This is a genomic window from Winogradskyella ouciana, from assembly GCF_965284585.1.
GTDB classification, from domain to species: domain Bacteria; phylum Bacteroidota; class Bacteroidia; order Flavobacteriales; family Flavobacteriaceae; genus Winogradskyella; species Winogradskyella ouciana.
In genome coordinates this window covers 2,710,557-2,768,227 of the sequence record NZ_OZ260095.1, presented here as the reverse complement: position 1 = coordinate 2,768,227, position 57,671 = coordinate 2,710,557, and the positions used below count along the sequence as shown (strand labels likewise).

Sequence of the window (57,671 nt, the reverse complement as noted above, 5' to 3'; positions counted from 1 at the left end):
CCACCAGATGCTATAAGTTTTATGGATTGAGCTCCACTACTATTACTACATTCTGATATTATAGTCTTGTACAAATTAAGAGAAGGACCTTCTAACATTCCATCTTTTGAAATATCTGTACATATTACGTACTTAATACGTTTTCTCTGATAATCTTTTATAAATGAAACAACTTCCTCTTTACTATTATCTTGCCAACCATTAATGGCAATTTTACCGTCATTACTATCTGCACCCAAAATTATTTTTTGCGGTCCGTATTTAGACAACCAGCCTTCAAAAGTTTCTCTATCATTTACAGCAATACTGCCACCTGTAATCTGTCTAGCACCACAATTAAAAGCTATATTTAAGTCTTCATTAGATTTTAAACCACCGCCAAAATCAATCTTTAGTGTTGTTTTAGAAGCAATTTGTTCTAGAACCTTATAGTTTACTATATGCTTAGCTTTAGCTCCATCTAAATCAACTAGATGCAAATACTCAATACCCGAAGCTTCAAAAGCCTTGGCCGCTTCTAGAGGGTTTTCATTGTATATTTTCTTTGTGTCGAAATCTCCTTTGGTAAGACGAACACATTTGCCATCTATGATATCTATTGCTGGTATTATTCTCATGTCTACTTCCTGCGCAGGCAGGAATCTTATTTTAGTTAATATTTCTTTTTATTTTCTAAACACCCTTAAACTCCCCTTAAGGAGATAATCTTAAAATTAAAGATTCAGGAAATTTTTAAGCAATTGCTCTCCTGCTTTAGAGGATTTCTCTGGATGAAACTGTACTCCAAAAAAATTGTCATTCTCTAATGCTGAAGCATATTCCAATTCATAATCTGAAGTTGCTATTGATTCGTCGCAATTCTCAGCATAATAACTATGTACTAAATACATATAATCCCCTTCACTTATGTTTTTAAACAAATCTGACTTTAGATTCTTAACGGTATTCCAACCCATTTGGGGAACCTTAACATTATTTGAAAAGCGTTTTACATTTGTATTGAAAATACCAAGTCCTTTAGTATCACCTTCTTCTGTATAATTACACATCAATTGCATACCCAAGCAAATCCCCAAAACTGGTTGTTTTAATTGTGGAATTAGTTCATCCAAACCACTTTCCTTAAGCATTTTCATTGCTGAACTAGCCTCACCAACACCAGGAAAAATGACTTTATCTGCTTTTATTATTTCATCTGGATTATGAGATAATATGGCATCTATACCCAAACGCTGAAAAGCGAATTGAATACTCTTGATGTTTCCTGCACCGTAATTGATAATTATAATGTTCAAAATGTGTATTTCTCTTTAAATTTTAATTATTTGAAATTTGTTATTTACAAAAGGTGTTTTTACAATACACCTTTTGTTGATGGTAAAATCATTTTTTCTACATCGCGTTTTACCGCCATTTTTATTGCTTTTGCAAAGGCTTTAAAAATTGCTTCAATTTTATGATGTTCATTTGTGCCTTCAGCTTTGATGTTTAGGTTGCATTTTGCGCCATCCGTAAAGGATTTAAAGAAGTGAAAAAACATTTCCGTTGGCATTTTACCAATCATTTCGCGTTTAAAATCTGCTTCCCAAACCAACCAGTTTCTCCCACCAAAATCAATTGCTACCTGTGCCAAGCAATCATCCATTGGTAAACAGAAACCGTAGCGCTCTATACCCAACTTGTTTCCTAGTGTGGTTGCGAACACTTCACCTAAAGCTATAGCTGTATCTTCAATGGTGTGGTGTTCATCGACCTCTAAATCTCCATCAACTTTAATGTTTAAATCAATCTGCCCATGACGAGCGATTTGGTCTAGCATGTGATCGAAAAATGCAATTCCGGTATCGATTTTGCTTTTTCCAATGCCGTCTAGATTTAAATCAATTTTAATTTTGGTTTCGTTGGTGTTTCGTTCTATACTTCCAATGCGTTCAGTAGATTTTAAGAAATTATATATTTGTTCCCAGTCGTTGGTTTCTAAAGCAATATAGTTTTCTAATTCTGAATCACTAACAGTCACTTCGTCAGTGCCTAGATTGGTGTTATCATTTATGAATATCCCTTTTGCTCCTAAGTTTTTAGCCAACTCTACATCTGTAAGCCGATCACCAATAACAAATGAATTGGCTAAATCATAGTCCTCGGAAAAATATTTGGTCAACAACCCAGTATTAGGTTTGCGAGTTGGTGCATTATCTTTTGCGAATGTTCTGTCGATAAACTGCTCTTTAAAAACAACGCCTTCTTGTTCAAAGGTTTTTAAAATGAAATTATGAACTGGCCAAAAAGTATTTTCCGGATAAACCTCTGTACCCAAACCATCTTGGTTGGTAATCATTACGATTTCAAAATTCAATTCCTTTGCAATTTTACTTAAGTATTGAAATACTTTAGGGTAGAATTCCAGCTTTTCAAACGAATCGATTTGTTCGTCAGCTGGCTCTTTTATTAGAGTTCCGTCTCTGTCTATGAATAATACAGGCTTCATGATAGTTGGTTTAATGCCTTAATTAATGTTTTGTTTTCTTCTTCAGTTCCAATAGTAAATCTTAAACAGTTCTCACACAAAGGCTGTGTTGTTCTATTTCTTACTACAATGCCTTTTTCAATCAATTGATTATAACGCAAGTTAGCATTATCTACTTTGACTAAAATGAAATTTGCATCTGAAGGATATATATTTTTAATGACTGATATTTTTGATAATTGTGATACAAGTAGTTCCCGTTCATTCAATATAGAATTTACTTCTTTATTTACTTCATCTAAACTTATTAATCGATCTAAAGCCTTATCCTGAGTTAATTGATTAACGTTATACGGTGGTTTTATTTTATTTAAAACTGAAATAATTTCTACTGAAGCGTAGCAGATTCCTAATCGTATACCAGCCAAACCATAGGCTTTTGACAAGGTTTGTGTTATAATTAAATTTGGAAATTCGTCAAGCCTACTTAACCAGCTTTCTTGGGATGAAAAATCAATATAGGCTTCATCTATAACTACTAATCCATTAAATCCTTCAATTAATTCTTCAACCTTACTAGCATTAAAACTATTAGCTGTAGGATTATTAGGCGAGCATAAAAATAGAAGTTTTGAATTGCTGTTTTGAACAGATAAAATTTCTGATACTTTGGGTTCAAAATTGTCATCTAATTCTATAGAAATAACATCCACAGCATTTAAATCCGCCAATACAGGATACATTCCATAGGTTGGTGGCAATGTGATAACGTTGTCTTGCTTTGGTTCACAAAACGCTCTAAACAATAAATCCAATACTTCATCGCTTCCATTTCCTAATAATATTTGAGATGGATTTACCCCTTTAATTTCTGCTAAACGCTTCTTAACTTTTGATTGTTGTGGGTCTGGATACCTGTTGACATTTGTCTGAAATGGATTCTCATTGGCATCAATAAAAACCATATCTGCAGTTGCTTCCTTATATTCATCGCGAGCGGATGAATAAGGTTTAATGTTTTTTATATTTTCTCTAATGAGATTATTTAAGTTAAAATCTTTCATTTTATAAATTCTCGATACAATTTCTCTACTAAAGCTTTCGTTTTCGAAATCACTCGAAATGAAGTTTATTTATTCTTTAAATCATTCAGTCTTAAGGTTACGGCATTCTTGTGTGCATGCAATCCTTCGGCTTCAGCCATTAATTCTATTGCTTCTCCAATATTCTGAATCCCTGCCTTTGATATTCTTTGAAAGGTCATACTCTTTTGAAAACTATCCAAGTTGACACCTGAATAGGCTTTTGAGAACCCATTGGTTGGTAAGGTATGATTGGTACCTGACGCATAATCACCAGCACTTTCAGGTGTGTAATTACCTATAAATACAGAGCCTGCATTAATTATGTTATCAATAAAAAAATCATTATTCTTTGTTGCAAAGATCAAGTGTTCTGGCCCATACTCATTCACAAATTCTAAGGCAGTATCAACATCTTCAATTAAAAATGCTCTTGAATTTTGTAATGCCTCTTCAGCAATAGCTTTTCTTGGCAGCTGCTTAAGTTGTTCGGCAATTTCTCCGCTAATATCTTCTATTAATTTTTTTGAATCCGATACCAAAATAACCTGGCTATCAGATCCATGTTCGGCCTGACTCAATAAATCTGAAGCTACATAAGCAGGATTCGCAGAATCATCTGCCAAAACCAATAATTCGCTAGGACCAGCTGGCATATCTATCGCTACACCATATTTAGTCGCCAACTGCTTGGCGACAGTTACATATTGATTTCCTGGACCGAATATTTTATAGACTTGCGGAATACTTTCGGTTCCAAAAGTTAAACCAGCAATAGCTTGTATGCCACCAACCTTTATGATTTTTGTAACACCACAAAGTTGAGCAGCATATAAAATTTCATCAGCTAATTTCCCGTTTTTGTTCGGTGGAGAACATAACACAATCTCTTTACAACCTGCGATATTCGCTGGAATGGCCAACATTAAAACGGTTGAAAATAAAGGTGCCGTACCGCCAGGAATATACAAACCAACTTTTTGAATTGGTCGTTTTTCCTGCCAGCACTCCACTCCGTTCATAGTTTCAACACAAACCTTATCTGTTTTTTGTGCTTTGTGAAATTTCTCAATATTGGTTTTTGCTAATTGTATAGCTTCCTTTAAATTATTAGAAACTGATTTTACGGCTTCGTTAATTTCAGCTTTGCTAACGACTTGAGATTCCAATTTTACTCCATCAAATTTTGAGGTGAATTTACTTACAGCTTTATCACCATTTTTGCGGACAGTCGTAAAAACTTCATTCACCGTTTTTTCAATATCGTCAACAGTCTGTGTAGGACGCTTTAGAATCTCTGCCCAATTCTCTTTCTTTGGATTTTCTATTAACTTCATATTACAAGACCATATTCTCAATTGGACAAACTAAAATTCCCTCAGCGCCATTTGCTTTTAATTCATCAATAACATTCCAAAAATCATTTTTATTGATAACGGAGTGTACTGAGCTCCATCCTTCTGTAGCCAATGGTAATACTGTTGGGCTCTTCATGCCTGGTAGCAGATTTATAATGTCGTTTAACTTCTCGTTAGGCGCATTCAAAAGCACATATTTACTTTCTCTTCCCTTTATAACAGACTGTAATCTAAATTGAATTTTGTCTATTAAAGTTTGATTATCAGCAGATATTCTAGGAGACGTTGCCAAAACCGCTTCAGATTTTAATAGTACTTCAATCTCTTTAAGTCCGTTTTTGAATAAAGTACTTCCACTGGATACGATATCACAAATACCATCCGCCAGTCCAATATTGGGTGCAATCTCAACAGAGCCATTAATGATGTGTAGATTAGCCTTTACCCCATCTTTATCTAAAAATTGATTTACTGTATTTGGATACGACGTTGCAATACGCTTTCCGTCTAAATCCTTCAAACTTTTGGCATTTGAAGATTTAGGAACAGCAATGGATACTTTACATTTTGAAAACCCTAAACGTTCTATAATAGAAATATCATCACCTTTTTCTACCAAAACATTTTCTCCAATAATTGCTGCATCCACTACTCCATCTCTTAAGTATTGTGGTATATCACCATTTCTTAGATAAAAAATTTCCAAAGGAAAGTTACGTGCAGAAGCTTTTAGCTGATCTTTTCCATTATCAACGGAAATTCCTATTTCTTTTAAAATTTTCATGGAATCATCGTGAAGACGACCCGATTTTTGAACTGCAATTTTTAATTTATTCATTTTTAATTTTAGTATGGTCTAAGAATTCATGAGTATTTTAGAACTAAAAAACCCGCTTGAATTCTCAAACGGGTTATTAAAATATATGTTGATTTTATTCAATACATTTTCACCTCGCTTGAGCGATTATATGAAAATGATGATGTAATTGAATAAGTGTCATATTTCGTTTTGTTGCTACAAATATTGCTAAATAAAATTTATTAATCCTAATAAAAAACGATAGAAATTAAATTTTTAGCAAATATTTAATATTTCAAAAGGTAATTTATTGATTTCCCAAAATAATTGGCATTCCGCTTTCACCTGAGCCAATGATAACCACTTTACTATTTGGTGACTCTGCCAATCTGTTAGTAGCATCTATACCTTTATCTTGCAAAATCTTATCAGTTAATGAAGCGCTTAAAATTCTATTGGCATCAGCTTTACCCTGTGCTTCAATTCTAACTTTCTGAGCTTCTTTTTCTGCTGTAACAAGTCTAAATTCATACTCTAGCGACTCTTGCTCTTGCTTTAACTTGCGCTCAATAGCCTGTTTGATTGTAGGCGGTAGTGTTACATCTCTCACTAAAATTTCGTCTAAAACAATGTACTGTCCGTCAACAATTTTTTTGGTCTCCTCAAAAATTTCTTTTTGAATTGCATCACGTTTACTTGAATACAATTGTTCAGGTGTATAGCGACCGACCACACTTCTCGCTGCTGATCGAATTGTAGGTAGAATAATTCGCTGTAAATAATTTTCACCTATTTCCTGATGCAATCTTCCAAGATTTTTCTCATCTGGCTGGTACCAAGCCGAAGCATCTAATTGAATATCTAATCCATTTGACGATAGCACTTTCATTTTTTCAAAGATTTCCTGTCTTCTTGTTTCATAAACAAAAACCTTGTTCCAAGGTGCAACAATATGAAATCCCTCTCCCATTGGTGGCTCGTCTATTACAACACCTTCACCGAAAGTCCTAAAAAGCACTCCTGCTTCACCCGAGTCTATAGTGACTGCTGACTTAGCTATGACTATTATTATTACTATGATTCCGATTAAAATCGGTAATCCAATTTTTGGTAATTTTTCCATTATAGTTATTTTAAATTAATCCGTTATATTTTCTAATAAACCACTCAATAAACAAGCTCAATGCTATTAATGCGAGTAGATATTTCCAATCGATCAAAGGTACGATATTTTTAGTGCTTTTTTGAATGGTTGCATACCTATTATCTGAAAGTAAATCTGTTATCAAACCATTAATATCAGTACTGAAAAATGCTTTCCCGGAGCTGGCAGTTGCCAATGATTCAAGCTTATCAATATCTGCATTTAAGAACTGTTGCTCTACGTTATATTCCAAAACCTCAAAACTACCTGAAGCAGAAACAGATTCAGTATTGTGTTTTATGGTGAAATCGTAAGCGCCAGATTCAATACCGCTTAGGTCCACTCTATAATTTCCGTCATTTAATAATAGTGGCACTTCCCGAACGCTATCGTCAGTTTTATTCTTTATCACTATTGTTAGCGCTGCACTATTATCGAACTCAAAATTTTTATTAAAGTACTGTGCAGATATAATAACATCATCATTTCCGTTGTAAAATGATTTATAGTCAATATTGATTCGGTTACGCTTCTTATTTGAACCTAAGTACTGAATCAGTTTACCAATAAAATTATCAAAATCATTAAAGCTTTCGGAGTTTAAATAAGCTTGTGATCGCCACCTCCATAAACCTTCACCAGCCAATAAAGCATGTTTAGTGTTATCTGCTTCAAAAGTTGACAACATTGGTTGAGATGTATCTATACCATTGACTGATTTAGTGAGAATAACATCATGTGGTACCAAAAATTCGAGATTACCAAATTCTGATTTCAACGGTGGAAAGTCTATAAATGTTAGATTGTCAATGATAAATGTGTTATAATTTCTATTTAAGTTGGGCTGAAAATCTTCTGTTTGATTGGTAATGGTTTGTTTAAAAAAGGTTTGAGAATTATTTAATAAACTCCAATTGGTTGTTGTTCCTGTAACAATAAAAGAATTCAATTTTTGCTTAGTAATCTCACTTAAAACAGAATTAAAGCTATTATTTGGTTGATATAAAATAACTAGTTGAAAATCATTGATTGTACTCAGATAATCTTTTGGTTTTAAAATTGAAACACTGCGCTGTTCATTGCTTTCTATAGATTTTTTTAAGGTACCTAAGTCTGGATGTAGTCTATCGTAGACTAGAGCAATATTTGTTTTTTGATCAATGACTTCTACACCAAAATTCTTTGAGTTATTGATCGTGTTCTTTTCATTAGTAAGTGGAGTCAGCTCTACACGATATGTTTTTACTCCTACACTACTTGCATTTAAAGTTGTAGAAATAATTTCTGAAGTCTTAGATTCACTAAATTGAATGGCCTTTCTATAGACTACTGAATTATCTGACCATATTTTAAGTTCAGTGTTAACGGTTTCGGAGCCATTATAGTTTGCTATAACTTCAACAGGAAATTGATTTTTTAAATAGACATAACGGTTAACATTAAGCTGCTTAATATTTAAATCAGAATATACAGTTGAATCACCTAAAATCGTAGGATATATGGGCTGTTTTACGGATTTTGAAATGTAACTATAATCAGAACCAAAAGTTTGATTACCATCGCTTAATAAAACTATAGGAGCGGTCTGATTGGCATAAACTTCGCCAAATTGTTTTAAGGCGCCTGAAATATTGGACTGACGCTCATTAAAATTTAAACTATCCAAGCTATTGACCTCCTTTCCGAAGCTGTATTTTTGAATATTAAAACGCTCGTTTAATTCTGAATTATTATCAATCGTTTCTAATACTGAATTCACGTTATGAGTTTGTTCTAAATACGAAACGGATTCAGAATTATCCACAGCTACGACTAAAGTCGGTTTTTCATCATAATAGGTATTGGATTCAAACTTTGGGTTGATAAGTAATAGTAATATCCCAAAGATTGTTATAGCTCTAAGTGCAGTGAGACTATATTTTAAGTTAGATTTAACTTTCGATTTATACATATACTGAAACAGCGCTAATAAAAGCGCTGCTACTCCAGCAATAACGATATAAAATAATACAGTATTATTCAACTCTACTCGTCTCTAGTTTTTTTCGATTGATTCATTTAATGTTTCAAAATGCCTTTGTTTAAGTCTCAATGTTGAAGCTGCATTAGGAATGTAATGTCTATAGATAACCTTACCTGTTTTCGAATTTGTTATGCTAATGAATTTTTGCGCCCAACCCATTCTATAAAAGGTTAGATAATAAAACTCTTCTCCTTTAAGAATTTTTTCACTCAAAATATCATCGTCTATGATTTTATAATTATATCCGTATTTAGAAATCACTTCATCAAAGCTTTCAAATCGCTTTTCAGCTTTATCATAAATTTGCTTTCCTGAATGTTCAGTTTCTATATATTTAGGTACATAAAGTATGTTTTCTTTTAAAGCACTTAGTTCTTCAGAGTAATCAGTTTCATAAGCCCAATAAGTCTCATTATTTATTATTTTGTTATTTATAGTTTGAATGTAATTTTGAAAAAGACCTGAACTGAAATTGTGCATTGAATCATTATTGTACATATAGTTTAATATATCAGATTCATCAATTTTACCACTTGAATTCATTTCAGCGAGATTTAGAAAAAAATCATACGTCGGGAATAAATTTATTCTTGCAATACGCAATTTATTTTTCCTTAAAATCTTTTTTTTCTTTTTTTCACTAATCTTTTTCTCGCTAGATAATTCTGACGCTAGAGACTCATTGTAAGTATATATATCAATCGCAAATATTTGCCCTACGTTCTGAGTTGATTGATATAAGAGATGTGCAAATGAGTATTTACCCATATAATAATCTTCAATTTTAAAGTCTTCAGGCTTTACAATTTCAAAAGGCGTAACATCCCAATATTTAGATAAGATACTATTATAAGTATCCTGGTCAACTGTGTTTGGTAATACAAAAATTGTTGTAGTATTTTTAAAAACTTCGAGTTCATTATTTTCAAACTCTTTCTCTTTACCAAAATGCGTAGGACCTATACTTATTTGAGAATGACTAGAAACAAAAAATAGTAAGACTATAATAATTGATATTAAATACTTCATAAGTAATAAGTTTAAGTCAACATACCTCCATCAACGTTAAGCGTTTGTCCTGTAACATAAGCACTTAAATCACTCGCTAAATAAACACAAGCATTGGCGATGTCTTCTGGTGTACCTCCTCGTTTTAATGGAATGGTATTTCTCCAACCTTTTACAGTTTCTTCATCGAGTTTTGCAGTCATTTCGGTTTCAATAAAACCAGGAGCAATCACGTTGCTTCTAATATTTCTAGAACCAAGCTCTAGTGCCACGGATTTTGAAAAACCGATGATGCCAGCTTTTGATGCTGCATAATTAGTTTGGCCTGCATTACCTTTTACTCCGACAACAGAACTCATATTAATGATTGAACCTTTACGCTGTTTTAGCATCGTACGTTGTACCGCTTTGGTCATGTTGAACACAGACTTTAGGTTAACTTCAATCACCTTATCAAAATCTTCTTCTCCCATTCGCATCAACAAGTTATCTTTAGTGATACCAGCATTATTAACCAAAATATCAATGGAACCAAACTCCGCTAAAACATCTTCAGCCAATTGCTGAGCTTCATCAAAACTAGCTGCATTACTTTGGTAACCTTTAGCTTTAATACCTTTGTCGTTGAGTTCTTTTTCTAATTCGTTTGCCGCTTCTACAGATGAGCTGTACGTAAAGGCTACATTAGCTCCATGATCTGCAAAAACTTCAGCTATACCTTTTCCAATGCCACGACTGGCACCTGTTATGATTGCGGTTTTTCCTTCTAATAGTTTCATAATATTTTGGTTAGATTCTGTCATATTGAGCGTAGTCGAGATGTTTTAAAATTATATTTAAATAGGTTTCGACTGCGTTCAACCTGACATTGGATTTTCTTTTAATAATCTATATTCAAATATACCAAATACAAGTTGCAAGAAATAAAAAAACCTCACAAGATTTTGTAAGGTTTTTAACAGTTTTCTGAGATATTTAAACTTATATTTAAAACTCAACTATTGTCATGCTGAACTAGTTTCAGCATCTATTACCCTAATTGTAATTAGACTCTGAATCAAGTTCAGAGTGACAACAAATATATAATATTGTTAGCCCAATACTTCGGCAACTTTCTTTCCTATTTCAGCAGGTGAATCTACAACATGAATTCCGCATTCTCTCATAATTTTCTTTTTAGCCTGTGCTGTATCATCACTTCCGCCAACGATTGCACCAGCGTGTCCCATTGTACGACCAGCAGGAGCCGTTTCACCAGCGATAAATCCTACGATAGGCTTTTTACTTCCACTTTCCTTATACCAGTTTGCAGCATCAGCCTCTAACTGACCACCAATCTCACCGATCATAACTACAGCTTCAGTTTCAGAATCATTAATTAATAACTCCACAGCTTCTTTAGTTGTTGTTCCGATGATTGGGTCACCACCAATACCAATCGCTGTTGTAATCCCTAAGCCTTGCTTTACTACTTGGTCAGCAGCTTCATAAGTTAAGGTTCCGGATTTAGATACAATACCAACTTTACCCTGCTTAAACACAAAGCCTGGCATAATACCAACTTTAGCTTCACCTGGTGTAATAACACCTGGGCAGTTAGGTCCTACCAAACGGCAGTCCCTGCCTTTTATATAATCAGCAGCTTTAATCATGTCTGCAACAGGAATTCCTTCAGTAATAGTAATTATCACTTTGATTCCAGCATCAGCAGCTTCCATAATAGCATCTGCAGCAAATGCAGGTGGAACGAAAATAATCGTAGTGTCAGCACCAACTTTTTCTACAGCCTCTGCAACTGTATTAAATACGGGTTTGTCTAAATGGGTTTGCCCACCTTTTCCTGGTGTTACACCACCAACAACATTAGTACCATATTCAATCATTTGTTCGGCATGGAATGTACCTTCACTTCCTGTAAATCCTTGTACAATGATTTTAGAATTCTTGTTAACTAAAACGCTCATTAGATATTATTGTTTAAAGTTTTGAGTATTATTTGTTGTGCAAAAATAAGAGTTTTGATATTTAAACTCGTGCACTTTCTATATTTTTCTTTCTGAATAGGAAGCCATACTTTGAGCATTATCCTCATTTGCTAATTGGCTTATTTCGTAGGCTCTAAAAAGTTTTCCATCCTTAATTTCCCAAATTGTTGAAAAGCGCGCCAGTACAATTTCAGTATCAGGGTTTTCAATAGTATGGGCAAATAAGGTGTGTCTTGTAACTACTGTTGATTCTATTTCTAACACATGCGTAAATTCAAATCGAATACTGTTATAAGATTGTCTTGTACCTCCAAAAAAATCTAGAAGATCATCATATTTTAGCAGCATAAATCCTTGACTGCTGCTCCAATGCAGTTCACAGTCTTTGTGAAAAAATTTTGGAACAACGCTTGAATCGTTTGCCAAATCTGAATTGTAAAATGCTAAAACAATTTCTTTTGGTGACATTTATAAATCTTTTAATTTTTTAAGTATCTCTGGAATTTTTCTTATTGAGGCAATCTCTTTGTATTTTGATCTAAAGTCATCAGCAGGGATACCAAAATAACTTTTGTTACCTTCTAATGATTTGCTCACACCTGCCTTGGCAGATATAACCGCCTTTTTGCCGATAGTCACACCACTTGTTATCCCTACTTGTCCCCAAATCGTTACTTCGTCTTCAATAATTGTACATCCAGCAATCCCAACTTGAGAAGCAATTAGACATTTTTCACCAATTACTGTATCGTGTCCAATCTGTACTTGGTTATCAATTTTTGCTCCTTTTTTTATAGTTGTATCACCTGTTACACCTCTATCTATGGTGCATGCTGCACCAATATCTACATTATCCTCAATAATAACACGGCCACCAGATTTTAACTGATCATAACCTTCTGGTCTGTTTTTGTAATAAAATGCACTAGCACCCAAAACGGTTCCTGCATGAATTGTAACATTATTTCCTATGACGGTATCATCATAGATACTGACGTTAGAATGAATAACACAGTTCTTACCAATTACAACATTATTACCAATAAAACAGTTGGGTTGAATCACAGTGCCCTCACCAATTATTGCATCTGATGCAACAGCTATATTTGATGATTTAAAAGGTTTGAAATGTTCTGTTAATTTGTTGAAATCTCGGAAAGGATCATCGGAAATTAAAAGCGCTTTTCCTTCTGGGCAATCTACTTCTTTATTTATTAAAACTATAGTTGCCGCAGATTCAAGAGCTTTATCATAATATTTTGGATGGTCAACAAAAACAATATCTCCAGGTTCTACAACGTGAATCTCATTCATACCCAAAACAGGAAAATCATCAGCACCAACATATTTCGTGGAGATGAGATTTGCTATTTCTTTTAAGGTGTGTTGTTTTGGAAATTTCATAATAAAATGCTCATTTAGAGAGCCTCAATGACCATTATTATTCCTTTATACGCTCTTTGTAAGTGCCTTTTTCAGTTTCTATCTTAATCTTGTCTCCTTCGTTGATAAACAACGGCACATTTACTTCTGCACCAGTTTCAACCTTTGCAGGCTTGGTAGCGTTTGTAGCCGTATTACCTTTAACGCCAGGTTCAGTATGGGTTACTTCCAAAATTACCGTTGCTGGCATTTCTACAGACAAAGGCATGTTGTCTTCCGTGTTAATTTGAATGGTAACTATTTCTCCTTCTTTCATTAAATCTGGTCGGTCTAAAGCAGATTCCAATAATCGGATTTGTGTGTAATCAGCTTCATTCATAAAATGATAGAATTCTCCGTCGGTATATAAATACTGAAACTTGTGCGTTTCTACCCTTACATCATCAATCTTATGTCCTGCCGAAAAGGTATTGTCTAATACTTTCCCTGTTGTAACACTTTTTAGTTTCGTTCTTACAAACGCTGGCCCTTTGCCTGGTTTTACATGAAGAAATTCTATGATTTTATAAATATCGTTGTTATATCTAATGCATAATCCATTTCTGATATCTGATGTACTTGCCATAATGTTGTTTAGTCGTTCCCTCCTCAGCTGAAGCTTTGGAAGATTAAAATTAATTTGATTTAAAGTAGCCTTTCATTATACCTCTATGCGAATTCTTAATAAATTGAAGAATTTCATCGCGCTCCGGTGTGGCTTCCATTTCGGCTTCAATAATTTCTGAAGCCTGTGTATTGTTATAATTTTTTTGATATAGTATTCTGAATATATTCTGTATTTCCCTTATTTTTTCAGTAGTGAACCCTCTTCGGCGCAAACCAACAGAGTTAATACCTACGTAGGATAATGGTTCTCTTGCAGCTTTTACAAAAGGTGGCACATCTTTACGAACCAAAGAACCACCAGTTACAAAGGCATGGTTTCCTATTGAACAAAATTGGTGCACAGCAGTCATACCTGCCAACACCACATAATCACCTACAGTAATATGTCCTGCTAGCGTACTGTTGTTTGAAAAAATACAATTATCGCCAACAATACAATCGTGAGCAATATGGCAGTACGCCATAATTAGACAATTGCTGCCAATAACAGTTTTCATTTTATCCGTTGTACCTCTGTTTATGGTAACACATTCTCTGATGGTAACGTTGTCTCCTATTTCTACCGTAGTGTCCTCATCATTATATTTTAAATCCTGTGGTACTGCTGAGATCACTGATCCAGGAAAGATATTACAATTTTTACCTATACGCGCACCTTCCATAATGGTAACGTTGCTTCCTATCCATGTACCTTCACCAATTATTACATTGTTGTGAATTGTAGTAAAAGGCTCTATTACGACATTCTTAGCAATTTTTGCCCCAGGATGTACGTATGCTAGTGGTTGGTTCATTTTTACTTAACTTTTGAAATTTGAGCCATCAATTCGGCTTCTGCACACAATTTACCATTGGCATAAGCATAACCTTGCATATGACATATACCTCTTCTTATTGGTGTGATTAATGAGCATTTAAATATTAAGGTATCACCAGGAACAACTTTTTGCTTAAACTTAACGTTGTCCATTTTCATGAAAAAGGTTAAGTAATTTTCTGGGTCTGGCACTGTGCTAAGTACAAGAATACCTCCTGTTTGTGCCATCGCCTCAATAATTAAAACGCCTGGCATTACTGGTGCTCCTGGAAAATGTCCCTTGAAAAATTCTTCATTCATGGTGACATTTTTTAACCCTATTACGTGATTATCAGTCAACTCATAAACTTTATCCAATAATAAAAACGGCTGTCTGTGCGGCAACATATTCATAATTTGATTCACGTCCATTAAAGGAGGTGAATTCAAATCTACCTGAGGTACGTTGTTACGTCTTTCGTTCTTAATAATCTTTGACATTTTCTTTGCAAACTGAGTATTGACAAAATGCCCAGGTTTATTTGCAATGACCTTACCTCTAATACGTGTACCTATTAGTGCCAAATCGCCAACAACATCCAATAGTTTATGACGCGCAGCTTCATTAGGATGGTGCAAGGTTAAATTGTCTAAAATACCGTTTGGTTTAACAGCAATATTATCTTTATTGAACGCTACTCTTAGCTTTTCCATGGTTTCTGGAGATAACTCCTTGTCCACATAAACAATGGCATTATTAAGATCACCACCTTTTATTAAACCGTTTTCGAGAAGCATTTCAATTTCGTGCAAAAAACTAAATGTTCTAGCTTCTGCTATTTCTTCTTTAAAATCTGATACCGAATTCATCGTAGCATTCTGAGTACCCAATACTTTGGTCCCAAAATCTACCATAGTTGTAACTTGGTAGGAGTTTGAAGGCATTAGGATAATTTCGCTCCCAGAGTTTTCATCGGTATAGGAAATCACTTCCTTAACAACATATTCTTCCCTTACAGCATCTTGCTCAACAATTCCAGCTTTCTCTAATGCTTCAACAAAAAACTTTGAAGATCCATCCATGATTGGTGGCTCTGAGGCATTTAGTTCTATAACAGCATTGTCAATATCTTGACCTACTAGAGCCGCAAGGACATGCTCACATGTTTGAATAGTTACACCGTTTTTCTCTAAACATGTACCACGTTGGGTATTTGTAACATAATTAGCATCGGCTTCAATTTTAGGGTTACCTTCTAGGTCTACACGTTCAAATAGGAAACCTGTGTTTTCTGCTCCTGGTTTAAAAACCAATGTTACATCAGCACCTGTGTGAAGTCCTACTCCTTTTAGAGTAACTTCTTTTTCAATGGTCTTTTGCTTTGTTTCAGTTTTAATTATAGCCATCTACTTTCTTTTCAATCTCATTTATATTTTTAACAATCTTAGGTAGGTTTTTAAAGTATACATAAGACTTATTATAATCACCATAAGTCAATGCAGGCGAGCCCTGTAGTACTTCATTATCCTTAACATGTCGCCCTATCCCAGACTGTGCTTGTATCTTAACATTATTACCAATGGTAATATGACCAACTATACCTACTTGCCCACCAATTTGGCAGTTTTCACCAATTTTGGTAGAACCAGCAATACCTGTCTGGGCAGCAATAACCGTGTTTTTTCCAATTTCTACATTATGGGCAATCTGTATCTGGTTATCTAATTTTACACCTCGTCTAATAACAGTTGAGCCCAAAGTTGCTCTATCTATTGTAGTGCCTGCACCAATATCTACAAAATCCTCTAAAATTACATTACCAATTTGTGGTACTTTAGAATACTCTCCTTTTTCATTTGGTGCAAAACCAAAACCATCTGCTCCAATAATGGCACCAGAATTAATAACACAGTTGTTACCAATTACGCAATCGGAATAAATCTTACCACCAGAAAACACTATAGTATTATCACCAATACTTACATTATCGCCTACATAGGAATTTGGAAAAACCTTTACATTATCACCAATCTTCACATTATCACCTATGTAGGTAAATGCACCTATGTATATATCATTTCCTATTTTAGCAGAATCTGAAACAAAACTTGGTTGCTCCACTCCAGATTTATTGAGTTTAATCTGGTTATAATATTCTAGCAACTTAGTAAATGCACCATAAGCATCTTCTACCTTAATTAAGGTAGTACTTAATTCTTCCTCTGGTTCAAAATCTGAATTAACAATTGTAATAGACGCTTGGGTCGTATAGATATAAGATTTATACTTTGGATTTGCTAAAAAAGTCAATGAACCCTTACTTCCCTCTTCAATCTTGGCAAGTTTAGAAACTTCTATATTAGGATCACCTATAACTGTACCTTCTAAAATGCCTGCGATTTGTTCTGCTGTGAATTTCATGTGTTTAAATCTATTGTTTTTCAACGGTCACATGGAACATTCCACATTATTGTTAGCATTAATAATATTTTCTAAATACAAATGTTTCAACTAATTGGGTTTAAGGTTATGGTTGCTATCCGCAAAAATAGAAAAAATACATCACATTTTCTTCTTAGGATAACACATATAATATTTAGTCACAGGTTTACTCAAAGCTTTTAGGTTTAATTGGTCAGAAGCTTTTACAATATCCTTTATTTTCCCAGACTTTAGCAAAATATTGATATGCTGTTTTTTATTCTGATAAGCAATGTTGGTAATCTCGCCACTAAACACAAAATAATCTGCCTGAACTTTTGATATATTGTACTTCTCCATTAATGCGCTCGAATGTGCAACAAGATCCGAAGTTTTAATAGGGTTTTTCTTTATCTTAATCTTTAGCAAATCCCTGTTTATAATCATTTCGCACAAATTTCTAAGCACAAAATCTTCATTATATTGCCATTCTTTCATTGCAGCAACGATGTCATAGTCGTCTAGCTTAGCGAAAATATCGAGGGCTTCGGATTTAAAACTTTTAAAGTTTATTTCCGAGCTTAGAAAATAGAATAATGGGTCACTACAGTTTAGCTTAACTCCTTCTTGAACCAATTCCTTGGCGCGTTTTAAAATTCGAGTGAGTAATTGCTCCGCAACTAAGCCTGTTTTGTGTAGATAAACTTGCCAGTACATAAAACGTCTTGCCACAAGAAATTTCTCGACACTATAGATTCCTTTTTCCTCTACAACCAGACGATCTTCAACCACATTGAGCATGGTAATTAAACGCTCACTATTAATGTTACCTTCAGCAACACCAGTATAGAAACTATCGCGTTTTAAATAATCTGCCCTATCCATATCCAATTGGCTAGAGATGAGCTCACACATAAATTTTCTTGGATACTCACCCTTAAAGATTGAAATGGCTAACGTTAAACTTCCGTTAAACTCTTTATTGAGTTCTTCCATAAAACGCAGCGAAATTTCTTCATGAGAAATGTCATTTACAAGGCTATGTTCCATGGCATGTGAGAATGGACCATGACCAATATCATGCAACAAAATGGCAATTAACAAACCGTTTTCTTCGTCTTTAGAAATCGTAACTTCCTTAAAACGAAGCACATTGATAGCTTTTTGCATTAAGTGCATACTTCCCAGTGCATGGTGAAAACGTGTATGGTGAGCACCTGGATATACCAAATAAGACAAGCCCATTTGCGTAATTCTTCGCAGTCTTTGAAAATATTTATGCTGAATAAGGTCGAAAATTAACGAATTTGGAATGGTAATAAATCCGTAAATTGGATCGTTAAAGATTTTAAGTTTATTATTAGACTTCAAACTGAAAAATTCACTAATTAGAAAACAAATATACATGAACAACATAAATATTCTCTGGGTTGACGATGAAATTGATTTATTAAAACCACATATTCTCTTTTTAGAACAGAAACAATACAAGGTAACTCCCTGCCAAAGCGGTACTGAAGCACTAGAGATTATAAATGATACTAACTTTGATATCGTGTTCTTGGACGAAAATATGCCAGGCCTTACTGGTCTTGAAACATTGAATGAAATTAAAGAACGCCGTGCCAACCTTCCGGTGGTAATGATTACCAAAAGTGAAGAGGAATATATTATGGAGGAAGCTATTGGTAACAAGATTGCCGATTACTTGATAAAACCTGTAAACCCTAATCAGATTTTATTAAGCTTGAAGAAGAATCTGGACCACTCACGTTTGGTTTCAGAAAAAACCACTTCTAACTATCAACAGGAATTTAGAAAAATTGCCATGGATTTATCTATGGTAAATTCTTATGAAGAATGGGCAGATTTGTATCAAAAGCTTATTTATTGGGAACTTCAACTAGAAGATATCGAAGATGTTGGCATGACCGACATTCTGGAGTCCCAAAAAACAGAAGCCAATTTACAGTTTGGAAAATTTATAGAGAAAAATTATCAAGACTGGTTTCAACCCAATGCAGATGCACCAGTAATGTCGCACACGTTGTTTAAAGATAAAGTAGTGCCAGAACTCAGTGATAAGCAACCAACACTTTTAGTGGTAATAGATAATTTGCGTTATGATCAATGGAAGGCTTTTGAGCCGACTGTAAATAATTATTATAAAAAGGCTTCAGAGTTATCCTTCTACAGTATTCTACCAACAGCAACACAATATGCTCGAAATGCTATATTCTCTGGCTTGATGCCTGCAGATATGGAAAAGCTATTTCCTAAATATTGGAAAAACGATACCGACGAGGGCGGTAAAAATATGCATGAAGATGATTTTCTAAGAGAACAGTTAAAACGCTTGGGACTCAACCATATTAAATATGAGTATCATAAAATCACCAACCTAAAATCTGGTAAAAAACTAGTTGAGAATTTTAAAACTTTAAAAGATAATGACTTAAATGTTATTGTCTATAATTTTGTGGATATGCTCTCCCACTCAAAAACCGAAATGGAGGTAGTTAAGGAACTGGCTTCAAATGATAAGGCCTATAGATCCTTAACGCAAAGTTGGTTTAAGAATTCACCGTTATTGGAAATGATTCAATTATCACAACAGCTCGGTTTTAAATTGATATTAACGACAGATCATGGTACTATTAATGTAAAAGCACCTTCTAAAGTTATTGGAGATAGAGATACAAGTTTAAATTTGCGCTATAAAACTGGGCGAAGCCTAACCTACCAAGATAAAGATGTTTTGGCGGTAAAAGATCCAAAGTCTGTGCATTTACCAGCACTAACTATGAGTAGCTCTTTCATTTTTGCAAAAGGAGACTTGTTTTTGGCTTATCCAAATAATTTTAATCACTACGTAAGCTATTACAGAAACACCTATCAGCATGGTGGTGTTTCCTTAGAGGAAATGATTATTCCTTTTGTGGTTATGGATCCGAAATAAATCCGTTAAAGGCACAAAAATCCGACGAAATGCACTTTTTCCTAGGATTTCCAATTTTTTATTGCTAACATTGTAGTCTATAATATAATAGATTGTAGTGAATACCATTGAGCTTACATACCATTTAAAGGATATAGATGCCATTGCCGCTAGTATCTTGGAACATTTAAAATCCAAGACCATCTTGTTTGATGGTACAATGGGTTCTGGTAAGACTACGTTTATTAATGCCATGCTAAAAGCTATGGATAGTGATGATGTAGCCACAAGCCCTACATTTTCTATTATAAATGAATACAGCATACCAAATGATAAAGTTTATCATTTTGATTTTTACAGAATAGAATCTTTGGACGAAGCTTATAATTTTGGTATTGAAGACTATTTAGCTAGTGACCATTGGTTGTTTTTAGAATGGCCAGAGCGTATTGAAGAATTATTACCAGAAGATGCTCAAAACATTACTATAACTAGTATAGACGATAATATTAGATCCCTCAAATTAACTATAGATAATAAACTTTTAACCGAACATAATGCTATGACAGAAACAGAAATTTTAGACTAAAATTTCACCTACATTCTACCGAAAGAGTATTGCAGTTACGGAAAAACCGTAACTAAAAACTCAAGATTTATTGGATTTTAACATAATTTGATTTTTGCAGGCGATGTGTGCACTATACATTTGTAGTATTAATTAATTAAATCCCTTAAATTATGAAAGCTAAAAAACTAGTACTAGCAATTGCGATCTTCGGAGGAATGTTATTTACTGTACAGGCAACTAACATTATTGACTTAGATGGACAGACTACAACACAAGTTGACAAAAGAAAACTTAAAGTTCCGCCACACGGATAAAAAATCTTATAACAAAAAGATTCTTATAGGGAGTATTGTTGCATCTTTTGTTGCAGCGACTCCCTTTTTGTTTTATCTATATGAATATGTTCCAGACACAACCAACTGGGATACGATTTTTGGAACCTATGTTAGTATGGAATATGGAAGCGCTAACGTAGCCATGTGGGTATTTGCCATGAAAGTAATACCTTTATTATTATCACTTATTTGGTTCTTTACTTGCAGACATTGGTGGTATCATGCGTTATTAGTACCAATTGCAATGTTTTCTTTCCAGTGTATTAGTGCTTTAAATAATGACACTAGATATATGGATGAATTTGATATTGTCTGGCTTCTTCCATTAATGGCGATAATTTTTCCTTCGATATACTTAATTAGAGCCAAAATGTTTAACAAAATAAACGATGCCGATAAGACTATGGAAGAACTTGAGGAAGAGTTTATGATCAAACCTAAAGGTATTTGGGACAAGGTGAAACAATATTTTTAAACCACCTTATTTTATACATTAAGATATTATTCGTAATTTGAAGTTAGATTAATTTGTTACTGAGCTTGACGGTGTTTTTACTATCTTGCAGTAACTATATCAATTAACTGATTTAATGAGTAAATCTCTATCGCCATTTACCAAAGCCCAACTATTACCGCAAGAAGAAACTCTAGAGATTCTTAAACAAAAAGGTGAACTCTTTATTGGTATCCCAAAGGAAACCCATTTTCAAGAAAAACGTGTATGCCTAACACCAGATGCTGTGTCGGCATTGACCGCCAATGGACACAGAGTGCTATTTGAGTCTGGCGCAGGTAAAGGAGCCAATTTTAAGGACAAAGATTATAGCGAAGCAGGTGCTGAAGTCACCAAGGATAAAGCAAAGGTGTACTCCTGCCCTATTATTCTTAAGGTTGAACCGCCTTCATTGGATGAGATATCACTTATCAATCCACAAACAATATTAATTTCTGCCCTCCAGATAAAAACACAAGACAAAACTTATTTTGAAGCTTTGGCAAAAAAGCGCATTACTGCCTTGGCTTTTGAGTATATAAAGGATGAAGATGGTGCTTATCCAGCAGTACGCTCTCTAAGTGAAATTGCAGGTACAGCCTCAATTTTAATTGCTTCTGAGTTGCTCTCTAATGTTAATGGAGGTAACGGATTAATGATGGGCAACATCAATGGTGTACCTCCCACAGAAGTTTTAATCCTAGGTGCAGGAACTGTAGGTGAATTTGCAGCGCGCTCTGCCATTGGTCTTGGTGCCAACGTAAAAGTGTTTGATAGTTCCATCACCAAACTGCGATGTATTCAGAATAACTTAGGAAGAACGGTTTACACCTCAACCATGCAGCCCAAAAACTTAGTAAAAGCTTTAAAACGCTGCGATGTAGCTATTGGTGCTGTAAGAGGAAACAATAGAGCTCCGATTGTGGTTTCCGAAGATATGGTGAACCATATGAAGCGCGGCTCGGTAATTATAGACGTTAGTATAGATATGGGAGGTTGTTTTGAAACCAGTGAAGTTACCACTCACGATCATCCAACTTTTGATTATAACGGAGTAACACATTATTGTGTTCCAAATATTCCGGCTAGATACTCTAGAACCGCTTCTGTTTCCATCAGTAATATTTTTACACCTTACCTACTGGAAATTGGCGAACATGGTGGTATAGAAAATGCATTGCGTTTTGATAGAGGATTAAAAAATGGGTTGTATTTTTACCACGGCATTTTAACTAACAAATCCGTTGCAGAATGGTTTGGTTTAGATTATAACGATGCTAACCTATTGATCTTTTAATTACCTCTGAATATGAAATTTATACATCGCTTAGGCTATTACCTTGGCGGCTTTGCTATAGGCCTTATTATATTAATGTTTTTTCTAAACGGAAAAGATGCCTCTTGTGATTATGGACCAAATGCGAGAACAGTTAAGAATATAAGCTCTAAGCCAATGTCTTATTCCAATGAAGCCTCAAGTTTTATAGATGAAAATTCTTTAGATTCGATTACTGTGGTTAATTTAATTAAATACGGCAGTGTGGATTTTTCAAAAAGTAAGACAAAATTAGACTCTTGTAAGGTTTACCATATCGATAATAGTTATAAAGAGCAAGATTTAGAACTGACGGTGCAAAACTGTGATTCCCTCGCCAAAATTCTAAAAATCAATTACCTTAACGATTAATCTGTGATTTTATGGTTGAAAATTTAGAGGCTTCACCTAAAATCCACATCTTTGATGTCAAAATTATATTAGCAAATTCTAAAATATGAAAGTATTAGTTACTGGAGCTGCCGGTTTTATTGGTTTTTTCACTTCCAAAGTATTATTAGAGAAAGGTCATGAAGTTGTAGGTCTAGACAACATCAACGATTATTATGATGTTAATTTAAAGTTTTCCAGATTAAAGGAATTAGGTATAGTTAGAGATGATGCTGAAGAATTTAATAACATTTGTAAAAGTAGTACCAATTCTAATTTCACTTTTGTTAGAATGAATTTAGAAGACCGAGAAGCGCTACCGAAGTTATTTAAAGATGAAAAGTTTGATATTGTTTGTAACCTAGCTGCACAAGCTGGAGTAAGATATAGCCTAGAAAACCCAGAAACTTATATTGATTCTAACCTTGTTGGTTTTTTAAATATACTTGAATGTTGCAGGCATAACAATATTAAGCACCTAATATATGCTAGTAGCTCTAGTGTTTATGGTCTAAATAAGAAAATACCGTTTTCTACAGATGATAATGTAGACCATCCTATTAGCTTGTATGCAGCTACGAAAAAAAGCAACGAGTTGATGGGACATACGTATAGTCATTTGTTTAACATTCCAACAACTGGTTTACGGTTCTTTACGGTTTATGGACCTTGGGGAAGACCCGATATGGCTATGTTCTTATTTACAGATGCTATTGTAAATGACAGACCAATAAAGGTATTTAACTATGGTAAAATGGAACGTGATTTTACCTATATAGATGACATTGTAGAAGGTGTAGTTAGAATCATTGAAAAGCCAGTAACGAAAAGAGTCAATAATAATGAACTTTACAAGGTTTACAACATAGGTAATAATAACTCTGTAAAGCTTTTGGATTTTATTAAGGAAATTGAAGTCAATTTAGATAAGACTGCCGAAAAAAATATGCTACCTATACAGCCTGGAGATGTTGAACGCACCTGGGCCGATGTAGATCAGTTGATTGAGGACTATGATTACAGACCAAACACCTCAATAAAAGTAGGAGTAAAATCTTTTGTTGATTGGTACAAAGGCTATTACAGTTAAGGTACATTATATCGATAGTTTCTGTTCGTTATGAATAAGAAGAGGTGTTTATCGTTAAAAAAGGTCGTTGGTATATTAATTTAGAAGAATTAAAATTCTTCCTACAAATTTGTCATCCTAAAAGGATTTAACCCAAGTCAAATAAACTTAAAACTATGAAGATAAATAAGATATGTTGCATTGGTGCCGGATATGTTGGTGGTCCAACAATGGCAGTAATTGCAAAGAAAAATCCTAATATACAGGTAACTATTGTTGATATTAATGAAGAGCGTATTGCCGCTTGGAATGATGAAGACGTATCAAAGTTACCTATCTACGAACCTGGACTTGCGGAAATCGTTGCCGAAACCAGAGGCAAGAATTTATTTTTCTCAACTGAAATCGATAAAGCCATTAAAGAGTCTGAAATGATTTTTATTTCAGTCAACACTCCAACAAAAACTTATGGTAAAGGAAAAGGCATGGCAGCCGATTTAAAATATGTGGAGCTTTGTGCAAGAAACATTGCTGAAGTTGCCACTACAGATAAGATTGTGGTTGAAAAGTCTACGTTACCTGTAAGAACTGCACAAGCGATAAAAAGTATCTTACACAATACTGGTAGCGACGTTAAGTTTGAAATTCTTTCTAACCCAGAATTCTTAGCAGAAGGTACTGCAATACAAGATTTATTACACCCAGATCGAGTGTTGATTGGTGGAGAATCAGAATCAGCTATAGAAAGTTTGGCCAACATATATGCAAGTTGGGTACCACAAGAGAAAATCTTAAGAACCAATGTTTGGTCTTCAGAATTATCAAAACTTACAGCCAATGCATTTTTAGCTCAGCGTATTTCTTCCATTAATGCAATCTCAGAATTATGCGAACATACTGAAGCTAACGTTAATGAAGTGGCAAGAGCTATAGGTATGGATTCTAGAATTGGTCCAAAGTTTTTAAATGCTTCAATTGGTTTTGGTGGGTCTTGTTTTCAAAAAGATATACTCAATCTTGTCTATATTGCTAGAAGTTATGGTTTAAACGCTGTAGCAGATTACTGGGAGCAGGTTATTATTTTAAACGATCATCAAAAAAGACGTTTTTCAGATAATTTAATCAGTACATTATACAATACCGTTTCAGGTAAAAAAATAGCAATGCTTGGTTGGGCTTTTAAGAAAGATACCAATGATACACGTGAGTCTGCCGCTATCTACGTTGCTGACCATCTTTTGAGTGAGCAGGCTAATATTGCGGTTTATGACCCTAAAGTGCCTTCTAAAAAGGTATATTCTGATTTAAATTATTTAGAAACCCGTTCGGAAGAAGAAAACAAAAATCTTGTGGCTACTTTCAGCGATCCTTATGAAGCTGTTAAAGATGCGCATGCCATTGCTATTATGACAGAATGGGACGAGTTTAAAACCTACGATTGGGAAAAGATCTATTCAAGCATGAAGAAACCAGCATTCATTTTTGATGGTAGAAACATCTTGGATAAGGCTGAAATGAACACCATTGGTTTTGAATATTCTTCAATAGGACAGTAAAGAAAACAGTATTAAAAAATAACGGCGCTAAAATCTCATTTCAATTATGAGTTTAGCGCCGTTTCACTATAATAAAAACTAACTTTTATTTCTTTTTATCTTATTATCAATCTTTTTGTTATTTCCCTATCTATATCATTCATCTTAATAATATACATGCCTGGTCGCAACATGGTTACGTCTATTCTCGTTGTTGTTGACATACTCAAATTGTCATTTGAAATAATTTCTGAATGAATAAGCTTACCTGTAATATCATATAAATGAACCCTACTTAAAGCTACTGAGCCAGATAGTTTAACATTTACATAGTTTTTAGCTGGATTAGGAAACACATCAAAAGAAAAATTTTGAGGATCTTCAGGGACTTCTGTTTCGCCTCCTTCTTCATCACAATCATCATCAACAAAAACCATTACAGAGTCTTCGTCAAAATCTAAAGCATTAAATACCGTAACTGTATATTCTGTTGTAGTATTTGGTGACACCTGAATTGATTGTGTCGATTCACCAGTACTCCATTCGTACTCATCACCTCCCGTTGCTGTTAAGGTTACTGTTTCTCCTAGACAAATTTCTACATCCTCTCCAGCATCAGCTTCAACCTCAGGAATAACATTGACTACAACTTGTTTTTCGTCATAACAATCACCAATATAGCCTCGTACTTCGTAAGTTGTTGTTTGTGATGGACTTACTGCAATATTTGGCTGTGTTGCACCATTGTTCCATTGATAGGTATTAGCACCTGTTGCTGATAGGGTAACAAAATCACCATTCATAATATTAACGCTATTACCATTTACAATTACAACATTTGGATTTGGATCTACAAAAACCGTTACGTCATCAGTATCTTCTTGAGAGCCTTCCGTAACTGTTACCGTGTAAGTAGTAGTTGACAATGGGCTTACAGTTATGCTTTGAGTAGTTTCTCCCGTACTCCATAAATAACTGTCACCTGTATTAGCTGTTAAAACAACTTCATAAGTGTCATTTTCACAAACACGTCTGTCTTCACCAGCTGAAGCTTCAAAAGGCCCTTCAATGGTTACAGTTACTTGTGCTTCAGCAGAACATGTTCCTGTTGTCCCTGTAACTGTATAGGTAGTGGTTTGTGATGGACTTACGGTAATAGAACTTGAAACATCACCTGTATTCCATAAATATTCAGACGCACCATTTGCAACTAATTCTATAGTCTCACCTTCAATAATAGTTATATCATTAGTAACCGTAAGGTTAGGTGTTTGGTTTACAGTTACCGTTACACTGTCTGTATCAGTATAGCCATAAGCGTCTTCTACTGTTACTGTATAAGTTGTAGTAACAGTTGGGCTTACCGTTGGGTTAGCACCTGTTCCTCCTGTATTCCAAGTATAGGTAACACCACCTGATGCATCTAATGTTACACTCTCTCCACTACAAATTACCACATCTTCACCTGCATCTGCAATCACTTCTGGTACAACTGTTACTGTAACCTCTACAGTAGTTGAACAACCATTTACACCAAGTGATGTCACTGAATATGTAGTAGTGGCAGTTGGAGTTACATTAATGAAAGGAGTTGTCTCTCCAGTACTCCAAGTATAATTGTCTCCACCATTGGCTGCTAGTGTTGAAGATTCTCCTTCAACAATAACTATGTCATCACTAACAGTAATATCTGGTGCATTATAAACAAATACAGTAACATCATCCGTGCTTGTACAGTTATTGTTAGTAACCTCTACTGTATATGTAGTATCTGAAGTTGGGCTTACATCTATTGTAGCTGTAGTTTCACCTGTGCTCCATAAATATGTGGTTCCACCATTAGCTGTTAAAGTTGTTGTTTCACCTTCACAAATTGTTACATCTGCACCTGCATCTGCAACAGGAACAGGATTCACAGTAACGGTAACACTATCTTCATCAATATTCCCTTCGTTATCAAAAACTGAAACTGTATATGTTGTAGTTACTAATGGATTTACAACTATTGTAGCCGTAGTTTCACCATTGTCCCATAAAAAGTTTGGTCCGCCAGATGCTGTTAATGTTGCTGCATCTCCATCGCAAATCTCTTGGTCTGGTCCTGCATTTGCAACTGGTAGCGTACTAAAATAGAACGTTAGGGCAAAATTATCAACCGCTACGATGTTACCAGAGGCACCATCCTGACTATAATAAGTTACTGTAAAAGTATATGTGCCAGCTTCAACAACATAAGGTTCAAAATCAAAATCTACATGACCTCCAGGAAGACCAGCATATATTGGTCCACTTTCTACCCAAGTTCCGCTTGTAGGACCTGTCCAAACTACTTGTACACTTTCTACATCAGGGCTATCATCTCCTCCTTGAGGAATACTTCTAAAGTTTATTTCGTTAGATTCATTACCCAGATTAACATCAGCATCACCTACAATATTCTGAATCAATTGATCCGTTGTTGCATTGTAAAGTTCATAGGTTCCGTAAAATGTGTCAATAACTGTAATTGCTGAACTATCAGTCATACCTGAATCACTAGCAGTATAGGTTATAACTGCTTCTCCTTCACTTATTGCGGTTACAAGACCAGTATCGTCTACTGTTGCCACGGACTCATCACTACTCGTCCATGTCCCTAAAGTATCAGTTGTGTCTTCAGGCAATAGCTCTTTGGTTAATTGCACCGCTTCACCTACGTCTAAAGTTGCTGTATCTGGTGTAACCGTAATGGATTCTAATGGAATAACAATATTAGTAACAGTTATTGTAGATTGGTCTGTAAATCCCCCATCATTAGATGTAAATGTAATGATTGCCTCACCTTCGGCAACTGAAGAAACCAAACCGTTAGTATCTACCGTTGCAATTGAAGGATCACTAGACGTCCATACACCACTTTGATTAGTTGTATTTACTGGAGTGAAAGTCTTAGTTAAGCTAATGGTTTCAGGTATATTTATGGTAGCCGTTTCTGGGCTTACCTCTACCGCTACAGCAGGAATATCAGGGATTTGACCATTGGCGGTTTGATTTAAGAACTCTTCTAAATCGGTATAACCATCACCGTCCGTATCTATTACACCATCGCTATTTAAGTCTCCAAATTCCGCTATTTCCCAAGAGTCAGGCATACCGTCAATATCGTTATCTGGATAGGGTATACCATTAACTATAATTGGAAAAACATTATTAACTTTATTTTCTGTACTAATACCTAGATCAACATCATTAACTGCACGTGCATCTTCAGCGTCTCGTAATGGTAAGGAAGCGCCTACATGGTCTCTTAAATTATCCCAAATATCCATAGCATCCCAAAGAGCAACATTATCTGTAATTATTGGTGTATTATTTATTGTATAGCTTCTTAAGTTTTCAGGAATTAACACATCGTTATCTGCTTGTCCTCCACCGTTTTGGCCTATTTCCCATTGATCGTAACTGTCATTTGGTCTGTATGGTGTAATATTATCTTCAACATATATTTCCATGCCATTACCAACTGTAGATGCACGCAACCAACGTCTACTTGAAATATTGGTGTTAGCTACCGTAGGTGAAGGGTTACCATTTTCTTTGGCCCAATTCTTAATAACGTTTACATAGTAAATACCAGCATCCGTACTTGGGTCGTTATTGTTATAAGATGGTCCGTTAGTGTAATCGTAGTGGAAGTTGTTGACATGTTCATAGTAACAGTCCCACGTAGGTGCTTCGTTAACTGGTGTGGAAACAGAAGGATTACGAGTTGCCGTACTTAACCAAGCATTTCTAAACCAACTTATATTTGTTGGTCCTCTTGAAACTAGAAACGTTTTATTATTACCACCATAAGAGTTTGTAAAAATGGAATATTGAATTGTAATATTAGAACATTCAATTTGTGGAGGTCTTCCTGGCTGACCATCATAATTAGCAATATCTAAATTACCGTCAGAAGACCAGGCGAAAGAACAATGGTCAAAAATAATATTATTACCACTATTGACCCAGACATTGTCAGCATTGTTACCACTTCTATAAGATGTAGACCGTCTAAATCTCATATATCTAATAATAACCTCATCTGCATCAATCTCCAAAATAGGCCTATCAATTGTTTCTCTGGTAAGCATAATACCACCTCCCGGAGCGGTTTGACCTGCAATTGTTATGTTAGGATTGGTGATTTTAATTGTAGGTCCGGTAAGGTCTATCCTTCCACCTACTTTAAAAATTACAACTCTGGGACCAGAGGCTTCACATGCAGCTCTAAATGAACCAGGACCACTATCATTAAGGTTGGTAACCTCAATTACTTGGCCTCCCCTTCCTCCTACGGTATATTTACCATAGCCTTCAGCTCCGGGAAAAGCAGGTATTTGAGCGAACAAATTTAAAGAAGTTAAGCAAAAAAAGACAATACCCAGCAGGGTCTTAGTTAGGTTGTTTGGGGTACTCATAACTATTTTTTAGTTTTCATTAAGGGCAGGCAATATATATAAATAAATTACGTAGCCAAGTTTAAATACGTTATTATTCGATATAAAGCAATGTTTTGTAAGTATTTTAATACAATCATAATCGCTTTCGTTAAAATATGACTTATATACGGTGAAATACACCTTTTAGACGTTCAAAATTCAACTTTAACAACCTGAAGAAGATTATTACAAATAAAAACGAAAATCGTACGAAATTAGACACGAAATACTGAATGAGCATAAAAGTTAATAGCACATCATACGCTTTCATAGCCATTTAAACGTTTTTTGAAAAAAACATATTGGTATTAAATGAAAATTGTTTTGTTTTACAAAAAACTAAACTACATGTGTGGTATATATTTAACCAATATTCCTTTTGAAGACAATGTCGTAAAAGAAAAGCTTGAATCAATTTCTTTTAGAGGTCCCGATTTTACTGGTATAGACAAAGTCGGTGATATTACTTTTGGTCACCTTCGTTTAGCCATATTGGATTTAGATCCAAGATCTAATCAACCGATGTTTTATGAGGATCTTGCTCTTGTATTTAATGGTGAAATATATAACTATAAGGATATAAAAAATGAGCTTATAGAGTTAGGCTATGAGTTTAAAACAGAAAGTGATACCGAAGTCCTTTTAATTGGTTTTAAACATTGGGGAAAGTCTGTTTTAGATAAGACCAATGGCATGTTTGCATTTAGTATATACAACTCTACAACCAATACTCTATTTTCTGCCAGAGACAGAATGGGCGTTAAGCCCTTTTATTACTACTGGAATGGAAGTGAATTGGAAATATGCAGTCAGATACGTCCAATGTTAAAAGGAAAACAAATCAATGAAGAAGCCATATCCATGTTTTTGGATTGTATGTTCGTTCCAAGCCCGTATACTATAGCAAAAGACATTTACAAATTGCCTCCTGGCTGTTACATGGAGGTTAACTTTAACACCAATGAACTGAGGGTTGAAGAGTATTGGAATTTAAAACCGGTTAAGATCAAGGATATTCCTTATGAAGATGCCAAAAAAGAATTGCACGAACTGTTGAAGGATGCCGTTAAAATTCGATTACAGTCCGATGTCCCTATTGGATCATTTCTCTCAGGTGGTATAGATTCTGCATTGGTTTCTAGTATTGCTTCAAAAGTATCACCAACACAAATCAATACGTTTTCCATAGGTTTTAAAGATCCAAAATATGACGAAAGTAAAATCGCGGAGCAGTATGCTGAAATTATAAACTCTAATCATACGACTACGATTTGTAGTCCTGATGATATTTTAGAACTCATCCCAAAACTCACAGAAGTTTATGACGAGCCTTTCGCAGATAGTTCTGCCCTACCGTCCTTATTACTCAATAAAGTTACAAAGCAATATGTAACCGTTGCATTATCTGGTGATGGTGGTGATGAGAGTTTTATTGGCTATCCTTATTTTGATTCTTTGGTGAGAAACAAAAAAATCATTGATATTCCTTATCCAATTAGAAAGTTTTTGTCACATCCTACGTTGCTAAAGCTTTTTGGCATGAATTCACATAGAGTTAGAAATGCCCTGAGCACTAAAACCAGAAACGATTTTATCGAAAATATTTTTTCGAGAAAAGGTTTGCTTTTAAAGAAAAAGAACCAAGATTACATGAAGCATTACCAAGGCTATAAAAAATGGTCTGATATATTTCTTCAAAAGGCAGCTGACCTTAATATAAAACTGTGGCTGGAAAATGACAGTAATGTTAAGGTGGATAGAGCGAGCATGGCCTATTCGGTTGAAGTGCGTAGTCCTTTCTTGGATTATAGAGTTGTGGAATATGCCAGAACGCTTCCGATGCACTTTAGATATGAAAAAGGCCGTCAGAAAAAAATATTGAGGGATTTATTGAAAGACTATATTCCTGAAGAGGTTTTTAACCAACCCAAAAGAGGTTTCGCCGTACCAATTGGTAATTGGATGCGTAAGGAACTTAAAGATGAATTTCTTACCGCACTTAATGACGATTTCTTAAACAAGGTACCGAACCTTAATGTTGAAAAATTCAAGACGCTTTTAGATGAACACATGAGCGGTAAGGCCAAACACACACCTAATATTTGGAAGCTTTTTGTACTGAGTAGATGGTATGATGAGTTCGGATTTAACTAAGATTTGATTTAATGGTGATTAATCACCACCCTTTACCGTAAACTCAACATCAAAATTACTGTTCTTATTCGGGTCATATTTAATATATTCTATCAATTCCACAAGGTTCGGGCTTTTAACCGTAATATTTCCTGTTACATTTTTAACACCATTGAGCGTTCCCAAACTCGACCCTCTAATGGTGAAGAATAAAGATTTTGTATTAAAGCTTACATAAACATCTTCAAAAGAAAAACCACCTAGTGGACCTGAGGACTTATAATAATCCGGAACTTCCAAATAAATGACACTCATACCATCTTTTTGCAGACAAATATTCTTGGCGCTGAGATTTTTAAATGACACTTGGTAGGCCTTGCTTGGTTTTCTAGAATAAATCAATCCCCATTTGCTGCTATCCACAACTATATCTTTAAAAGTGACTTTTCCCCTCACAGGATTAAATGCATTTGAGGACACAATAATTTCAGCGGCAGGATAACGGTTGGATTCATCGTGATTCATGCTCAAATAGCAGTTGGTGAAATTTATACTTACAGGCTTGGATTGATCCGTTAAATTGTCCAGTCCCAAAACGATGCCAGAATGATTATTGTTGGTAAAAGAACAATGGTCAAAGTTGACATTGATAACAACATCGGTTTCCTTATCAGGCTCTATATCCAAACCAGCTTCTGGCAACGTACCCTTTGTTTTGGTAAATACTGAATTTTTCACCCAAACGTCCTTAGCACTGATAATACTAATACCTTGTCTTTTGTTATTGGTAGAGATAATGCTGTCAATCCTAATATTTTCAGAATATAACTTGTCCTTATAACCATCTATATATATCCCATCTCCACCAGAGCTCGAAATGGTTAAATCACTTACAGAGATATTGCTACAACCCATAAAGCTTAGACCCATCCTCCACTCACCATCAACATATTCTTGTTTATTCATGGTAAGAAGAGCTCCATTGCCAATAATAGAAACGTTCTTACAGTCAACAAATTTTAATAAGCAGTCGCTTGTAGAGGTATAAGCTCCAGGCTTTGCTCTAAAGATTACATCTTTTTCAAAAATAATCGTCTTGTTTTCTATGTTCCTTAATGTTAGTGGAGACACCAACCATTCACTATTTTGTTTATCAATTATTATGGTGTCATTAGTTCTTATTGCTTTGTAAAACGCAGGTTTGTTATCGTCCGTGTTAAACCCAAAATCCGAAACTTTTACGGTTTGGCCAAAAGACATCAGTGAAGCTGAAATCAGGAACACAATCAACATTCCTTTGGATTGAAGGAATTTTTCCACAATCCGCAAAAATCGTGGTCTTACACCTAAGTTATATACTTTTAATCGCATGAATTGATTTTAGACGTAAAATAATGTTTTTCATCAAAAAAAGTGTTTCAGAAAGATTGTTTTTTTCATCTTTGCCTTTAACCAAATTTACTAGACATATCGTTATTTATGAATTATGGAATCAAAGTAACAATCTAATTATAAGTGATTTAAAATTTTAATCACAGTCTTATTTTAAGGTGCAGATTGTTCCTGGAAAAATGTTTTCAACCTATTTGTTTTTTATGAAATTCAACTTTCAAAAAAACAGAGGTATAACGACGGAAACAAAAACTAAAAGAATTCCCTTAATATTTTATACCGATATTTTCTAGAATTGAGTAACAATTAAGAAGGCACATAAGTTTTATTAGTTAAGTAAAATTTATATCCTTGTAGCTAGTAATGCTTTAATAGCGAAATGCTTGTAAATGTCTAGAGTAAGTAAATCTTTAAAAAACGCGAAAGTTGGTGTATTCTTCTTTATTGCATCGATATTCGTTCAGTTTTTCTCTAGAAAAATTTTCCTCGATAATCTTGGTGACGAATTTATTGGTTTAGAGACTACATTACGAAGTGTTTTAGGGTTTCTCAATTTGGCAGAACTTGGTATAGGTACAGCAATAGGTTTTACACTTTACAAACCAATTTTTGACAAAAACCATAAGGAAATAAACAAAATTATCGCATTACTCGGTGTTTTGTATAAAAGAATAGGCTATATCATTATTGGTGTAGGCGTAATTACTTCATTATTCTTTCCATTAATATTTAATGATACTTCATTTACATTAGTTTTAATCTATTTTGTTTTTTACACCCTCTTGTTCTCTACTCTACTGAGTTATTTTGCCAACTATCATCAGAGTTTATTGGGAGCCGATCAAAAAGGGTACATCATTCAAGGTTATGTACAAACCCTGATTATAGTTAGAGTCATCCTGCAAGCAATTGTGGCTATATATCTCAAGGATTTTTATGTGTATATCGTACTGGAGTTAATTTTCAGCATTATCTACAGTGTTTTATTGCGAAAGAAAGTAAAAAAGGAATATCCGTGGCTCATTATAAACTCTACTGAAAAAGCAGAGATTATTAAAGAGTATCCAGACATCATTAAAAAGATAAAGCAGGTATTTGTTCATAAAATGGGCTCGTTTGTAAAGAATGGTACCGACAATATCCTTATAGCTGTATTGGTGACTCTAGAGAGTGTGGCATTCTTTGGGAACTACCAACTGATTCTAACTAAATTGGGAGGTTTGGTAAAGATGGCTTTTGCTGGTACAGGCTCTGCCGTGGGCAACCTAATTGCCGAAGACAATCAACAAAATATTAAAAAGGTGTTTTGGGAACTCATGGCTATTCAGTTTTTTATAGCTGGCTTTTTTAGTATGATATTGTACTTTACCATGGAGCCATTTATATTGCTATGGTTAGGAGCAAAATATATTATGGCAAAAACCACGCTTCTGTTATTGATCGCTAACTTCTTTATATATCAAATCAGTTCTACAGTAGAGCGTTTTAAAAACGCCTATGGGCTTTATCAAGATACTTGGGCTGCAGCTTCTGAAGCAATTTTAAATCTTGGAATTTCATTCGTTTGCGGAAGTATTTGGGGAATAGATGGGGTTATTACTGGTACTCTGGTCAGCCTTATATTGATGGTGGTGATCTGGAAACCATATTTTTTATACAAAAACGGATTCCATAAAAGTGTATGGCTATACTGGAAAGGTGTTTTACCTCTAGTGACTATATTTTGTATATCAGCAATTATAGTACATACCATCAGCAGTTTTATGACATACGATAGAGAGGCTTCAAACTTTTTGGACTGGACATTTTATGCCGCCAAAATAACAGCCATTGTATCGGTTATTTACGGAGGAACTCTCTTTGTTTTCAACAATGGTTTTAAAGTATTTGTTTACAGAATGAGGGACTTAGTCGCTAAAAAATTAATTAGAAAATAAAAGATATTGGTTCGTAAAAAGAAAATAGGATTTGTAATCGGTAAACTTTCTTCAGGAGGTGCAGAACGTGTTATATCTACTTTGAGTAACGAACTCATTGAACGCTTCGATATTACCATTATCACATTTTCAAAATCAACACCTTTTTACGCTTTGGATGACAGAATCAACGTTATACCTTGTCTTGAAAAAGCAGAGAAGCCAAAGTCAATGATAGACTCTCTAAAGCTGAATTATACTTTGGTAAATCGCATAACCAAGATTTCAAAACAAGAGCAAATAGATATTCTAATTGGGTTTATAACATCAGCGAATATCCTAACTGTTCTCGCAGCTAAGCGTAATGGTATTCCTTCAGTAATTAGCGAACGTAACAACCCATTGGTTGAGGATGTTCCAAAGCTTTGGGAAATATTAAGGCGTTACGTATATCCAATGGCAGATACATTGGTGCTTCAGACCAAAGGCATAAAAAAGCTATACGAGAAAAAAATTAAGGCGCACAAAATTACTATATTGCCTAATCCAATTTCTTCAGAATTGTCTGAGTTGAGAAGGTCTAATACAAAACAGGAAAAAATAATTCTATCGGTAGGACGCTTGGATAAAAACAAATGTCATGATGAATTGATAACAGCTTTCCATACTCTAAAACCCGAAGGCTGGAAAGTAAAAATTATTGGTGATGGTAACAAAAAAGAAATGTTGACCAAACTCATCGAAAGCTATGATTTATCCGAGAAAATTGAAATCATATCAAAAGTTAAGAACATAGACAAGTATTATAATGAAGCCTCAATTTTTGTGTTCACATCAAAGACCGAAGGTTTCCCTAATGCCCTCATGGAGGCCATGCACTTTGGTTTACCGAGTATTTCGACGGATTGCAATTTTGGACCCTCAGATTTAATAAATGATGGAGAAAATGGTTATCTAATTCCGGTTAATGATCAAGAAGCATTGACAAATAAATTATCTGATTTGATTAGTGACGAAAATTTACAGCATAAGTTTTCAGAAAATGCAAAGCAGACCACAGAACAATACAAGAGTGAAAATGTAGTCTCACAATGGGAAGCATTGATAAATTCGCATATTTAAATAAAAACTAATAAAGGAGCATATAGTTTGACGAGATGAAAATTATAAAGTACATAACCTTAGCACTTGTTTTGCTAAACCTTCCATCAATAGGGCTCTTTACCTATGGTGGTGGTGTAGGTGCAATGCTTAGTTATGCTACAATTTTTATGTTGGTGGTTTACTATGCTTTAGAAAAGAAAACAACACCAAACTGGTGGATTATCATTATCGCCTTATTGTATTTTATGATTGGTGCGTTGCAATATGAAGGTGCTCCTATGGCTTTTATGATGGAGCTTATTAAGTATTTCATTTTTGTTATTGGCGGATATGAATTGGCAAAGAATACCAGTACGTTAGAATTATTTGTATTCTTTCTTATAGGTGCGTTAAGTATAGGTGTTGAAGCCATGTCCTTTACCAACGACTATGGTCGTTATGCCGGTTTTTACCTCAATGCAAACGTTGCCGGATTTATATGTATTTATGGATATTCAATAATTTATGGGCTTAAAAGCAGTACGTTAAAATTGCTAGGTCAATTTGTATTTACCTTAATGGGATTGTTGACATTTTCAAGAACATTTATTGTTATTTGGGTATTGCTTAATCTTATCTCTCTTAAAGTAAGTATAAAGAATGTCAGGATATTCGGAATCGCCTTTTTAATTTTCTCAACACTTTTATTTATCGATCAGGTCGTAGGTCTTAACAATCCAAGATTTGAACAATTAAAGAGTCTTGTAAGTGATGACCGAAAAGTATCAAGTGAAGAGATAAGTGAAGATTCTAGAACAGAGACTTGGGCTCAATTTTACGATCAGATTTTTGAATCTCCAATAATTGGTAGTGGTTATGGTACATTTTCAGGTAAAATTAATTCTATGGGAGTTCATAACTCATACCTAATGATTATTGGCGAAGCAGGTATAATACCTTTTTTATTATTTTTAGTTTACATGGCCAGGCTCTTCTTTAAAAGTTTTATGCATTTTAAAAAAGCCCCTTATCTTATAATGATGACCATATCCTTAGCAGTATTTTTACTGGCAAATCATAACTTTTTCACTTTTTACTATATGACTTTTGCCGCGATGTGGATTCAATATCAGATATATAAAATAGATAATGAAGAGGAGGAATTGGAAGAGGAAAAATTAATAGAAGCATGATACGTTCTAAAAAAGACTATAACAAATATATCAGTCAAGACAAAAGAGCCCTTGGTATTAAGTCCAAAGGTTTTGGTAGTAAAATTATGACCTACCTCTCACCTAACTACATATGGCAGTTTCAAAAGACCATGCGTAAATTAGAGTATTATAACAATTGTAAGAACAGTGGTATTTATAAACTATATGTTGCGTATTTAAAGTATAAGTTTAAGAAAATATCCATAAAACTTGGCTTCTCTATCCCTATTAATGTTTTTGGTCCAGGTTTATCTATTGTGCATTATGGAACTATAGTAATTAATAGAAACACAAAGGTAGGAAGCAATTGCAGAATACATGCTTGTGTTAATATAGGTGCTTCTGGTGGTGAGAAAGGTGCACCACAGATTGGAGATAATGTCTACATCGCACCTGGTGCTAAAATTTATGGAGATATAAAAATTGTAAATAACATTGCAATAGGTGCAAATGCAGTAGTCAACAAATCTTGTGAGCAAGAAAATGTTGCTCTCGCTGGAGTACCGGCAAAACCTATTGGTAGTGTTGATATAAAAAAAATAATAAAACACATTTAGCCCAAATCAATGAGTACTGATTTAAGAAAAAAAGGTTTCAGAAAGAAGGTATCAGATATTTACAAATCTGATCTTGGTTATTATGCGGTAAGACCAGTTTACAAGATATACGAGCTTATTCTCAAAATGATACCTAGTGACGTCTTAGTAAAGAATAGTTTTAAAAAGCACATGGGTTACTCGTTGGATTTAAAAAACCCCAAAACCCTAAACGAAAAAATTAACTGGTTAAAGGTTTATAACAGAAAGGATATCCATACCATAATTGCAGATAAGTACAAAGTACGGGAATATATTAAAGAGAAAATTGGCGAAGAATATTTAATCCCATTACTCTTTCATACGAAAAACCCAGAAGATATTAGACCAGAAAACCTACCAGATGTAGATCATATTATAAAATGCAATCACGATAGTTCTGGTGGTGTTGTGGTACAGGATAAATCAACAATAGATTGGAAGAAAACCAGAAAACGCTTTAAAAGACTTTTAAAACAAAACCACTATTACGCTACTAGAGAATGGCAATATAAAAATATTGAACCAAGGATTGTGGTAGAAAAACTGTTGACCACAGAAGACGGAAACTTACCTGATGATTATAAAATTCACTGTTTTAATGGTAAAGTACAGTTTTTTGGCGTAGATGTAGATAGACACTTGCCTACACGTGGCAGAAATCTATACGACACCAATTGGAATCTCTTACCTTGTAATTGGGGAAGACCAAACGGCAGGGATTTACCAAGACCAGAAAACTTAGAAGAAATGATTGCATTAGCAGAAAAATTAGCTAAGGACTTTATTTACCTGAGAGTCGATTTTTATTCCGTTAAGGGCAAAACCTATTTTGGTGAATTAACATTGCATCAGTCTTCTGGCTTTAGAAAATTTTGGCAGCAAGAATGTGATGAAAAATTTGGTGAATTATTAACATTAACAGAGTTACATGAAAAATAAAATTAAAACGTTTTTTGTATTGCCTACACTCTATGCTGGCGGAGCGGAAAGAGTTATGTCATTCATTGCTCAAAATTTAGATGAAGATCGATTTGATACTACATTAATAATTATAGGTTTAGAAAGTGAAAGTAAATTTAAAGTAGAAGGAATACCTGTAATTTTTCTTAATAAAACTCGAGTGTTAAGAGGTGTATTTAAACTGTTCAGCTTGATCAGAAAACACAAACCACAAATAGTTATAAGCTCACTTTCTCATTTAAATTCAATCATGGGCTATATAGGCTTGTTTTTTCCAAAGATTGTTTTTATTGGGCGTCATGCAAGTATTCTAAATGCACCAAACGAGAAGAAAACAGAAACACCAAAGAAAAAATCGTTCATTGGTTCAATATTCAATTATTTTGTTTTCGGTCTTAAAAAACTCGATTATATCATTTGTCAGTCCTCAGATATGAGGCAAAGTATAATTGAGGGCTATAACGTTGACCGTGATAAAGTTAAGATAATCAATAATCCTATCACACACACTAATGGAATTAAAAAAATACATTTAAATGGTCATAAGATTAAAAAATATATAACCGTAGGTAGGTTAAGTAAAACCAAAGGACATTTAAGAATCTTAGACACTTTAGGAAAAGTTGACTTTCCATTTCAATACACCATAATTGGCGAGGGTGATTATTATGATTTAATAATAGAAAAGATAAAAAAACTAGGATTAGAGGATAAAGTAAAATATATCAATTACACCAATAATGTATTTGAGCACTTGGTAGCACATGATATGTTTTTGCAAGGCTCATATTCCGAAGGGTTTCCCAATGCCCTTTTAGAGAGTTGTGTAGTGGGTGTTCCTGTTATCGCGTTTAATTCTCCAGGCGGTACCAAAGAAATAGTTGAAAATGAGGTCAACGGATTCCTCGTTGAAGATGAAGAAGAATATCTACAAAAGCTTAATGATAAACGAGAATGGGATCCAGAAATAATTAGGGAATCTGTGTATAAAAAATTCAGTAAAAATAAGATAATTGGAGATTATGAAAAGTTATTCTTAGAAGCCTTAAAAAACAAACAATAGACCAATATTTAATATGGTCTTAGCTAAAACCAACTAAATGAGAGCTATAATTGAGACTACTAAATCCGTTATTAAAAAAACCAGAACATATCTTTATCATAACGAACACAATAGAGATGCTCATCGGATTCTAAAAATTGTCGAAAAACAAAAAGGACCTTTTAATCAAAATCATAAGAGGCTTTGTATAGAATATGCCCAAGATGTGTTTGGTGATAAAAAATATGCTCCTTGGCTATTTGTTTATAGCGCATTTGCCAGAGAATTTAAAGAAGGTTGGATTTCCAATAACTATTACGGTCAAATTGTAATACCTAGCATTAATGGTAATTATGGAGTCATTGGAGATAGAAATGCAGTACTAAATGGTCTCTTAAGAGACATGGACACTTTAGATTTAGGTTATTATGTAAATCAATTATTTATAGACACTAATTACAATGCTTTAAGCGAACAAGAGTTAAAAAAACATCTTTTTAAGGATAACGAGAAAGTTGTTTATAAAATTGAAGATTCTCAACGAGGACAAGGAATTTATTTCTTTAAAGAAAAAGACTTCAATACAGACACCATAAAAAAACTAGGTAATGGAGTCTTTCAAAAATATATTATTCAACATCCTTTTTATAATCAATTTACTGATACATCAGTGGCTACAATTCGGATAACTTCGGTTTGTGATGATGAAGGTAATATAGAACCAAGAGTAGGTTACTTTAGGTTTGGACGCAAAAACGATTCCCATGTTATATCAAAATCAGCATTAAAATTACCTTTTAATATTAAAACTGGTGAGCTTTTTGATACAGCCTACTACCCTACCTGGAAACCAACTAAGCATTTACCAGATAATGATGTGGCATTTGCAGGAAAAATATTGCCAGAATTTGATAAGTGCATTGATAAAATAAAGAATATGCACAGCAAGGTTCCATTCATTAGATGTATCGGATGGGATGTTATTGTCAATAATAATAACGATGTTGAACTTATTGAATTAAATGGTGGTCATAGTGGCATAAAATTTAGTGAAACTGTTCAAGGACCTAATTTTAAAGGACTAAACTGGGAAAAATTGCACAAGACAAATTAGCCCTTCGTTAAGCAAAAAAAACTAAAAAAAATGGAGAAATTAAGATCTACCGCCAAATCCATGGTTGAACAAGGAAAATGGTATATGTATCATCTAGGACATAACGCTGAAGCTAAAAAATTATTAAACGTTGTAGAGGCCGAAAAAGGAAGACTAGACCCTACCAAGAAAAAGCTCTGTATTGAATATGCTAAGGATGTTTTTGGCCATAGCAGATATGCTCCATGGCTTTTTGTGTATACTGCATATAATAATGAATTTAGAGAAGGATGGATACCAGACAATTATTATGGCGAAGTTGTTTTACCAAAATTAAATGGAAAATATGGAAGAATCTGTAATAGAAATACTGTTATTAATCATCTTCTTAATGATGCGAGCAACTTAAACCTTTCTTATTTAATCAATAATATAATTTTAGATGCAGATTTAAATATTATAAATGAAAATGAATTAAAAAACAGGTTGTTTCAATTAAACGAAAAAATAGTTTACAAATTAGAAGAGTCTAGGAAAGGAGAAGGAATTTACTTCTTTGACGAGAATTCTTTTGATCTAGATAAGATTAAAGCATTAGGTAATGGTGTCTTTCAGAGGTTTATAGAACAGCATCCTTTTTACACACAGTTTCATGAAAATTCTGTATCAACGATTCGTTTAACTTCAATTTGCAATGATGTCGGTGAAATCGAAGTAAGAGCAGGTTATTTTAGATTCGGTCAAGGCAAGGATACCCACGTTAATTCTTACAGTCAATTTAGAATTCCTATTATCATGAGCGATGGAAGCCTCTATAAAAAGGCTTATTTTGCCGATACAGTATCCACCGACCAAATACCAGGGAATAAATTAGAGTTTTCAGGTATGGTACTGCCAGAATTTAAAAAGTGCATCAGCAAGGTAAAACAAATGCACTCTAAAATACCATTTGTAAGATGTATTGGTTGGGATATAATTGTGAATAAGGACAATGAGGTAGAGATAATAGAAGCTAATGGCGGACATAACGGAATTACATTTAATGAAATGGTGCAAGGCCCATGTTTTAGTGGATTAAACTGGGAAAAATTAAGAAATGCCTAGAATTAAGCTATTAAACACGAAAAATGCTCAACAAATCGAAGAAATGAAAATATACTGCCATTAACTGTTATATTTGACCGAGAAACAAAACGAATTGTTTTTTAACATCAACAAGACAACCTACAAGATTTAAGTGTTGTTGATTTAAATCATTAGTTAATAAGCAATTACATTTGTTTCAAAATAGGTAATTAGAATAAATAATGGCCCCAAAGACCAAAAAAAATATAGCTATACTTAGTATTACTCTAGGTAGCGGAGGTGCTGAGAAAGTAATAAGTCTTCTTCTAAAAGAATTGAGGAAGGACTACAATGTTACTTTGGTGCTTTTCCATAATACTATTCATTTTCCTATTCCAGATGGAGTAACTACCAAAATACTATCTGACAACCCACCAGACAGAGCATTTTATTTAAAATTCATAGATACTTTTAGATATATTATAAAATATTATCGTTTCGTAAAGCGTAATGAAATTGACATTTCCATATCATTTCTAGCGTTTCCGAATTTAATTAATGGAATTGTTTCTACTTTTAATAAAAAAGTAAAAACCATTATTAGCGAGAGAGGTTTTCCTTCCGATAATGTAACAAGTAAGTTGTCGTTTTACATTTCAAAATTATTCTACCCTGTTTTTTATAATAGATGTACTAAATTGTTTTCTAACTCGGTACACATCAACAATGATTTAAGAGATAATTTTCGTGTAAAAATACCAATGGAGGTTATTTATAACCCTATTGAACTGCCTGAACAAACCATTGACCCTAGCAGTCTCAATACAAAAACAGAAACATTAAAAGCAATTACCGCTGGCACACTGAATAAGCGAAAAAATCAGATAATGATTATTAGAGCCATTCAAAATTCTAGTTTAGACTATGATTTTACAATTTTAGGTGGTGGAGATTTACGAGATTATCTTTCGGAAGAAATCGTTAAAGCCAATCTCGAAAATAGCGTAAATCTAGGTGGTCGCGTAAAGAATGTCAATGAACATTTATTATCTAGTCAGTGTTTTGTGTTATGTTCATTTACAGAAGGATTTCCTAATGCGTTGTTAGAAGCTATGGCTATTGGGTTACCATGTATTTCTTCTAATTGTCTTTCGGGTCCGTTAGAGTTATTGAATGAAAACGAGGATATCTCAATTGAAAATGGCGAATTTCATATTGGAAAATATGGGTTGCTTGTCAACAATGATGACCATATAGGTTTAAGCAAAGCCATGGATTATTTTCATCAAAACCCGCAAGAAAGAGAGAAATACAGTAAGCTTAGTTTAGAGCGCGCTACGCAATATAATTTAGAGAATATTTATTCTAAATTTAAAAGATTTATAGAAAGTTAATTAACCAAAGATATGTGTGGAATTAATGGCATTATAGCCAAGACCAACCGAGACAAGAATGAGTTAACTTCCATTCTTAATAATATGAATGATCTTATCATTCATAGAGGTCCTGATGAAGATGGTGTGTTTTCGGAAGAAAACAATAACTTCTCCGTTGGTATGGCAATGCGTAGACTATCCATTATAGATTTATCCTCTGGGCAACAGCCTATTTTTACAGATGATAAACAAATTGTTATCGTTTTTAATGGCGAAATCTACAACTATAGAGAAATAAAAGCCAGGATCGAGGCTGAAGGAGTTACTTTTAACACTTCTAGTGATACTGAAGTGATTTTAAAAGCCTACGAAAAATATGGTGTTGAATCCTTCCAATGGCTAGATGGCATGTATGGCTTCAGCATTTATGATAAAAAAATGAACAAACTGTTTATTGCCAGAGATTTCTTTGGTGAAAAACCATTGTATTACACGCATACGGACAAGGAGTTTATTTGGGCATCAGAATTAAAATCCATTATCAATACTATTGATTTTCAGCCTAATATTTCAAAAACAGGATTGAATCTCTATTTTAGGTTAACCTATATTCCTGCTCCACATACTATTTATGAAAACATTCACAAGTTAGAAGCTAATCATTATATAGAATACGATTTAGCATCACATCAAACCAGTATTCATAAAATAAACGTAGAACCAAAGCCAAAAACATCTAACATATCGTTTGAAGATGCCAAAGCAAAAACTAAAGACTTGGTTTACAATAGTGTAGACAGCAGATCTATTGCAGATGTAGGATTAGGTACGTTTTTGTCTGGTGGTGTGGATTCATCAATAATTTCATTATGCTTATCGCAAACCACAGATAAAAAAATTGACACTTTTTCAATTGGTTTTAAAAAGGCATCTTATGATGAAACTGACAAGTCTAGAGTCGTTGCCAAAATGATTAACAGTAACCATCATGAGTTTATCATTGATGAAGACGACCTTAAAAATAATATCCACGAGATTTTAGTGAATTTTGATGAGCCATTTTCAGATACTGCAGCTTTACCCACGCACCTACTTTCAGAAAAAACTAGAGAGCACGTTACTGTAGCACTAACTGGTGATGGTGGTGACGAAGTATTTGGCGGTTACAACAAATACTATATAGGTAAAATGAACAAACGATACACAGGTGTTATGCCAAAAGGACTTCACAAAGTTGTATCAAAGTTAAGTAACAAATACCTTGTAGATAAAGATGATAAGCGTGGTAGAAATTTTAAAATCAACAAATTATTAAATGCTATTGATTATGAAGGTGATTTCTATTGGGATATTATTTCTCTAGCTAATACAAGCAATCTATTAAAAGAAATTTTAAAGCCAGAGCATTTTGAGAGCAATCTTTTTCAAGAATATAAAGATGTTCTCGGGAAACAAAAAATTGAGTCCTTAACCGATTTTAGGTTGGTGGATAAAATTTTAAGCTTAGAAGGCGGTATGTTGGCTAAAGTAGACAGAACAAGTATGATGACTTCTTTAGAATGTAGAGCTCCGTTCTTAAATAGAGAGATTTGGGAATTTACTAATATACTACCAGAAGATTATTTAATGAAAGGTTGGAATAAAAAGTATATTCTAAAAGAAGCTTTCAGAGATCAGTTCCCTGATGAATTTTTAGAAAAAGGTAAAAGTGGATTCGGTAGTCCAACTGGCGATTGGTTAAGACAAAGCTTAAGAAAGGAACTAGAGAGTTACATAGATCCTAATTTTCTTAAAGAACAAGGTCTTTTCAACGTAGAGGTAATAACCAACCTCGTAAAAGATCACTTAGAAAGTAAAAAAGATAGTACGTTTAGAGTTTGGTCTTTCTACTGTTTTCAAAAATGGTATAAATTTAATTTTCTTAAAAAAAGCTAATACAAAATGGAGAAAAAAAGAATATTACTTATAGCTTCATTTGACGGATCACTCATTAGATTTAGAGGGGATTTCATCAAAAGCCTTGTAGATTACGGTTTTGAGGTTTTTGCTGCTGCTCCGAGCTTTGCAGAGAAAAACAGTGAACGCATTAAAGAGCTTGGTGCTACTCCTGTTCAGTTTAACTTACAGCGTACAGGTCTTAATCCCATAAAAGATTTTAAATCTATACGAGAATTAAAGTCTATCATAAAAGAAAATAAAATAGACTTAGTCTTTCCTTATACCGTTAAGCCCGTAATTTACGGCTCTATGGCTGCTAATATGTGTAATGTACCTGTAGTATCGTTAATTACTGGTTTGGGGTATACGTTTACGGGCCTATCCTCTAAAGCTAGACTACTCCAACGTTTTAATGAAACATTGTATAAATTATCGATTAGAAAAAATAAATGCATCGTTTTTCAGAATACTGATGATCATCAACTTTTATTAGATAGAAATGTAATTTCAAAAAACCAAAAAGCAGGTTTTGTCAGTGGCTCGGGCATTAACCTAGACAAATTTAGATTTAAGGAAAAAAGTCCTTCAGATAAAGTCAGCTTTCTATTTATAGCAAGACTTATAAAAGAAAAAGGCGTTGCATTGTACATGGAAGCCGCAAAAGCTTTAAAGGCAAAATATCCTAAAGCAGAGTTTCACTTAATTGGCGCTCCAGAAATATCACCATCTGCAATTAGTGAAGAAGAACTTAAACAATTGCATAAAGAAGGCATAATTATTTTTCATGGCGAGCAAAGAAATATTGAAGAGCACTTACATGAAAAAGATATTTTTGTATTACCAAGTTATTACAGAGAAGGACTACCTAGGACTTCACTAGAGGCTTGTGCATGTGGAAACCCTATAATTACTACTGACTCTGTAGGCTGTAGAGAATCTGTAAAAGAAGGTGTAAATGGATTTTTAATTGAACCACAAAATCTAGATGCACTTATAAAGCCAATGGAATATTTTATTACAAATCCCCACAAAATAAAGGAAATGGGTATTAACAGTAGAAAATATGCTGAAGAACGGTTTGACGTAAATATTATCAATAACGATTTAATAGCTATTATAAACGAGAGTTTAAATTAAACTGAATTGCACCCCATATTAATTGAACTTAGATAACAACAAAAATCCTACTACGATGAAAAAAATATATAGACTTTTTATTAAGCGAATTGCAGATTTTATCGCTTGCCTCATCGGCCTTATATTAATATCACCGTTATTAATAACTCTAGTTGTAATCCTCGCTATTGTTAATAAAGGAAAACCTTTCTTTTATCAGCCTAGAGCTGGTATAAATGGCAAACCTTTTACAATTATAAAATTGAAAACCATGACTGATGCTGTAGACAGTGAGGGAAATCTTTTGCCAGCCGTAGAGAGAGTAACAAAAATTGGTAATTTCTGCAGAAAATATTCATTAGATGAGATCCCTCAGTTGATTAATGTTATTAAAGGCGATATGAGTCTTATTGGCCCTAGACCGTTATTGATTTTATATTTAGATTTATATAATGAAGAGCAAGCAAAGAGACAAGATGTTTTACCAGGCATAACCGGATGGGCACAAGTCAATGGTAGAAATGCTATAAGTTGGGAAGAAAAGTTTGATTTTGATGTCTATTATGTTGAAAACCAGTCATTTTTACTTGACTTGAAGATTCTGTTCAAGACTATAGACAAAGTAATTAATCGTAAGGATATAAACAATTCTGATGAGGTAGATATGCCTAGGTTTACTGGAACCAAAAGTGAACCTTCCCAAGCATAAAAATTAGTTTCAAACTATATTGAGTTCTTTATAAGAATCGATAAGGAATTTTGGAAAAAACTCTTCTTTTAAATTTTCATCTACTTGGCAGTGAATGTTTAAACCATTATCTATTAAACCAATTGTTTTCCATCCCATTGCATTAGGGGAGACAAAATCCTTACTAATGTTATCTCCAATGTAGTAGTATACTCTAGCAGGCATGGCCTCTTCTACAACCTTAAAGTTTTGCTCATTTGGTTTTTCTGTTCCCAAGGCTTCAGATATAATAATTTCACTAAACAAGTCCTTAATCCCTAAAGCTTCAATTTTTGCCATTTGGGTTTTTACTCTACCATCTGTAATGATTGCGAGGCTCCCTCCTTTACGCTTTATGTCTGTAAGAGTTTCGTATGCGTAATCAAATAACGAAATCTTAGGATTGTGATTACGGTAAGTTTCTATTAGATCCTTTACTTCAGCTTTATAGTTATTAGCCAAGTACCGAAAAACATTGTCGCCTTCTCTGTACTTAGCAAACATGTTTCTATACAGCGATTTTCTGTTTGCAGGATCTAGGTCATTGGCAATAAACTTATACGCGGATTTTAAATATTCTATTTCGTTATATAGCGTATCATCTAAATCAAAAACTATAACTGTATGCTTATCAACCTTTATATCCATGGACTAAAACTTCATCATCATATCTAATCATTAATAAATCATTCTCCCAACTGTCAAACTTGTCCTCAATGGTTTTACCTAACAAATACTCTTCAATAATCCATTTTGGAAAATTAGCACCAGCTAAATAAGACAAAGGATATCCACCTCCAAATCTTGGGTTGATTTCTATCCCATAGATTTTATCATCATCCTCTTTGTGGAGAAAAAACTGAGCAGTAATACAGCCCGTCGCTCCTTCAATATAATTCAATCTTTCTTTTATATAACCCACAAGAGCATTATTCTGGGCAACAGCCTTGTAAACTTCACCCTCTCTTACTTCCAACCTTTTTCTAGGCACAACACATTTTAAATTACTGTGCCTATCATAATATAAGTCGCAAGTAAACTCGTCATAAATATCATGATCCAAGTATTCTAAAAACATTAGTTTTTCGTTGGAAAAATGCTCCGCTGTTAAATCCTTTTCTTTGTTAATAATAAATGTATTTACACTTCTACTGCCATCAATAGGTTTTATAAAAAGCGGCAATTCGTACTTATCCTTTTCATATTCTCTAGCGATAGTGATACCGTTAGATTTAAAAAATTTATGAATAATTCTTTTATCCCTACATTTTTTTACAAACTCTGGTGAAGAAATGAGCACCTTTACACCTATGGCTTCAAACAGGTGATTTTTACTAGCAAGAAGAAGTAATTCTGTATCTATTGTAGGAATGATTAGCTTAATGCAATTCTCGTCACATAAATTCAATAAGAACTCAATGTAGGAAGATTCGTCTAAAGCTGGCACTTCAAAATATTCATCCGCCACCTGACAGCCGGCTGATAGTATAGGACTAACATCTGACGCAAAAACTTTAGCTTCAGAAAAAAAACCTTTAAGTTCTTTTTGAAAAGCCCTCACTAAAGACACTCGCCTACCAACTGAGGTAATTAAAATATTCATTCTATCGATTTATGGCAAAAAATAATACAATTCAAATATACTTTCATTTAGGATTTATTGAGAATAGCAGCTATGAATAACTTAAAAATTCGGTAAAGTTTATACTTACAATTGGTCCGATTTTTAACAAAAACTATAACATACAAAAGCACAAAATAAATGTTTTAACCATAATTTAAGTCATTTATTTCAAAATAATTAAGTGAAGAATAGTAGCTTTATGTAACAACGTAAATATTTGCTTTTTATCGTCTTTATTTGGGGTGTGACACATTATTAACGCATATTTAAACCGATTTTAAATCGTGTCCCAAATCCCTCTAAGACATGAAATTGAGATAGTAATGCAAATTACTTAACAATTCTTGCTTATGAAACCTAAAATATGGTTGTCGTCACCTCACATGAGTGGTGCCGAACAGACTTACATAAAAGAAGCCTTTGACACTAATTGGGTAGCGCCTTTGGGTCCAAATGTAAATGGCTTTGAAAATGACTTACAATCTTATCTTAATGAAGATTGCCATGTTGCAGCATTAGCATCAGGCACATCTGCTTTACATTTAAGTCTCATTTTATTAGGAGTTTCTTCAGGAGATGAAGTAATCTGCCAAAGCAAAACGTTTTCGGCTTCAGCTAACCCTATAGCTTATCAAGGTGCAACACCAGTCTTTATTGACAGCGAAAGGGATACATGGAACATGTGCCCTGAACAATTAGAAATTGCCATTAAAGACAGAATGACTAAAGGAAAAAAGCCTAAAGCCATAATCCCTGTGCATTTGTATGGTATGCCTTATAAAGTTGAAGAAATACACAAAATAGCTAAAGAATATAATATTCCAGTAGTTGAAGACAGTGCAGAATCCCTAGGCAGTCAATATAAAGGTCAAAATTGTGGGACTTTTGGTGATTTATCAATTTTATCTTTTAACGGAAATAAAATTATTACTACTTCTGGTGGTGGTGCTTTGGTTACAAAAACAAAAGAGCAAAAACAAAAAGCAGTTTTCCTAGCGACTCAGGCCAGAGATAATGCACCGCATTACCAACATTCTCATATAGGTTATAATTACAGAATGTCAAATATTGTAGCTGGTATAGGCAGAGGTCAAATGACAATCTTAAATAGCCACGTGGCAAAACGTCGCTCTAACCACGAGTTATATCTTAATTCGTTGAAAGACAATAATAACATAACATTTTTACAAGAGCCAGAAGGTCATTTTTCTAACCGTTGGTTAACAGCTGTCTTATTAGATTCTAAAGAAACTAGAGAAGACTTAAGGCTTGCGCTTGAAAAAGAAAATATAGAGTCTAGACCATTATGGAAACCTATGCACCAACAACCTATTTTTAAAGATTCACCTAGCTATATAAATGGTGTTGCTGATGAATTATTTGATAGAGGGCTATGTTTACCAAGTGGCTCAAATCTTACTAATGAAGAATTGGATAGAGTAATTTCTGCCATAAATACGTATTTTGCAGTATGTTAGTTGATTTCTTACATAAAATCTCACAGCGATATGCCTCAAAATGGCTAGTGCTATTATTTGATGTGTCTATTGTTGTGGCAATGTTTTTCTTGGCATATGTAATACGGTATAACTTTCAGTTTGATTTTGATATACTATTGATTTTACAACAGATACCTTATGTTGCTGTTGTTGCTGCCATTAGTTTAATAGCTGTGGGATCCCATAAAGGAGTAGTAAGGTTTACTGGCTTTAAAGATATTGTCAATGTTATTATAGGCGCCAATATATTGGCAACTATACTTATTTGCTTTACTTTTTTAAGTAGAAAATTTTTAGGGGATGACACTCTATTTAATATTTCTGGTTCAGTTATTTATATTCATTTATTGTTAAATATCCTGTTTTTAATCGGAGCCAAATTATTTATAAAATCTCTTTACAATCAAATAACTCAAGATTTTAAGACTATTTCAAACGTATTGATTTTTGGCGCTGGTAATTCAGGGATGCTTACCTATGACGCCATTCAGAATGATACCAAAAGCGGTTTGGAAGTTGTTGGTTTTATTGATGACGATGAGCGTAAAATAGGAAAGAAAATAAACCTTCTTAAGGTTCACAACATCAATGAGATTGACGAGAAGTTTATAAAAAAACATAAAGTTGAAGATGTAATTATCTCTATTCAAAATATTGATCCTACAAGGCTTTTACAAATAACCGGAAACTTATTTGCTTTAGGGCTTAAAGTAAAGATTGTTCCACCAGTACAAAGCTGGATAGATGGTGACTTAAGTGTTGGTCAGATAAAAGAGGTTAAAATTGAAGACTTGCTAGGTAGAGACCCTATCAATATTAAAAATCCAGATTTAGAAGAGCAGTACGACAATAAAGTTATATTGATTACTGGCGCCGCAGGATCAATAGGTAGTGAAATATGCAGAAAAATAAGTCTTTATAATTATAAAAAATTAATACTTGTTGACAATGCAGAATCTGCACTATATGATATTCAACAAGAGTTTAGACAACAAGGTCTTACAAATATTGATGCTATAGTTGCAGACGTAAGAAATAAATCTAGAATAGACCAAATATTTAATCAATATAAACCAAAAATGGTGTTTCATGCAGCTGCCTACAAGCATGTTCCTCTTATGGAGAACAATCCATATGAAGCTGTTAGCGTTAATATTGGAGGCACAAAAAACGTAGCTGATATAGCAGTTAAACATAGTGTAGATAAGTTTGTTTTAATTTCTACAGATAAAGCTGTAAACCCTACTAACGTTATGGGTGCAACAAAGCGAATTGCTGAGCTTTATGTAACATGTCTTAAGGGTAAAGGACACACTAAGTTTATAACTACAAGATTTGGCAATGTGCTAGGTTCAAATGGCTCTGTTATACCTCTATTTAAAAAACAAATTGAAAAAGGCGGTCCATTAACTGTTACACATAAAGATATAACACGTTACTTTATGACCATACCAGAAGCTTGTCAATTGGTATTGGAAGCAGCCGCAATGGGTAATGGTGGCGAGATCTTTGTTTTTGATATGGGTGAACCAATAAAGATATTTAGCTTGGCCACAAATATGATTATCCTATCAGGATTACGTTATCCTGAAGATATAGATATAAAAATCACAGGACTTAGACCTGGCGAAAAAATCTATGAGGAGCTTTTGGCCGATGGTGAAAACACAAAGAAAACTTATCATGAAAAAATAATGATTGCTAAGTCTAGACGTGTAGATATTGATGAGGTTGAAAAACAAATCAATAAGCTTACAACTATTAAGACTCTAACACAACCGCTGGAAATAGTATCATTGATAAAACATTTAATACCAGAATATATATCCAATAATTCAACTTATGAAGTATTGGACACAAAAAAATAAGCCAAATTATAAACTATACCTAAAAAACAAAAAATGAAAACTCGTAATCTTATTATTCCAATATTAGCCTTTTTAATGTTGTCTTCTTGTGGTTCACGTAAAAACATTATTTACTTTCAAGACGAGCCCTTAGAGGGAGATGTAACAATGTCCGAACCTAAGCAATTAATCTATAAGCCAGACGATATCTTGACTATTAACGTCGCTGCTTTAGACCCAGACACTGTAAGGCCTTTTAACCTTTCATTGGTTTCTGGAGGAACCTCTGATGTTGTTAATGCTAGAGGTGGGCTACAACAACAAACGTATCTTGTAGATTATGATGGCAATATTGAGTTTCCTGTATTGGGAACTTTAAAAATAGCAGGCTTAACAAGAACAGAGTTAACGGACATGTTAACCGAAAGAATAAGCGAATATGTAACTGACCCAATCGTAAATGTAAGATTGGCCAATTTTACCGTAACCATTTTAGGTGAAGTTAGAAATCCAGGCACGTTTACCATACAAGACGAAAGAATAACAATACTTGAAGCTCTAGGTTTGGCTGATGATTTAACAATTTTTGGCAAGCGTAAAAATGTGCTTTTAGTAAGAGAGGTTGATGGAAAAAAGAAATATGCTAAAATAGATCTAACTACAGTTAATGTAGTTAACTCACCTGTGTATTACCTTCAACAAAACGATGTTATTTATGTAGAACCGAACAATGCAAAAATTCGTTCATCTACATATAACCAAAATAATTCAGTATTAATTTCTGCTATCGGTACACTTACTACCATTGTAGCAGTATTCTTAGTAAAATAATATATTACCTTTAAGTTCTTTATGGAATCTAAAACAAATTCAGTAACAGCAGATATAAAACAAAAAGTAGAGCTCTTCCTTTCTTATTGGAAATGGATTGCTCTTTCTGTTATTATAGCCATTGCTATAGGCTATACCTATTTGCGTTACACAACTTATGAGTACCAAGCCTCTGCAACAATTAAAATACGAGATGAAAAACAAGCAACCAAATTGCCGAGCATCGAGGAAATTAGTAGCGAGGGCTTGTTTTCAGGTGGTACAGATAAAATAAAGGACGAAATTCAGATTATAAAATCGCGTACTTTGATGGAGAACATCATTAAAACGCTTAACCTCAATATTCGCATTTTTAATCAAGGTAAAATAAAAGAAAAAGAACTATATGAAGACCCACCTATAAGTCTCAGTTTCTTTGAAAGCGATTCTATCATTAATAATGTAAGAGCTAATATATTTATCAAAGTAAAATCAGATTCGGAATTTATACTTTTTAAAGATGATGGAAAGTCTTTTATAGATAGAAATGAATCTGAAGGAAAACTATATGCATTTGGTGATAAAATTGACACCAATTATGGAGGCATCGTTCTAGTTCCCAACTTAGAATCAGACTCATTTATAATAGGAAGAAATTTAAAAATAACCATCACACCTGTATCTAGGCTTGTTAGTTACTTTCAAAAAAGCGTCAGTGCATATACGGAAAAAGGCTCTAGTGTTATTACGTTAGAATTAAAAGAAACAGTAGCCCAAAAAGCAGTTGACTTTCTAAATCAACTTATTAAAGAATATAACAACGACGTATTACACGATAAAGAAGAAGTTGTTAGAGTAACTTCAGAGTTTATCAATAAACGTCTAGAACAAGTACAGGAGGAATTAGGCCAGGTAGAATCTACTGCAGAACAGGTACAACAAAAGAACAACCTTACTGACCTTGGCTCGCAAACCAATCTGAATCTACAAGCAAAAAAACAATTAGATCAACAGATTTCTACAACTGCTACAAATATTCAGATGATCTCTTATTTACAAGAAGAATTGAATGATGAAAGTAAGTTTAGTGACATGTTGCCCGCAAATGTAGGTATTGGAGATTCTAATACATCTCAAATCATTAAAAGTCATAATGAATTAGTTGCCCAAAGAGATAGGGTTTTAAAAAATTCCACAGAGAAAAACCCTGTTGTGGTTCAGTTGAACAATCAGATTGATCAATTAAAAAACAATCTTGAAAGTTCATTGAACAGTATGAAAAAAACGTCTGAGCTTACACTAAATAATTTGAATTCTGAAAGCAATAGAATTAGTGGTCAACTCTATGTAGCGCCATCAAAAGCCAGAACTTTGAGAGGAGTACAGAGGCAACAAGATATAAAGGAGTCTCTTTATTTATATTTATTAGAAAAGCGTGAAGAATCTGCAATTAGATTAGGCATGTACCAACCTAATGCTAAAATTGTTGATGATGCTTATTCATCATACAGGCCTGTCGCGCCAAATCCAACCCTTACGTATTTAGCAGCATTAATATTTGGTCTTATGATTCCGCTCGGATTGATATATGTATCTGATATGTTAGATACTAAACTCTATCAAAAAAATGACTTAGTAAGTATTTTAGACATTCCATATTTAGGCGACATACCTCAGTCCTCTAAAAATGTTAGACTTGTTAAAAAAGCTGATTATTCACCAAAAGCAGAAGCATTCAGAATTGTTAGATCTAATGTAGATTTCATGCTTAAAGGTATCAATGGTAGGGCTAAAAAGATTTTTGTTACGTCAACTAAAGCTCAAGAAGGTAAGTCACACACCAGTACCAATTTAGCGACTTCTATTTCTTTTTCACAAAAATCTGTTTTATTAGTTGAAATGGACATTAGGGTACCAAAAATCTTAGATTATCTCTATATAAAAGAAAAACCTAAAAAAGGATTAACAGATTATTTGGCTGACTCTTCTGTAAAAGCACAAGACATAGTTTTAAAACATAAAGATAATCCGTACTTAGATATAATTCCTTCTGGCACAATCCCACCAAATCCATCAGAGTTATTGATGAGTGACAGAGTTGAAGAACTTTTTAAGTACTTCGAGAAAAAATATGATTATATAATAGCAGATACTTCTGCTGTTGGGTTGGTAAGCGACACTTTATTAATCTCAAATTTTGCAGATATGTTTATCTATGTTGTAAGTGCTGATGGTGTTGACAAAAGACATCTAGTACATGTTGCAAAAACATTATATGAAGAAAAACGTTTACCAAATATGACGATGCTGTTAAACGGAGTTAAACCAGGAGCTAAAGGGTACGGTTATGGCTATGGTTATGGAGATAATCCTGATAACAAAAAGAAATGGTACCAGAAGATTTTTAAGCGCAAATAACTTTTCAAATACAAAATGCCTCGTCTTATGATGAGGCATTTATAGTTTACGCCTTTTCTTTTCAGTTTTTAATAAAGATAATTCTCTGTTAGTTTGCCCAGCCACAGAAGTGTTCTCCTCTGCCCTTCTTATTAAATAAGGCATAACGTCCTTAACTGGTCCAAAAGGGATGTATTTTGCAACATTATAGCCTTTAGCCGCCAAGTTGTAACTAATATGGTCACTCATGCCATATAATTGGCCAAACCAAACGTTGTTATCTTCTTTATTGATATTGTACTTTTCCATAAGTTCCATAGAGAGGTAACAACTTTCTTCGTTATGAGTACCAATAAATACCGAGATGTCTTTTAAGTTTTCTAAAATATAAACAAGGGTAGTATTGAAGTTGTCGTCTGTGGCTTTTTTGTTTTCACAGATCGGAGATTCATAACCCTTTTCTTCTGCTCTAGCACGTTCTTTCTCCATGTAGGCACCACGGACAATTTTCATGCCTACTTTAAATCCATTTTCTTTAGCACGTTGATGCAAACCTTTAAGATAATCCAATCTATCCCAACGATAACACTGCAAAGTATTATAAACAATGGTGTTTTCAGTATTGTAAATACGCATCATATCCTCAACCAAATCATCTGCTGCATCTTGCATCCAGCTTTCTTCACCATCAATCAATACTTCAACATCCTTTTCCTTGGCGAGTTTACAAACCGCATCAAACCTAGCAACTATTCTATCCCATTCGGCTTGTTCGTCTGTTGTCAAATCTTTTCCTTCGGTTTTCTTCTGATAAAGATAAAACCTTCCAAAACCAGTGGGCTTAAAAACGACTATTGGCATAGCCTCTCTTTCGTCACAGAAATTAATGATTTTCAATATCTTTTCTACAGCGTTATCAAATTGTGCTTCAGTCTCCTTTCCCTCTACTGAATAATCTAAAACAGAACTCACACTTTTAGTGTAGAGCTTATCTATAACTGGCAAACAATCTTCCTCATTTACACCTCCACAAAAATGATCAAAAACCGTAGAACGAATTAAGCCTTCAACGGGCAAATTGGCTTTAAGAGCAAAATTAGTTGCAGCAGTACCTATACGCACCAAAGGTTGCGAGGAAATCATTTTAAATAAAAAGTAAGCGCGTTCTAATTCAGAATCAGATTTTAACGCAAAGGCCGTAGCTGTGTCTTCAAATAGTGACCGATCTATCATAGGCTATAGAATATTAATGCAAATATATTTAAACCAAAGCTTATTTTTTTCTAAAAAAAGGGAGTATTTTCACAGCGATAATTTAGGAACTTTTTTGGTATGAAATCCATCACTACAAAAAATGCTATAGTACACTTTAATTCAAAGGTTTACTCAGAATTAAGCTCATATATAAAATCTTCTAAGCCTTCTAAAATATTCATTCTTGTTGATACTAATACCCATGAATATTGTCTGCCAAAATTTTTATCTCAATTAGAATCCGAAGATATTGTTGTAGAGGTTATGGAAATGCCAGAAGGAGAAGATCATAAAACCATAGATATCTGCACAGGTGTTTGGGAAGCTCTGTCAGAATACGAAGCTGATCGTAAGAGCCTACTAAT

The 57,671-nt window shown here is 33.9% G+C and carries 48 protein-coding genes (2 of these 48 cut by a window edge); 25 read left to right on the top strand and 23 right to left on the bottom strand.

The features are described from left to right. The 18 genes from hisA to ACQ65V_RS12255 form a co-directional block, all read right to left on the bottom strand. Window positions 1-617 carry the 5' portion of a 1-(5-phosphoribosyl)-5-[(5-phosphoribosylamino)methylideneamino]imidazole-4-carboxamide isomerase gene (gene hisA, locus ACQ65V_RS12340; protein ID WP_430468137.1) on the bottom strand. Its footprint begins 127 nt before the window's first position, so the window shows 617 of its 744 coding nt (coding positions 1-617); it begins with the start codon at window positions 615-617; its stop codon lies off the left edge, out of view. A 96-nt stretch (window positions 618-713) separates the two neighbouring features. Continuing rightward, on the bottom strand, window positions 714-1,295 hold the full coding sequence (hisH, locus tag ACQ65V_RS12335) for an imidazole glycerol phosphate synthase subunit HisH (protein ID WP_430468136.1): 582 nt from the start codon (window positions 1,293-1,295) through the stop codon (window positions 714-716). Window positions 1,296-1,354: 59 nt separating this feature from the next. Continuing rightward, complete coding sequence (gene hisB, locus ACQ65V_RS12330; RefSeq protein WP_430468135.1) at window positions 1,355-2,488, bottom strand: bifunctional histidinol-phosphatase/imidazoleglycerol-phosphate dehydratase HisB; 1,134 nt, start codon at window positions 2,486-2,488, stop codon at window positions 1,355-1,357. Beyond that, on the bottom strand, window positions 2,485-3,531 hold the full coding sequence (hisC, locus tag ACQ65V_RS12325) for a histidinol-phosphate transaminase (protein ID WP_430468134.1): 1,047 nt from the start codon (window positions 3,529-3,531) through the stop codon (window positions 2,485-2,487). The genes hisB and hisC overlap by 4 nt, the downstream gene beginning before the upstream one ends. A gap of 65 nt (window positions 3,532-3,596) precedes the next feature. After that, window positions 3,597-4,886 (bottom strand): histidinol dehydrogenase, encoded by a 1,290-nt coding sequence (gene hisD / locus ACQ65V_RS12320; protein WP_430468133.1) that lies wholly within the window; start codon window positions 4,884-4,886, stop codon window positions 3,597-3,599. 1 nt (window position 4,887) lies between these two features. Next, a complete protein-coding gene (gene hisG, locus ACQ65V_RS12315) occupies window positions 4,888-5,745 on the bottom strand; it encodes an ATP phosphoribosyltransferase (RefSeq protein WP_430468132.1) in 858 nt (285 codons plus the stop codon). 268 nt (window positions 5,746-6,013) lie between these two features. Continuing rightward, on the bottom strand, window positions 6,014-6,829 hold the full coding sequence (locus ACQ65V_RS12310; RefSeq protein WP_155087451.1) for a prohibitin family protein: 816 nt from the start codon (window positions 6,827-6,829) through the stop codon (window positions 6,014-6,016). Between the two features lie 10 nt (window positions 6,830-6,839). After that, on the bottom strand, window positions 6,840-8,873 hold the full coding sequence (locus ACQ65V_RS12305) for a VWA domain-containing protein (protein ID WP_430468131.1): 2,034 nt from the start codon (window positions 8,871-8,873) through the stop codon (window positions 6,840-6,842). 12 nt (window positions 8,874-8,885) lie between these two features. Continuing rightward, on the bottom strand, window positions 8,886-9,902 hold the full coding sequence (locus ACQ65V_RS12300; protein ID WP_430468130.1) for a hypothetical protein: 1,017 nt from the start codon (window positions 9,900-9,902) through the stop codon (window positions 8,886-8,888). 11 nt (window positions 9,903-9,913) lie between these two features. Beyond that, window positions 9,914-10,660 carry a 3-oxoacyl-[acyl-carrier-protein] reductase gene (gene fabG / locus ACQ65V_RS12295; protein ID WP_430468129.1) on the bottom strand — a complete coding sequence of 249 codons (747 nt, stop codon included), beginning with the start codon at window positions 10,658-10,660 and terminating at the stop codon, window positions 9,914-9,916. Window positions 10,661-10,972: 312 nt separating this feature from the next. Further along, the gene (gene sucD / locus ACQ65V_RS12290) at window positions 10,973-11,845 is read right to left on the bottom strand and encodes a succinate--CoA ligase subunit alpha (protein ID WP_155087448.1); all 873 of its coding nucleotides are present in this window, start codon (window positions 11,843-11,845) and stop codon (window positions 10,973-10,975) included. Window positions 11,846-11,923: 78 nt separating this feature from the next. Further along, window positions 11,924-12,334 carry a nuclear transport factor 2 family protein gene (locus tag ACQ65V_RS12285; RefSeq protein WP_273290356.1) on the bottom strand — a complete coding sequence of 137 codons (411 nt, stop codon included), beginning with the start codon at window positions 12,332-12,334 and terminating at the stop codon, window positions 11,924-11,926. Continuing rightward, window positions 12,335-13,270, bottom strand: a complete 936-nt coding sequence (locus ACQ65V_RS12280) for a UDP-3-O-(3-hydroxymyristoyl)glucosamine N-acyltransferase (protein ID WP_412560945.1) — start codon at window positions 13,268-13,270, stop codon at window positions 12,335-12,337. It lies immediately after the preceding gene. A gap of 37 nt (window positions 13,271-13,307) precedes the next feature. After that, on the bottom strand, window positions 13,308-13,874 hold the full coding sequence (efp, locus tag ACQ65V_RS12275) for an elongation factor P (RefSeq protein WP_155087445.1): 567 nt from the start codon (window positions 13,872-13,874) through the stop codon (window positions 13,308-13,310). Between the two features lie 49 nt (window positions 13,875-13,923). After that, a complete protein-coding gene (gene lpxA, locus ACQ65V_RS12270; RefSeq protein ID WP_430468128.1) occupies window positions 13,924-14,709 on the bottom strand; it encodes an acyl-ACP--UDP-N-acetylglucosamine O-acyltransferase in 786 nt (261 codons plus the stop codon). Window positions 14,710-14,711: 2 nt separating this feature from the next. Next, a complete protein-coding gene (locus ACQ65V_RS12265) occupies window positions 14,712-16,118 on the bottom strand; it encodes a bifunctional UDP-3-O-[3-hydroxymyristoyl] N-acetylglucosamine deacetylase/3-hydroxyacyl-ACP dehydratase (protein WP_412560946.1) in 1,407 nt (468 codons plus the stop codon). After that, a complete protein-coding gene (gene lpxD / locus ACQ65V_RS12260; protein ID WP_430468127.1) occupies window positions 16,105-17,133 on the bottom strand; it encodes a UDP-3-O-(3-hydroxymyristoyl)glucosamine N-acyltransferase in 1,029 nt (342 codons plus the stop codon). Before lpxD ends, ACQ65V_RS12265 begins: the two co-directional genes overlap by 14 nt. Window positions 17,134-17,274: 141 nt before the next feature. Beyond that, window positions 17,275-18,504: an HD domain-containing protein gene (locus ACQ65V_RS12255; RefSeq protein ID WP_430468126.1), complete on the bottom strand. Its 1,230-nt coding sequence runs from the start codon at window positions 18,502-18,504 to the stop codon at window positions 17,275-17,277. Between the two features lie 34 nt (window positions 18,505-18,538). On the opposite strand from ACQ65V_RS12255, the gene ACQ65V_RS12250 reads away from it, so the two are divergent. From ACQ65V_RS12250 to ACQ65V_RS12220, 7 genes are all read left to right on the top strand, one after another. Further along, window positions 18,539-20,092: a PglZ domain-containing protein gene (locus ACQ65V_RS12250; RefSeq protein WP_430468125.1), complete on the top strand. Its 1,554-nt coding sequence runs from the start codon at window positions 18,539-18,541 to the stop codon at window positions 20,090-20,092. Between the two features lie 97 nt (window positions 20,093-20,189). Next, window positions 20,190-20,660: a tRNA (adenosine(37)-N6)-threonylcarbamoyltransferase complex ATPase subunit type 1 TsaE gene (gene tsaE, locus ACQ65V_RS12245; RefSeq protein ID WP_430468124.1), complete on the top strand. Its 471-nt coding sequence runs from the start codon at window positions 20,190-20,192 to the stop codon at window positions 20,658-20,660. A 237-nt stretch (window positions 20,661-20,897) separates the two neighbouring features. Further along, on the top strand, window positions 20,898-21,452 hold the full coding sequence (locus ACQ65V_RS12240; RefSeq protein ID WP_235898260.1) for a hypothetical protein: 555 nt from the start codon (window positions 20,898-20,900) through the stop codon (window positions 21,450-21,452). 115 nt (window positions 21,453-21,567) lie between these two features. Next, complete coding sequence (locus ACQ65V_RS12235) at window positions 21,568-22,767, top strand: alanine dehydrogenase (RefSeq protein WP_155087440.1); 1,200 nt, start codon at window positions 21,568-21,570, stop codon at window positions 22,765-22,767. Between the two features lie 12 nt (window positions 22,768-22,779). Then, the gene (locus ACQ65V_RS12230; RefSeq protein WP_155087439.1) at window positions 22,780-23,157 is read left to right on the top strand and encodes a hypothetical protein; all 378 of its coding nucleotides are present in this window, start codon (window positions 22,780-22,782) and stop codon (window positions 23,155-23,157) included. Window positions 23,158-23,242: 85 nt separating this feature from the next. After that, entirely contained in the window at window positions 23,243-24,265 is a 1,023-nt protein-coding gene (locus tag ACQ65V_RS12225) for an NAD-dependent epimerase (protein ID WP_430468123.1), read from the top strand. A gap of 155 nt (window positions 24,266-24,420) precedes the next feature. Beyond that, complete coding sequence (locus ACQ65V_RS12220; protein WP_155087437.1) at window positions 24,421-25,800, top strand: nucleotide sugar dehydrogenase; 1,380 nt, start codon at window positions 24,421-24,423, stop codon at window positions 25,798-25,800. Window positions 25,801-25,895: 95 nt separating this feature from the next. Here ACQ65V_RS12220 and ACQ65V_RS12215 read toward each other — a convergent pair whose 3' ends face one another. Further along, entirely contained in the window at window positions 25,896-30,221 is a 4,326-nt protein-coding gene (locus ACQ65V_RS12215; RefSeq protein ID WP_430468122.1) for an Ig-like domain-containing protein, read from the bottom strand. A 369-nt stretch (window positions 30,222-30,590) separates the two neighbouring features. Between ACQ65V_RS12215 and asnB (ACQ65V_RS12210) the strand changes: the two genes are divergently transcribed. Further along, a complete protein-coding gene (gene asnB / locus ACQ65V_RS12210; RefSeq protein ID WP_430468121.1) occupies window positions 30,591-32,396 on the top strand; it encodes an asparagine synthase (glutamine-hydrolyzing) in 1,806 nt (601 codons plus the stop codon). Window positions 32,397-32,414: 18 nt separating this feature from the next. Here the strand turns inward: asnB (ACQ65V_RS12210) and ACQ65V_RS12205 are convergent, their stop codons facing one another. Then, entirely contained in the window at window positions 32,415-33,746 is a 1,332-nt protein-coding gene (locus tag ACQ65V_RS12205; RefSeq protein ID WP_430468120.1) for a right-handed parallel beta-helix repeat-containing protein, read from the bottom strand. A gap of 410 nt (window positions 33,747-34,156) precedes the next feature. Between ACQ65V_RS12205 and ACQ65V_RS12200 the strand changes: the two genes are divergently transcribed. From ACQ65V_RS12200 to ACQ65V_RS12145, 12 genes are all read left to right on the top strand, one after another. Beyond that, entirely contained in the window at window positions 34,157-35,704 is a 1,548-nt protein-coding gene (locus tag ACQ65V_RS12200; RefSeq protein WP_430468119.1) for a lipopolysaccharide biosynthesis protein, read from the top strand. 6 nt (window positions 35,705-35,710) lie between these two features. Beyond that, window positions 35,711-36,805, top strand: coding sequence for a glycosyltransferase family 4 protein (locus ACQ65V_RS12195; RefSeq protein ID WP_430468118.1), 1,095 nt, complete (start codon window positions 35,711-35,713; stop codon window positions 36,803-36,805). A 35-nt stretch (window positions 36,806-36,840) separates the two neighbouring features. After that, complete coding sequence (locus ACQ65V_RS12190; RefSeq protein ID WP_430468117.1) at window positions 36,841-37,959, top strand: O-antigen ligase family protein; 1,119 nt, start codon at window positions 36,841-36,843, stop codon at window positions 37,957-37,959. Beyond that, the gene (locus ACQ65V_RS12185; RefSeq protein ID WP_430468116.1) at window positions 37,956-38,537 is read left to right on the top strand and encodes a serine O-acetyltransferase; all 582 of its coding nucleotides are present in this window, start codon (window positions 37,956-37,958) and stop codon (window positions 38,535-38,537) included. Before ACQ65V_RS12190 ends, ACQ65V_RS12185 begins: the two co-directional genes overlap by 4 nt. A gap of 9 nt (window positions 38,538-38,546) precedes the next feature. Further along, complete coding sequence (locus tag ACQ65V_RS12180; RefSeq protein WP_430468115.1) at window positions 38,547-39,497, top strand: ATP-grasp fold amidoligase family protein; 951 nt, start codon at window positions 38,547-38,549, stop codon at window positions 39,495-39,497. Then, a complete protein-coding gene (locus ACQ65V_RS12175) occupies window positions 39,487-40,581 on the top strand; it encodes a glycosyltransferase (protein ID WP_430468114.1) in 1,095 nt (364 codons plus the stop codon). Before ACQ65V_RS12180 ends, ACQ65V_RS12175 begins: the two co-directional genes overlap by 11 nt. 37 nt (window positions 40,582-40,618) lie before the next feature. Then, window positions 40,619-41,674, top strand: a complete 1,056-nt coding sequence (locus tag ACQ65V_RS12170; RefSeq protein WP_430468113.1) for a sugar-transfer associated ATP-grasp domain-containing protein — start codon at window positions 40,619-40,621, stop codon at window positions 41,672-41,674. A gap of 30 nt (window positions 41,675-41,704) precedes the next feature. Next, window positions 41,705-42,757 (top strand): sugar-transfer associated ATP-grasp domain-containing protein, encoded by a 1,053-nt coding sequence (locus ACQ65V_RS12165; protein ID WP_430468112.1) that lies wholly within the window; start codon window positions 41,705-41,707, stop codon window positions 42,755-42,757. Window positions 42,758-42,960: 203 nt separating this feature from the next. Beyond that, entirely contained in the window at window positions 42,961-44,112 is a 1,152-nt protein-coding gene (locus tag ACQ65V_RS12160) for a glycosyltransferase (protein ID WP_430468111.1), read from the top strand. Between the two features lie 12 nt (window positions 44,113-44,124). Further along, window positions 44,125-46,029 (top strand): asparagine synthase (glutamine-hydrolyzing), encoded by a 1,905-nt coding sequence (asnB, locus tag ACQ65V_RS12155; RefSeq protein ID WP_430468110.1) that lies wholly within the window; start codon window positions 44,125-44,127, stop codon window positions 46,027-46,029. Window positions 46,030-46,035: 6 nt separating this feature from the next. Continuing rightward, window positions 46,036-47,169 carry a glycosyltransferase family 4 protein gene (locus tag ACQ65V_RS12150; RefSeq protein WP_430468109.1) on the top strand — a complete coding sequence of 378 codons (1,134 nt, stop codon included), beginning with the start codon at window positions 46,036-46,038 and terminating at the stop codon, window positions 47,167-47,169. A 64-nt stretch (window positions 47,170-47,233) separates the two neighbouring features. Continuing rightward, window positions 47,234-47,857 (top strand): sugar transferase, encoded by a 624-nt coding sequence (locus tag ACQ65V_RS12145; protein WP_430468633.1) that lies wholly within the window; start codon window positions 47,234-47,236, stop codon window positions 47,855-47,857. A gap of 9 nt (window positions 47,858-47,866) precedes the next feature. Here ACQ65V_RS12145 and ACQ65V_RS12140 read toward each other — a convergent pair whose 3' ends face one another. Both ACQ65V_RS12140 and ACQ65V_RS12135 read right to left on the bottom strand, forming a co-directional pair. After that, window positions 47,867-48,523: an HAD family hydrolase gene (locus ACQ65V_RS12140; RefSeq protein ID WP_430468108.1), complete on the bottom strand. Its 657-nt coding sequence runs from the start codon at window positions 48,521-48,523 to the stop codon at window positions 47,867-47,869. Then, on the bottom strand, window positions 48,507-49,478 hold the full coding sequence (locus ACQ65V_RS12135; protein ID WP_430468107.1) for an ATP-grasp domain-containing protein: 972 nt from the start codon (window positions 49,476-49,478) through the stop codon (window positions 48,507-48,509). Before ACQ65V_RS12135 ends, ACQ65V_RS12140 begins: the two co-directional genes overlap by 17 nt. 371 nt (window positions 49,479-49,849) lie before the next feature. Between ACQ65V_RS12135 and ACQ65V_RS12130 the strand changes: the two genes are divergently transcribed. The 4 genes from ACQ65V_RS12130 to ACQ65V_RS12115 are packed head-to-tail and all read left to right on the top strand — an operon-like array spanning window position 49,850 to window position 56,073. After that, window positions 49,850-50,977 carry a DegT/DnrJ/EryC1/StrS family aminotransferase gene (locus ACQ65V_RS12130; RefSeq protein WP_430468106.1) on the top strand — a complete coding sequence of 376 codons (1,128 nt, stop codon included), beginning with the start codon at window positions 49,850-49,852 and terminating at the stop codon, window positions 50,975-50,977. After that, a complete protein-coding gene (locus ACQ65V_RS12125; protein WP_155087419.1) occupies window positions 50,971-52,866 on the top strand; it encodes a polysaccharide biosynthesis protein in 1,896 nt (631 codons plus the stop codon). Before ACQ65V_RS12130 ends, ACQ65V_RS12125 begins: the two co-directional genes overlap by 7 nt. A 33-nt stretch (window positions 52,867-52,899) precedes the next feature. Beyond that, window positions 52,900-53,676 carry a polysaccharide biosynthesis/export family protein gene (locus ACQ65V_RS12120; RefSeq protein ID WP_430468105.1) on the top strand — a complete coding sequence of 259 codons (777 nt, stop codon included), beginning with the start codon at window positions 52,900-52,902 and terminating at the stop codon, window positions 53,674-53,676. 21 nt (window positions 53,677-53,697) lie between these two features. Beyond that, complete coding sequence (locus ACQ65V_RS12115) at window positions 53,698-56,073, top strand: GumC family protein (RefSeq protein ID WP_430468104.1); 2,376 nt, start codon at window positions 53,698-53,700, stop codon at window positions 56,071-56,073. Window positions 56,074-56,112: 39 nt separating this feature from the next. On the opposite strand, the gene ACQ65V_RS12110 is transcribed toward ACQ65V_RS12115, so the two are convergent. Further along, window positions 56,113-57,285 (bottom strand): proline dehydrogenase family protein, encoded by a 1,173-nt coding sequence (locus ACQ65V_RS12110; RefSeq protein ID WP_430468103.1) that lies wholly within the window; start codon window positions 57,283-57,285, stop codon window positions 56,113-56,115. A 99-nt stretch (window positions 57,286-57,384) separates the two neighbouring features. Here ACQ65V_RS12110 and aroB point away from each other — a divergent pair, with 99 nt between their 5' ends. After that, window positions 57,385-57,671, top strand: the 5' end (the start) of a protein-coding gene (gene aroB, locus ACQ65V_RS12105; protein ID WP_430468102.1) for a 3-dehydroquinate synthase. It continues 784 nt past the right edge of the window; 287 of the gene's 1,071 nt are visible here — the first part of the coding sequence; it begins with the start codon at window positions 57,385-57,387; the stop codon falls past the right edge of the window.

Coding starts and splice junctions, on each gene's coding strand:
- hisB (WP_430468135.1), bottom strand. CDS start 2,488: ATGAAGCCTGTATTATTCATAGACAGAGACGGAACTCTAATAAAAGAG.
- hisC (WP_430468134.1), bottom strand. CDS start 3,531: ATGAAAGATTTTAACTTAAATAATCTCATTAGAGAAAATATAAAAAAC.
- hisD (WP_430468133.1), bottom strand. CDS start 4,886: ATGAAGTTAATAGAAAATCCAAAGAAAGAGAATTGGGCAGAGATTCTA.
- hisG (WP_430468132.1), bottom strand. CDS start 5,745: ATGAATAAATTAAAAATTGCAGTTCAAAAATCGGGTCGTCTTCACGAT.
- ACQ65V_RS12310 (WP_155087451.1), bottom strand. CDS start 6,829: ATGGAAAAATTACCAAAAATTGGATTACCGATTTTAATCGGAATCATA.
- ACQ65V_RS12300 (WP_430468130.1), bottom strand. CDS start 9,902: ATGAAGTATTTAATATCAATTATTATAGTCTTACTATTTTTTGTTTCT.
- fabG (WP_430468129.1), bottom strand. CDS start 10,660: ATGAAACTATTAGAAGGAAAAACCGCAATCATAACAGGTGCCAGTCGT.
- sucD (WP_155087448.1), bottom strand. CDS start 11,845: ATGAGCGTTTTAGTTAACAAGAATTCTAAAATCATTGTACAAGGATTT.
- ACQ65V_RS12285 (WP_273290356.1), bottom strand. CDS start 12,334: ATGTCACCAAAAGAAATTGTTTTAGCATTTTACAATTCAGATTTGGCA.
- ACQ65V_RS12280 (WP_412560945.1), bottom strand. CDS start 13,270: ATGAAATTTCCAAAACAACACACCTTAAAAGAAATAGCAAATCTCATC.
- efp (WP_155087445.1), bottom strand. CDS start 13,874: ATGGCAAGTACATCAGATATCAGAAATGGATTATGCATTAGATATAAC.
- lpxA (WP_430468128.1), bottom strand. CDS start 14,709: ATGAACCAACCACTAGCATACGTACATCCTGGGGCAAAAATTGCTAAG.
- ACQ65V_RS12265 (WP_412560946.1), bottom strand. CDS start 16,118: ATGGCTATAATTAAAACTGAAACAAAGCAAAAGACCATTGAAAAAGAA.
- lpxD (WP_430468127.1), bottom strand. CDS start 17,133: ATGAAATTCACAGCAGAACAAATCGCAGGCATTTTAGAAGGTACAGTT.
- ACQ65V_RS12250 (WP_430468125.1), top strand. CDS start 18,539: ATGAACAACATAAATATTCTCTGGGTTGACGATGAAATTGATTTATTA.
- ACQ65V_RS12240 (WP_235898260.1), top strand. CDS start 20,898: ATGGACAGACTACAACACAAGTTGACAAAAGAAAACTTAAAGTTCCGC.
- ACQ65V_RS12235 (WP_155087440.1), top strand. CDS start 21,568: ATGAGTAAATCTCTATCGCCATTTACCAAAGCCCAACTATTACCGCAA.
- ACQ65V_RS12230 (WP_155087439.1), top strand. CDS start 22,780: ATGAAATTTATACATCGCTTAGGCTATTACCTTGGCGGCTTTGCTATA.
- ACQ65V_RS12225 (WP_430468123.1), top strand. CDS start 23,243: ATGAAAGTATTAGTTACTGGAGCTGCCGGTTTTATTGGTTTTTTCACT.
- ACQ65V_RS12220 (WP_155087437.1), top strand. CDS start 24,421: ATGAAGATAAATAAGATATGTTGCATTGGTGCCGGATATGTTGGTGGT.
- ACQ65V_RS12215 (WP_430468122.1), bottom strand. CDS start 30,221: ATGAGTACCCCAAACAACCTAACTAAGACCCTGCTGGGTATTGTCTTT.
- asnB (WP_430468121.1), top strand. CDS start 30,591: ATGTGTGGTATATATTTAACCAATATTCCTTTTGAAGACAATGTCGTA.
- ACQ65V_RS12205 (WP_430468120.1), bottom strand. CDS start 33,746: ATGCGATTAAAAGTATATAACTTAGGTGTAAGACCACGATTTTTGCGG.
- ACQ65V_RS12200 (WP_430468119.1), top strand. CDS start 34,157: ATGTCTAGAGTAAGTAAATCTTTAAAAAACGCGAAAGTTGGTGTATTC.
- ACQ65V_RS12190 (WP_430468117.1), top strand. CDS start 36,841: ATGAAAATTATAAAGTACATAACCTTAGCACTTGTTTTGCTAAACCTT.
- ACQ65V_RS12185 (WP_430468116.1), top strand. CDS start 37,956: ATGATACGTTCTAAAAAAGACTATAACAAATATATCAGTCAAGACAAA.
- ACQ65V_RS12180 (WP_430468115.1), top strand. CDS start 38,547: ATGAGTACTGATTTAAGAAAAAAAGGTTTCAGAAAGAAGGTATCAGAT.
- ACQ65V_RS12175 (WP_430468114.1), top strand. CDS start 39,487: ATGAAAAATAAAATTAAAACGTTTTTTGTATTGCCTACACTCTATGCT.
- ACQ65V_RS12170 (WP_430468113.1), top strand. CDS start 40,619: ATGAGAGCTATAATTGAGACTACTAAATCCGTTATTAAAAAAACCAGA.
- ACQ65V_RS12165 (WP_430468112.1), top strand. CDS start 41,705: ATGGAGAAATTAAGATCTACCGCCAAATCCATGGTTGAACAAGGAAAA.
- ACQ65V_RS12160 (WP_430468111.1), top strand. CDS start 42,961: ATGGCCCCAAAGACCAAAAAAAATATAGCTATACTTAGTATTACTCTA.
- asnB (WP_430468110.1), top strand. CDS start 44,125: ATGTGTGGAATTAATGGCATTATAGCCAAGACCAACCGAGACAAGAAT.
- ACQ65V_RS12150 (WP_430468109.1), top strand. CDS start 46,036: ATGGAGAAAAAAAGAATATTACTTATAGCTTCATTTGACGGATCACTC.
- ACQ65V_RS12140 (WP_430468108.1), bottom strand. CDS start 48,523: ATGGATATAAAGGTTGATAAGCATACAGTTATAGTTTTTGATTTAGAT.
- ACQ65V_RS12135 (WP_430468107.1), bottom strand. CDS start 49,478: ATGAATATTTTAATTACCTCAGTTGGTAGGCGAGTGTCTTTAGTGAGG.
- ACQ65V_RS12130 (WP_430468106.1), top strand. CDS start 49,850: ATGAAACCTAAAATATGGTTGTCGTCACCTCACATGAGTGGTGCCGAA.
- ACQ65V_RS12125 (WP_155087419.1), top strand. CDS start 50,971: ATGTTAGTTGATTTCTTACATAAAATCTCACAGCGATATGCCTCAAAA.
- ACQ65V_RS12120 (WP_430468105.1), top strand. CDS start 52,900: ATGAAAACTCGTAATCTTATTATTCCAATATTAGCCTTTTTAATGTTG.
- ACQ65V_RS12115 (WP_430468104.1), top strand. CDS start 53,698: ATGGAATCTAAAACAAATTCAGTAACAGCAGATATAAAACAAAAAGTA.
- ACQ65V_RS12110 (WP_430468103.1), bottom strand. CDS start 57,285: ATGATAGATCGGTCACTATTTGAAGACACAGCTACGGCCTTTGCGTTA.